This is a genomic window from Brevundimonas sp. Br13, assembly GCF_055391505.1.
The window spans coordinates 883,849-938,534 of record NZ_AP044008.1; the positions used below are offsets into that span (position 1 = coordinate 883,849).

A 54,686-nucleotide genomic window follows, 5' to 3' on the forward strand; every position below is an offset into this window, starting at 1 on the left:
GGTGGCCGAGGAAATGCACTTCGCGCCCGCGCGCCAGATGGTCGTCCAGCCGATTGCCGTCGCCGTCGTGAAAGGCGATCTCGCCCGCGTCGGGTCGCAGCAGGCCGGCGACGGTCCGCAGCAGACTGGTCTTGCCCGCCCCGTTGGCGCCGGTCAGCGCCACGGCCTCTCCGGCGCGGAGATTAAGGCTCAGGCCCGAGAACAGGCGACGCTCGCCGCGCGAGACGGCAAGGTCGGAGAGGGAGAGGGCGTGGATCATGGCGCCGAACTTCTCCCTCCCCCGGCGGGGGAGGGGGCGCGCGGAGCGACCGGGTGGGGGCGGCCCGCCAAGGATGCGAAGCGTTTGCAGGGCGACGTGTCGCCTGGCCCTCCCCACCCGGCCTCGCTTCGCTCGTCCCCCCTCCCCCGAAGGGGGAGGGAGAGCCAGGTCGCTGTTTTGAGAACCTTTCTCAATGTCCACGTCGGGGGTGTGGACACATGGACGGTGCGATCCAGCGGGTCTATAGGCACGCTTGCCGCAGCAGGCTTTCGCCGCGCGCGCAGGGGCCCTGTGAGCCGCTGCGTCTGCCGCGCGAAGGCGCAACCGGATTGTCGGGCGGCGCTGACCAGAGGAAAACTCTCCATGCCGTCGATCGACAGCTTCAACACCCGCCAGGACCTTTCCGTCGGGCGCAAGAAATACGCCTATTACAGCCTTCCGGCCGCCGAGGAAGCGGGTCTGGCCGGGATTTCCCGCCTGCCGCGCTCGATGAAGGTGCTGCTGGAGAACCTGCTGCGCAACGAGGACGGCGTCTCGGTGACGCAGGACGACCTGAAGGCCGTCGCCGCCTGGGTCGAGAACAAGGGCTCGGTCGAGCACGAGATCGCCTTCCGCCCCGCCCGCGTCCTGATGCAGGACTTCACGGGCGTGCCCGCCGTGGTCGATCTGGCCGCCATGCGCGACGCCATGAGCGCCCTGGGCGCCGACGCCGCCAAGATCAACCCGCTGGTGCCGGTCGATCTGGTCATCGACCACTCGGTCATGGTCGACCACTTCGGCACGCCCAAGGCCTTCGGCCAGAACGTCGAGCGCGAATATGAGCGCAACATCGAGCGCTACAACTTCCTGCGCTGGGGTTCGTCGGCCTTCAACAACTTCCGCGTCGTGCCCCCCGGCACCGGCATCTGCCATCAGGTGAACCTGGAGAACCTGGCCCAGACCGTCTGGACCCTGGAAGAGGGCAAGAAGACCGTCGCCTATCCCGACACCGTCGTCGGCACCGACAGCCACACGACCATGATCAACGGCCTGGCCGTTCTGGGCTGGGGCGTCGGCGGCATCGAGGCCGAGGCGGCCATGCTGGGCCAGCCGATCCCGATGCTGATCCCGGAAGTCATCGGCTTCAAACTGACCGGCCGTCTGCCGGAAGGCACGACCGCCACCGACCTGGTGCTGACCGTCACCCAGATGCTGCGCAAGAAGGGCGTGGTCGGCAAGTTCGTCGAATTCTTCGGCGACGCCCTGCCGAACATGACGATCGAAGACCAGGCGACCATCGCCAACATGGCCCCGGAATACGGCGCCACCTGCGGCTTCTTCCCCGTCTCGGCCGCCACCATCGGCTATCTGACCGCCACCGGCCGCGACAAGGCGCGCGTCGCCCTGGTCGAAGCCTACGCCAAGGCCCAAGGCCTGTGGATCGACGAGACCTCGGAAGACCCGGTCTTCACCGACGTGCTGGAGCTGGACCTGGCCACGGTCGTGCCGTCGCTGGCCGGCCCCAAGCGTCCCCAGGACCGCGTCGAACTGACCGCGGCCGCCCCGGCCTTCGAGACCGCCCTGACCGAGGTCTTCAACCGTCCCGCCGACGCCCCGCGCGCGGCCGTCGAGGGTGAAGGCTTCACCGTCGGCGACGGCGATGTGGTGATCGCCGCCATCACCTCCTGCACCAACACCTCCAACCCCTCGGTCCTGATCGCCGCCGGCCTGGTGGCGCGCAAGGCCAACGCCCTGGGCCTGAAGGCCAAGCCCTGGGTCAAGACCTCGCTGGCCCCCGGCTCGCAGGTCGTCACCGACTATCTGACCGACGCCGGCCTGCAGAAGGACCTGGACGCCCTGGGCTTCAACCTGGTCGGCTACGGCTGCACCACCTGCATCGGCAACTCGGGCCCGCTGGACCCGGCCATCTCCAAGGCGATCAACGACAACGCCCTGGTCGCCACCTCGGTCCTGTCGGGCAACCGCAACTTCGAAGGCCGGGTGAACCCCGACGTCCAGGCCAACTATCTGGCCTCGCCGCCTCTGGTCGTGGCCTACGCCATCGCCGGCTCGATGCGGATCGACATCACCAAGGATCCGATCGGTCAGGACAAGAACGGCAATGACGTCTTCCTGAAGGACATCTGGCCCACCACCCAGGAAATCGCCGACATTCAGCGCAAGTCGGTCACCCCGGCCATGTTCGCCAAACGCTACAAGGACGTGTTCAAGGGCGACAAGCACTGGCAGGCGATCAAGGTCGCCGGCGGCCAGACCTATGAGTGGGACGACGCCTCCACCTATGTGGCCAACCCGCCCTATTTCGACGGCCTGTCGATGGAGCTGACCCCGGTTCAGGACGTGGTCGAAGCCCGCGTCCTGGCCATCTTCGGCGACTCGATCACCACCGACCACATCTCCCCGGCCGGTTCGATCAAGAAGACCTCGCCCGCCGGCGTCTATCTGACGAACCACGGCGTCGAGGCGGCCGAGTTCAACAGCTACGGCGCCCGCCGCGGCAACCACGAAGTCATGATGCGCGGCACCTTCGCCAACATCCGCATCAAGAACCGGATCACGCCCGAGATCGAGGGCGGCGTGACGAAGCACTTCCCGTCGGGCGACACCATGTCGATCTATGACGCCGCCATGCGGTATCAGTCGGAAGGCCGGCCCCTGGTCGTCTTCGCCGGCAAGGAATACGGCACCGGCTCGTCGCGCGACTGGGCGGCCAAGGGCACCCGCCTCTTGGGCGTCCGCGCCGTCATCGCCGAAAGCTTCGAACGCATCCACCGCTCGAACCTGGTCGGCATGGGCGTGGTGCCGCTGCAGTTCAAACAGGACGGCTGGCAGAAGCTGGGCCTGACCGGCGAGGAGATCGTCACCATCCGCGGCCTGTCCGACGCCAATGTCGGCAAGCTGCGCCCGCGTCAGGACCTGTGGGTCGAGCTGTTCCGCCCGTCGGACGGCAAGATGGCCCGCTTCCCGGTCCGCTGCCGCATCGATAACCAGACCGAGATGGACTATCTGCTGGCCGGCGGCGTCATGCCCTACGTCCTGCGCAACCTCGCCCGCGGCCCGGAAACCGAGTCGCCGATCGCGGCCGAATAGGCAGCGGTTCGCTGAGATAGAAAGAGGGCCGGCGGAGCGATCCGCCGGCCCTTTTCGTTTGGAGCATCACTGGCCTGTTCGTCATTTGACGACTATATGGAAGTCATACGACGAACGGACCTCTGTCATGACCGCACTCGACCTCTACGCCCGACCCGACGCCCTGCCGGCCAGCGACGCCGCGCGGATCGGCCGGCTTCTGGGTCTCGGCGGCGCCGAGCCGCTGGACGATGTCGGGCTCGCCGATCAGGTGTCGCGTGGACTGAAGCCGACCTCCGCCGCTGCCCTGGGCCAGGTGATCGGCATGCCGCACGTCGTCGGCAGGCTGATCCCGGAGGCGACGTTGCGCCGGGCGCGGACGAACCGGAAGCCGCTGTCGCGCGAGATGAGCGAGCGACTTTACGAGGTCGGGCGGGTCGTCGACGCCGTCAGCCGCGCCTACCATGGAGACACCTCGGCCATCGTCCGCTTTCTGAACAGCCCGCATCAGCTGCTGGGCGGACGCACCCCCCTGGCGATGGCCCAGTCCAGCTCGGCCGGCGCCGACGCCGTCATCAATCTGATTCGTCGCGCCGACGCAGGTTTCGCCGTCTAGTCATGGTTCGCGTTCTGAGCGACGCGCTGAAGGCTTATCGCATCGGAGATCCGCGCGGTGAGCATCCCATCTGGAGCGACGGCGGCGCGCGTCTGGCGTCGGGGCGATGGCATGAGGCGGGCCAGCGGGTCATCTACGCCGCTGAACATTATTCTACAGCCATGCTGGAGAAGCTGGTCCACTTCGGCGGAGAACTGCCCAACGGTCAGCACTATGTTGAAATCAGCGTGCCTGCGGGCCTGTCCTATGAGGTGGTCAATCCCGATCTCGTTCCCGGCTGGGCCGAGCCGGGCGGGGCGGCGGCGCGCGCCTTCGGCCGCGACTGGTTCATGCAGGGTCGTTCGGCCGTTTTGATCGTTCCGTCTGTCGTCGCCCGCATGGAGCGCAACTTCGTCTTCAACGCCGCCCACCCTGATTTCGGACGGATCGCGGTCGGACTCGAAGTCCCCGTCTGGTGGGACCGCCGCCTGTTCAGCTGACGCCCTCAATCCAGTTTCAGCGCTTCGGCCAGCAGCCGGGCCTCGGCCGCGCGGCTGGAGCCGGAGCGCCAGGCGACGACGATTTCGCGGTGGGGCGGGACGCCGTCAGCCTGGTTCTCGAAGGGGCGGATGACGACGGACGGGGTGTCGGCCAGGCCGGCCTGGACCGCCATCCTGGGCAGGAAGGAGACGCCGAGCCCTGAGCCGACCATCTGGATCAGGGTGTGCAGGCTGGTGGCGGCGAAGACGTCGTCGCCGCGCGGCGCCTCTATGTCCAGGGCCGCCAGGGCGTGGTCGCGCAGGCAATGGCCGTCCTCCAGCAGGATCAGGTCCTGGGATTTCAGCGAACCGGGACGGATCGGGCCGGGGGCCGCCAGGGCGTGGTCGGCCGGGGCGGCGGCCAGGATCTCGTCGTCGCCGATCCGGGCGTGTTCGATCCCCGGCGCCTCATAGGGCAGGGCGATGACGGCGGCGTCGATCTGACCCGCCTTGAGCGCGGCGATCAGACGCGGCGTCAGATCCTCGCGGATGAAGAGCTTCAGGTTCGGATAGGCCGTCTTCAGCGACGGTAATTTGGCGGGCAGCAGGAAGGGGGCGACGGTCGGAATGACGCCCAGCCGGAACCGTCCCGACAGCGGACGGCCGGCGTTCTGGGCCGCCTCGACCAGATCCTCGGTCCGGGCCAGGACGTCCTCGGCCCGGCGCACGGCCTCGGCGCCGACGGCGGTCATGATGACGGCGCCGCGCGCCCGCTCGACCACGGGTGCGCCCAGGATCCGCTCCAGCTCCTGCACCCCGGCGCTGAGGGCGGGCTGGCTGACGTGGGCGGCCTCGGCGGCGCGGGAGAAACTGCCGTGTTCGGCCAGAAGCTTCAGATACTGAAGTTGGCGCAGGGTGGGGAGCATGGCGCGATACATAGGCTCGGCCTATGCAAAATACAAAGACAATCGATTGGAGTTATTCTCGGCCGCGTGTCCAATATCCCTCACATCACAGGGGCCATTGAGGCGCGCCGCGCGCGCCGTCTCGAAGCAGAAGGACACGCCGCATGACCACCGAAGCCAAATGCCCCTTTTCGGGCCGCACGACGGAGTCCGTCGCGGGCGGCGGCGTCCAAAACCGCGACTGGTGGCCAGGCCAGCTGCGCGTGGACCTGCTGAACCAGCATTCGTCCCGCTCCAATCCCCTGGGCGAGACGTTCAACTATCGCGAGGCCTTCGCCAAGCTGGACTATGAGGCGCTGAAGGCCGATCTGCGCGCCCTGATGACGGACTCCCAGGACTGGTGGCCGGCCGACTTCGGCCATTACGGGCCCCAGTTCATCCGCATGGCCTGGCACAGCGCCGGCACCTATCGCGTCGGCGACGGCCGGGGCGGCGGCGGACGCGGCCAGCAGAGGTTCGCCCCGCTGAACTCCTGGCCGGACAACGTCAATATCGACAAGTCGCGCCGTCTGCTGTGGCCGATCAAGCAGAAGTACGGCCAGGCCATCTCCTGGGCCGACCTGTTCATTCTGACCGGCAATGTGGCGCTGGAGACCATGGGCTTCCGCACCTTCGGCTTCTCCGGCGGGCGCGAGGACACCTGGGAGCCGGACCAGGACGTCTACTGGGGTCGCGAGACCACCTGGCTGGGCGGCGACGAACGCTATGCCCGCGGCTCGCACGGGGTGGACAAGCCGGCCGACGAGGCGGTTCTGGTCGCCGACGACACGGCCGACGGGGTCAAGCATACGCGCGACCTTGAGAACCCGCTGGCGGCGGTCCAGATGGGGCTGATCTACGTCAATCCGGAAGGACCGGACGGCAATCCAGATCCGGTGGCCGCCGCGCGCGACATCCGCGACACCTTCGCCCGAATGGCGATGAACGACGAGGAGACGGTGGCCCTGATCGCCGGGGGCCACACCTTCGGCAAGACCCACGGCGCCGGCCCGGCCGACCATGTCGGCCCCGAGCCCGAGGCCGACGAGCTGGAGGCGCAAGGGTTGGGCTGGAGCTCCAGCTACGGCAGCGGCAAGGCCGGCGACGCCATCACCAGCGGCCTGGAGGTCACCTGGACCCAGACCCCGGCCCAGTGGAGCAACTTCTTCTTCGAAAACCTGTTCGCCTTCGAATGGGAGCTGGAGAAGTCGCCGGCCGGCGCCCACCAGTGGGTGGCCAAGGATGCGGGCTTCATCATCCCCGACGCTCATGATCCGACCAAGATGCGTCGCCCGACCATGCTGACCACGGACCTGTCGCTGCGGTTCGACCCGGAATATGAAAAGATCTCGCGCCGCTTCCTGAACAATCCTCAGGCCTTCGCCGACGCCTTCGCCCGGGCCTGGTTCAAACTGACCCACCGCGATCTGGGCCCGCGCTCGCGCTACATCGGGCCGGAAGTCCCCAAGGAGGAGCTGGTCTGGCAGGACCCGGTTCCGGCCGTCGACCATCCGCTGATCGACGCCGCCGACGCGGCCGTCCTGAAGGCCCAGATCCTCGCCACGGGTCTGAGCGTCTCCGAACTGGTCGGCGTCGCCTGGGCCTCGGCCTCGACCTTCCGGGGCGGGGACAAGCGCGGCGGCGCCAACGGCGCCCGCATCCGCCTGGCGCCGCAGAAGGACTGGGACGTCAACCAGCCTGAACAGCTGGACCGCGTCCTGAAGACCCTGGAGGGCGTCCAGTCCGCCTTCAACCAGGCCCAGGTCGGCGGCAAGAAGGTCTCGTTGGCCGATCTGATCGTCCTGGCCGGAAACGCCGGGGTCGAGGCGGCGGCGCGCGCGGCCGGTCATGAGACGACCGTCCCCTTCAATCCGGGTCGGACCGACGCCCGCCAGGACCAGACCGACGTCGAATCCTTCGCCTATCTGGAGCCGGTCGCCGACGGATTCCGCAACTATCAGAAGGCCCGCTACAGCGTCCCGGCCGAGGCTCTGCTGATCGACCAGGCCCAGCGCCTGACCCTGACGGCGCCGGAGATGACGGTGCTGATCGGGGGCTTGCGCGCCGTCAACATCAATGTGCGGGGCTCGACCCACGGGGTGCTGACCGAACGGCCCGGCGTCCTGAGCAACGACGTCTTCGTCAATCTGCTGGACATGGGGGTGAAGTGGACCCCGACCAGCCCGGCGCGCGACGTCTTCGAAGGCCGCGACCGCAACACCGGCGCCCTGCGCTGGACCGGGACGCGCGTGGACCTGGTGTTCGGTTCGAACGCCGTGCTGCGCGCCTTGGCCGAGGTCTACGCCGCCGCAGACGCCCAGAAGAAGTTCGTCGAGGATTTCGTGGCGGCCTGGACCAAGGTCATGGAGCTGGACCGGTTCGACCTGCGCGGCTGATCGGGCTTTGAAGCAGAGGCGAAGGGGGCGGGCGTCGCAAGACGTCCGCCCTTATCCTTGTCTGATGAACTGTCACGCAGCGCCGTTAAACTGGGGCGACAGCAGGGGACGCCGCCATGACCACCATCGTAACGCTTCTGACGCCGGACTATGCGGATTGGGAGACCGCCCTGATCATGGCGGGGGCGCGCAGCCATTATGGGTTTGAGACCCTCTTCGCCTCGCCCGATGGGGAGGAGGTGGTGTCGGCCGGCGGCCTGTTGGTCGTTCCAAATCTCTCGATCGAAGACATCGAGGTGGACGAGATCGACGCCGTCCTGGTGAACGGCGGCTCCATCTGGCGCCAGCCCGGCGCGCCGGACGTCTCCGACCTGTTGCGCCGGACGCATGAAGCCGGAAAGACGGTGGGCGGCATCTGCGACGGAACCCTGGCCCTGGCGCGCGCGGGCCTGCTGGACGACCGGCCCCATACCGCCAACGGGCCAGACAGCCTCTCCGTCACCGGCTACGGCGGGGCGGCCCATTACCGCGACCAGCCTCACGCCGTTCTGGCCGACCGGGTCGTCACGGCGGCGGGCACGGCGCCGGTCAGCTTCATGGGGGCGGTGCTGGACTCGCTGGGGCTTAAGAGCGCCGAGCTGGACGCCTATCTCAGCCTGTTCGGCGCGGAACACCTCGCCCCGGTCAGCGCAGCCTGATCTCGTACAGCTGGGGCCAGCGCTTGCCGGTGACGAACAGCCGCTTGCCCGCGGCGTCCCAGGCGATGCCGTTCAGGACGTCGTCGTTCGGGTCCAGGCCCGCGTCCTTGGGGACCAGGTCCGTCAGGTCGATGAAGGCCTTCACCACCCCGGTCTCCGGGTCGATGCGGGCGATGCGGTTGTCCTGCCACAGATTGGCGAAGACCTCGCCGTCGATCCATTCCAGCTCATTGATCTGGTCCAGCGGCCGGCCGTCGGCGGTGACGGAGATCCGGCCGGTCTCGGCCAGGGTGTCGGGATCGAGGAAGCGGATCTGATCGGTGCCGTCGCTCATGATCAGTCGGCGTCCGTCGGTGGTCAGCCCCCAACCCTCGCCCGGATAGGAGAAGCCGCCCAGGGGCGAGAAGTCCTCCAGCTTGAAGATGAAGCCGATGTGGTTGCGCCAGGTCAGATTGTAGAGCTTGCCGTTCAGGGCGGCCAAACCCTCGCCGAAATAGACGGTGGGCAGGTCGCGCCGACGCAGGATTTCGCCGTCCTCCAACCGCACCTGGCGCACCGACGACGGATAGAGGCCCGTGCTCTCGTAAAGGGCGCCGGCGTGGAAGAAGAGGCCCTCGGTGAAGGCCGTCCGGTCATGCGGATAGGCGTGCACCACCTGATAGGCCTGGGTCGGAACCTCGGCCCGAACGGGCAGGGTCGCGCCCACCGCCAGCAGCAGGCCGACGATCAGGCCGGCGAAGCGCAGGGGCGGGCGCGGCATGGTCAGGCGCCTTCGGCGGCGGCTTCCGCCTCGGCCTTGCGGGCGCGGGCCTCGGCGCGTTCGGCTTCGGCGCGCGCGGCCTCGGCCTTTTCCTTCTTGGAGGCGGAGCGACGGCCCAGCATGTTCAGGGCCTCGACCCCGGCCGAGAAGGCCATGGCGGCGTAGATATAGCCCTTGGGCACATGATAGCCGAAGCCGTCGGCGATCAGCACCATGCCGATCATCAGCAGGAAGCCCAGGGCCAGCATGACGACGCTGGGGTTGTCGTTGATGAAGTTCGCCAGCGGGTCGGCGGCCAGCAGCATCACCGTCACGGCGACCAGGACGGCGACGACCATGATGGGCAGGTGCTCGGTCATGCCCACGGCGGTCAGGATGGAGTCGATCGAGAAGACCAGGTCCAGCAGGATGATCTGGAAGATGGCCGCCCCGGCGTTGGTGATCATCACGTCCTTCTTGTCCATGACGTCATGGGTGGGCGTGGGATCGACCGTGTGGTGGATCTCCTTGGTGGCTTTCCAGACCAGGAACAGGCCGCCCGCGATCAGGATCAGATCCTTCCACGAGAATTCGTTGCCCGCGACGGTGAAGACCGGCTGAACCAGGCCCACCAGCCAGGCGATGATCGACAGCAGGGCCAGGCGCATGACCAGGGCCAGGCCGATGCCGATGCGCCGCACCTTCTGGCGCTGATGCTCGGGCAGTTTGTTCGACAGGATCGAGATGAAGATCAGATTGTCGATGCCGAGCACGACCTCCATCACCACCAGGGTCACCAGGGCCGCCCAGGCGGCCGGGTCGGAGAGAAGGGGCAGGATGCTGTCGAGCATGGAATGTCCAGGAGGGGAAAGGCGTCGGCGGGAACAGCTAGGCCCGGCTCAGGTTCCGATCAAGCGCGGGGGTGCGGCGCAATGGTCGCACCCTGGCTCACCGCGCGGCGAAGGTCACATCGACCACCAAGGGGAAGTGGTCCGAGATCACCTGGCCCGAAAAGGAGTCCGTCAGCACGCCGAACCTTTCCACCGCCAGGCGGGGATCGACGAAGACATGGTCGATGGGCGCCCCGTCCGCGGCCTTGGCGAGGTCGAAGCCGTTATAGGTGGTCGAAGGGCCGAAGACGACGGGGCTGACGGTGCGGGCGTCACGCAGGCCGGCCGACACGATCCGGCGATAGGGGGCGCTGTCGGGCCCGGTGTTGAAGTCGCCCAGCAAGACCACGGCCGCCGTTTCGCCCTCGGCGGTCGCAGGCGGCAGGTCGGCCGCCAGGGCGGCGCACTGTTCACGGGCGACCACGCCGACATGGTCGAAATGGGCGTTGCGGACGTCCAGCAGACGACCGTCGGAACGGTCGCGCAGCACCACCCGCGTCAGGGTGCGGGGCAGGGCCGCGTCCCAGCCCTTCGAAGGGCGATCCGGGGTCGGCGAACACCAGAGAGTCTGTTTGCGGACGACCTCGAACCGGTCGCGTCGCCAGAACAGGGTGGCGGTCTCGCCCCCCTCGGCCCCGTCGTCGCGACCCAGGCCGTAGTGGTCGTAGTCCGGCGCTTGTTCGGCCAGATAGGCGACCATGGGAATCAGGGCCTCCTGAACGCCCAGCACGTCCGGGGCGAAGAAGGCGATCTGACGCGCCATGTGCGGGCGCCGTTCGGGCCAGTTCGGCCGATCGTCAGGGGCGTCGTAGCGGATGTTGTAGCTCATCAGCCGGATCGGCTGGGGCTCGGGCGTTGCGAAAGGCTCGGCGCGGGCGGCGGCCGTTCCCGTCAGGACGGTGACGAGAGCGATCATCAGGACGCGGAACTTCATGGCGAATCTCTAAGACAACGAGAAGAAAGACGAATGTCGCACGGGGCTATGACCGAGGTGCGACGCCGGGTGCGGCTTCTTCACCCTTCACGCAATGTTGCGAGCGGCAAAACCCCGTGCTATCAGGCGCCCGGCTTGAAGGGGGCGTATTCACCAATACGGCCTCTATCGTGCTTTCCGCAAGCATTTCAAGCTTTTGACCGTTGCGACCCTCGCAGTCGGTCGCGACCCTGACACAACGACCTCGGACCCTAATCAGTGGCTGATGATTTCAGAACGACGGAAGTCGGCGATCGCTACGCACAGGCGCTGTTTGATCTGGCGCTGGAAACCGGCCGCCTCGACGCCGTTCGCGCCGACGTCGTCTCGCTGAAGACCGCCTGGATCGAGAGCGCCGATCTGCGCCGCCTGGCGACCTCGCCGGTCATTTCGGCCGAGGATCAGGTCAAGGGCCTGACCGCCGTCGCCGCCAAGGCCAGGTTCGAACCGAACACCGTCAACTTCCTGGGGCTGCTGGCCCAGAACGGCCGCGCCCGTGATCTGGCCGCCGTGATCGCCGGTTTCGAGCGCCTGTACGCCAAACACGCCGGCGTCGTCGCCGCCGAGGTGATCTCGGCCCAGCCGCTGGACGACAAGCAGCTGACCGCGATCAAGACCGCCCTGAACAAGAGCCTGGGCAAGGCGCCGGAACTGACCACGCGGGTCGATCCGGCCATCCTGGGCGGCCTGAAGGTCAAGGTCGGCTCGAAACTGTTCGACGCCTCGCTGAAGACCAAGCTCGACCAGATGAAGTTCGCCCTAAAGCGCGCGTAAGCGCCGCCCCCGTCCACCCGATTGTCGGCGCCTGAACGGCGCAACCGCAAAAAGACTGAAGAACAGAGAGCCCGTCATGGACATCCGCGCCGCTGAAATCTCGGCCATCCTCAAGTCGCAGATCGCCAACTTCGGCGTCGAAGCCGATGTCTCCGACGTCGGCAGCGTGCTGTCGGTCGGCGACGGCATCGCCCGCATCCACGGTCTGGACAATGTCCAGGCCGGCGAAATGGTCGAATTCACCAAGGCCGGCGTCAAGGGCATGGCCCTGAACCTGGAACGCGACAATGTGGGCGCCGTGATCTTCGGCGCCGACGCCGCCATCGCCGAGGGCGACGACGTGCGCCGCCTGGGCGAGATCGTGGACGTGCCGGTCGGCAAGGGCCTGCTGGGCCGCGTCGTCAACCCGCTGGGCGAGCCGATCGACGGCAAGGGTCCGATCCAGTTCACCGAGCGCCGCCGCGTGGATGTCAAGGCGCCGGGCATCATCCCCCGCAAGTCGGTCCATGAGCCGATGCAGACCGGCCTGAAGGCCATCGACACCCTGATCCCCGTCGGTCGCGGCCAGCGCGAGCTGATCATCGGCGACCGTCAGGTCGGCAAGACCGCCGTCGCCGTCGACACCATTCTCAACCAGAAGAACGTCAACAAGTCCGACGACGAGAGCGCCAAGCTCTACTGCATCTACGTCGCCATCGGTCAGAAGCGTTCGACCGTCGCCCAGATCGTGAAGACCCTCGAAGAGTCGGGCGCTCTGGAATACACCATCGTCGTCGCCGCCACGGCCTCGGAACCGGCCCCGCTTCAGTTCCTGGCGCCCTTCGCCGGCACCGCCATGGGCGAGTTCTTCCGCGACAACGGCATGCACGCCCTGATCGTCTATGACGACCTGTCCAAACAGGCTGTGGCCTATCGTCAGATGTCGCTGCTGCTGCGCCGTCCGCCGGGCCGCGAAGCCTATCCGGGCGACGTCTTCTACCTGCACAGCCGCCTCTTGGAGCGTTCGGCCAAGCTGAACGAGGACTATGGTTCGGGCTCCATGACCGCCCTGCCGATCATCGAGACCCAGGCCAACGACGTTTCGGCCTATATTCCGACCAATGTGATCTCGATCACCGACGGCCAGATCTTCCTGGAATCGGACCTCTTCTATCAGGGCATCCGTCCGGCCGTGAACGTCGGCATCTCGGTGTCGCGCGTGGGCTCCTCGGCCCAGACCAAGGCGATGAAGAAGGTCGCCGGCACCATCAAGGGCGAACTGGCCCAGTATCGCGAGATGGCCGCCTTCGCCAAGTTCGGCTCGGACCTGGACGCCTCGACCCAGAAGCTGTTGGCCCGCGGCGCCCGACTGACCGAGCTGCTGAAGCAGCCCCAGTATTCGCCCCTGTCGATGGAAGAGCAGGTCGTCTCGGTCTACGCCGGCACGCGCGGCTATATCGACGGCATCGCGGTCAGCGACGTCGGCCGGTTCGAGAAGGAGCTGCTGGCGCGCATCCACGCCAACCACGCCTCGCTGCTGGAAGGCATCCGCACCAAGAAGGATCTGACGGCGGAGCTGGAAGCCGAGCTGAAGGATATCCTGGCCGCCTTCGTCAAGACCTTCGCCTGAGTTCAACCGGATAAGCTGAGAGAGTAGCGCCGGATGGCCAGCCTCAAGGAAATGCGCAATCGGATCGGAAGCGTGAAAGCCACGCAGAAGATCACGAAAGCCATGCAGATGGTCGCCGCGGCCAAGCTGAAACGCGCCCAGGACCAGGCCGAAAGCGCCCGGCCCTATGCGAAGAAGATGGCCTCGGTCATCGCCAACCTGGCCGCCGGCGTCTCGGGCGCCGATGCGCCGCGCTTGCTCGCCGGCACGGGTCAGGACCAGCGTCACCTGATCGTGGTGGCGACGGCGGACAAGGGTCTGGCGGGCGGTTTCTCGACCAACGTCATCCGCGCCGCGCGCGAACGGATCAACAGTCTGATCGCGAACGGCAAGGACGTGAAGATCATCGCCGTCGGCCGCAAGTCGCGCGATCAGCTGTCGCGCCTGTACGGCGACAAGCTGGTCCGCACCTTCGAACTGAGCGAGCACAAGACGGTGGGCCTGCCCTCGGCCCAGCCGATCGCCGAGATGATCGCCACGGCCTTCGAGGACGGTCAGGCCGATGTGGTCACCCTGTTCTACAGCCAGTTCAAGTCGGTGATTTCCCAGGTTCCGACCGCCAAACAGCTGATCCCGGCGGTGGTCGAGGGCGACGCGGCCCCGATCGACCTGAACGGCGCGGTCTATGAATACGAGCCCTCGGAAGAGGAAATCCTCGAGACCCTGCTGCCGCGCAACCTGACGACCCAGATCCTGGCCGCCCTCTATGAGAACCAGGCGGGCTTCTTCGGGTCGCAGATGGCGGCGATGGACAATGCGACGCGCAACGCCGGCGACCTCATCAACGCCCTGACGCTGCAGTACAACCGCAAGCGCCAAGCCCAGATCACCACCGAGCTGATCGAGATCATCGCCGGCGCCGAAGCCCTCTGATCCCGACCGAACAGACATTCCGATACGGACCCCAGCCATGACCGACACCGTCGCCCCCAAGAAGCCCGCCGCCCGCAAGCCGGCCGTCAAGAAGGCCGCCGCGCCCGCCGCCCCTGTCTCCGCCGTCGCCACGGGCCGCATCGCCCAGGTCATCGGCGCCGTCGTCGACGTCGAGTTCGACGGCCATCTGCCGGCCATCCTCAGCGCCCTGCACACCCAGAACGTCGACCAGAAGACGGGCGAGCCCTTCACCCTGGTGCTGGAAGTCGCCCAGCACCTGGGTGAGAACATGGTCCGCGCCATCGCCATGGACACGACCGAGGGCCTGACCCGCGGCCAGCCCGTCACCGACACCGGCTCGTCGATCCAGGCGCCGGTCGGCCCCGGCACCCTGGGCCGCATCATGAACGTCGTCGGCCAGCCGATCGACGAAGCCGGCCCGATCAAGACCGAGCTTTACCGTCCGATCCACAAGGAGGCCCCGAGCTTCGACGAGCAGTCGACCTCGGCCGAGATCCTGGTCACCGGCATCAAGGTCATCGACCTGATGTGCCCCTATACCAAGGGCGGCAAGATCGGCCTGTTCGGCGGCGCCGGCGTGGGCAAGACCGTGACCATGCAGGAGCTGATCAACAACATCGCCAAGGCCTACGGCGGTTATTCGGTTCTGGCCGGCGTGGGCGAGCGCACCCGCGAAGGCAACGACCTGTATCACGAGATGATCGAGTCCAATGTGAACGTGGACCCGGCCAAGAACGGCGGTTCGACCGAGGGCTCCAAATGCGCCCTGGTCTACGGCCAGATGAACGAGCCCCCCGGCGCCCGCGCCCGCGTCGCCCTGACCGGCCTGTCGATCGCGGAATATTTCCGTGACGAGGAAGGCAAGGACGTCCTGCTGTTCGTCGACAACATCTTCCGCTTCACCCAGGCCGGTTCCGAAGTGTCGGCTCTGCTGGGCCGCATCCCCTCGGCCGTGGGCTATCAACCAACCCTGGCGACCGAGATGGGCAACCTGCAAGAGCGGATCACCTCGACCAAGAAGGGTTCGATCACCTCGGTCCAGGCCATCTACGTCCCCGCCGACGACCTGACCGACCCGGCGCCCGCCGCCTCTTTCGCCCACCTGGACGCGACGACCGTTCTGAGCCGTGACATCGCCGCCCAGGCCATCTTCCCGGCCGTGGACCCGCTGGACTCCACCTCGCGGATCATGGACCCGCTGGTGATCGGCGAGGAGCACTACAACGTCGCCCGTTCGGTTCAGGAAGTCCTGCAGCAGTACAAGGGCCTGAAGGACATCATCGCCATCCTGGGCATGGACGAGCTGTCGGAAGAGGACAAGCTGATCGTGGCCCGCGCCCGCAAGATCCAGCGCTTCCTGTCCCAGCCCTTCCACGTGGCTGAACAGTTCACCAACACCCCCGGCGCCTTCGTCGACCTGAAGGACACGATCCGCTCGTTCAAGGGCATCGTGGCCGGCGAGTACGACCACCTGCCGGAAGCGGCCTTCTACATGGTCGGCCCGATCGAAGAGGCCGTCGCCAAGGCCGAGAAGATGGCGGCGGAAGCCTGATCATGCGCAAGGCTCTCGCCAGCCTCATTCTCTTTTGTCTGGCCTCGCCCGTTTCGGCGCGGGCACAGGCTGATGGAGATTTTGAAGCTATGGCGGGAGCTTGTGCTGCCTTTCTGGCTGATGGTCGATTCCCGGCCTTGATCGATGAAGGCGCGTTCTTTGAACAGAGAGGTTTCAAAGGCGCGGCTTCTACCGTCAAGGCCGATGAAGTCTCCCGCACCTACACCCGTTCCGGCACGCCGATCGATCCCGTTCGGATCATGGTCGGGCGTCCGGCCGAAACGGGTAGGGAGACCTGCTCTATTTTGGACCTGAATGGGCCGGAAGCGGGGGACGAATTCATCGCCAAGACGCGCGCTCAGGCAGACTGGGCGTTCAACAGCGAGTCAAACGACGGCAACGGAAAGGGCGTCCTGTTTGAGAGGAACGCTGGCGGGGCCGTGATCTATCTGGCGATTTGGGGTACGGGTGCGGCTTACCCGGTTTCCATCGCCTCCTATCAAATCGGAACATCGGACTGATGGCTGGCAAACTCAACTTCTCCCTCGTCTCGCCGGAACGCGAGGTCTTCTCCGGCCTCGTGGACCAGGTGGACGCGCCGGGCGTCGAGGGCGACTTCGGCGTCCTGCCGGCCCACGCCCCCTTCATGACCGCCCTGCGCGAGGGTCTGGTGACCGTCTATGTCGGCGGGACCAGGACCCAGTACGACGTCAAGGGCGGCTTCGCCGACGTCAACGGCGAAGGCCTGACCATCCTGGCCGAACAGGCGACTGAGGTCGTCGCGGCCTGATCCTTTCTCAGGGTCGTAAAGAGTGAGGCCTCCCGTTTCGGCGGGGGGCCTTTTTCTTTGCCCTCTCCCGCTTGCGGGGGAGGTGTCGCGTCGATCGCGAAGCGATCCAGCGACGGAGGGGGAGGTTTCACTCCGGAAGAAGACTTCCCCCATCGTCAGCCGTCTCGCTCCGCTCGACGAGCTGACACTTCCCCCGCAAGCGGGGGAAGGGCTAGAACGCCTCCATGACCGAAGCTCTCGACATCCACGGCGTCTGCGATCCGCGTTTCGCATCGGTGAAGGACGCCTTCGCCGCCAACTTCACCGATGCGCCCGAGGGGCTGAACGAGGTGGGGGCGCGGTTCTGCTTGATGATCGAGGGGGCGCCGGTCGTCGATCTGTGGGCGGGGCACGCCGATACGGCCAAGACGACGCCCTTCGCCGAGGACACCCTGACCCCGGTCTTCTCGACCGGCAAGGCGGTGATGGCCCTGTTGATGGCCACGGCGGTCGAAGCGGGCAAGGTGGCCTATGACGAGAAGGTCTCCCAGATCTGGCCCGCCTTCGGCCAGGCCGGCAAGGACAAGGTCACGGTCGCCCAGCTGATGAGCCACCAGTCGGGCCTGCCCGGCTTCTCGGAGCCGGTGGAGCCGTCGCTGTGGTTCGATCCGGCGGCGGTCAACGCCCGGCTGGCGGCCCAGGCGCCCATGTGGGAACCGGGAACGGCCTCGGGCTATCATCCGGTCACGGTCGGCTATCTGGCCAATGAGGTGTTCCGCCTGACGACGGGCCGGACCATGGGCCAGGCCCTGCGCGCAGACTTCGCCGATCTGGACCTGTGGATCGGCCTGCCGGAGGACCAGCACGGGCGGGTGGCCCAGATGCGCAAACCCTCGGCGGCGCCCAGCCTGGGGACCATCGACCCCATCAAACAGGCGGCCTTCCTGGACCGGGGCTCGGCGCCGGGCGGGCGCGGTTCGGCCGAATGGCGCAAGATGGAGATCCCCTCGGCCAATATGCACGCCACGGCGGCCGGCCTGGCGCGGATGCTGGGCGTCGTGGCCAATGACGGGATGCTGGACGGGCGGCGGCTGCTTTCGAAGGGCGTGCTGCGCGACCTGACGCGCGAGCGGATCCACGGTCAGGACAAGGTGCTGCCCTATGTGATCAGCTGGGCGGCGGGCCTGATGCGAAACGACGGGCTGAACGTCTTCGGGCCGGGCGAGTCCCTGGGCCACTACGGCTGGGGCGGATCCATGGCCATGGCCGATCCGTCGCGGCGCCTGTCGGCCGCCTATGTGATGACGCGCCAGTCGCCGCACCTGATCGGCGACCCGCGGCCCCGGCGCCTGCTGGAGGCCCTGTACGCCGCCGTCTAGACGGTTTCCGACAGGGCGACGGCGCGTCGGGCGGCGCGCGACCGCTGCGCGGCGCCCAGGGCGAAGACGCCCGCTCCGGCCCAGATGAAGCCGAAGGAGACGATCCGCAGCGGGGTCAGGGGCTCGCCCGCCCAGACGCCGCAGGCGAACTGCAGCGTCGGCGCCAGAAACTGGATGAAGCCGACGGTGGACAGGGGCAGACGCCGCGCCGACCAGGCGAACAGCACCAGAGGAATGACCGTCGCCGGTCCGTTGACCAGGGCCCAGGCCAGTCCGGCGGGCGAGGAAAAGCCCGTCGCCTGCCCATGGGCCGCCAGCCAGGCCAGGAACAGGGCGCCGAAGGGCAGCAACACCAGGCACTCGACAAACAGGCCGGTCTGGGCCGAGGCGGGCACGCGCTTTCTGATCACCGCATAGGCGCAGAAGGTGACGGCGAGCGTCAGTCCGATGATCGGCACATGGCCCAGGGCGACGGTCTGGACGGCCACCCCCACGGCGGCCAGGGCGATGGCGACGCCGCTCCAGCGGTCGATCTTCTCGCGGAACAGCAGGGCCCCTGCGGCCATGTTCAAGAGCGGGTTGATGTAATAGCCGAGGCTGGCCTCCAGCGTCGCATGATGGGTGGTGGCGAAGACATAGAGGCTCCAGTTGACCGCGATCATCGCCGCCGACAGGGCCAGCCAGCCGAAGACGCGCGGCGTCGCCAGCGCCTGTTTCGCCTCGTTCCACTGTCCCGCCAGCAGCAGGACCAGACCCGCCACGAAGACCGACCAGACCGCCCGGTGAGCCAGGATCTCGGGCGCGCTGAAGCCGTGGGCCGCCAGGGCCATGAACAGCAGGGGCAGAAGACCCCACAGGGTGTAGCAGGCGATGGCCGTGCCGACCGCGCGGGGATCGTTGGGGGAGGGGGAGGCGGTCATGGGGGAGCGCACGTGATTTTACTTTCGTCATCCTCCGGGCCGCGAAGCGGAACCGGGGGACCCAGCGGCGCGCGCGAGCGCGAACCTGTCGCAGAAGAGGTCTTTCGTACCCAGCGGCGGATGGATTTCGCCTTCGGCGCCGCTGGGTCCCCCGGTCTGCGCCGCGAAGACGCGGCTTGCCGGAGGATGACGAAAGCTAAGCGGAGCGGTTTAGACCGTGATCGAACGATACCCCGACGACGAGGTGATCACGCCCGTCTCGTCCAGCAGCTGGGCGATCTGGACGGCGTTCAGGGCCGCGCCCTTGCGCAGATTGTCGGACACCACCCAGAAGCTCAGGCCGTTTTCGACCGTCGAGTCCTTGCGGATGCGCGACACATAGACGGCGAACTCGCCGGCGGCGTCGACCGGGGTGATGTAGCCGTCATGCTCCTGCTTATCGACGACCAGCACGCCCGGCGCCTCGCGTAGGATGGCGCGGGCCTCGTCCGGTTCGATGGGGCGATCGAACTCGACCGTCACCGCTTCCGAATGGCCGACGAAGACCGGCACCCGCACGCAGGTGACCGTCAGCTTGATGTTCGGATCCAGCATCTTGTGGGTCTCGTCCCACATCTTCTGCTCTTCGTCGGTATAGCCGTCCTCGTTGAAGGCGCCGATGAAGGGGATGACGTTGAAGGCGATCTGTTTGGGGAACTTCTTGGGCGTGGCGTCGCCCAGGCCGTAGATGGCCTTGGTCTGGTTCCACAGCTCGTCCATGCCTTCCTTGCCGGCGCCGGACACCGACTGATAGGTCGAGACCACCACCCGCTTGATTTTGGCCGCGTCATGCAGGGGCTTCAGCGCCACGACCAGCTGGGCGGTCGAGCAGTTGGGGTTGGCGATGATGTTCTTCTTCTTGGCGTCCTTGACCGCGTCGGGGTTCACCTCGGGCACGATCAGCGGCACGTCCGGGTCCTTGCGGAAGGCCGAGGAGTTGTCGATCACGATGGGGCCGGCCTTGCCGATCCTTTCGGACCACTCCCGCGACACCGCGCCGCCGGCCGACATCAGGACGATGTCGACGGATGCGAAGTCGAACTGTTCGATGTCCTGGCATTTGACGGTCCGGTCGCCGAACGAGACCTCGACCCCCTTGGACTTGCGCGAGGCGATGGCGTGGATTTCATCGACGGGGAAGTTCAGCTCCTCGAGGATGTTCAGCATTTCGCGGCCCACATTGCCCGTGGCCCCGACGATCGCGACGCGATAACCCATGATGTTTGGTCCTTCGGACGCGCTGACGCTCGGCCTGCGGGGCCCTGCTGCTTCAGCGCGAAATAGAGGGGAGAAGCGTCCTGCATTTAGGCGTTCGCAGCCGCGAAGCAATCGCTTTTCGGCGGATGGGGCTTTAAGAACGCCGCCATGACCTCCCGCATCCGAAACGCCTACGACATCCGCGTGGACGAGGGCGTTCTGTCGCCCGATCCGGCCCAGGCCGAAGTCCTGCTCGCCCTGGAGCGGCTGGAGCGGGATCTGGCCCGGCGCGGCCTGTTCGGGCGGCCGCCTGAGGTGAAGGGGATCTACCTCTACGGCCCGCCGGGACGGGGCAAGTCCATGCTGATGGACCTCTTCTATTCGGCCACGCCCGAGCCGCGGAAAAAGCGCGCCCATTTCCACGCCTTCATGGCCCGGATCCACGACCTGGTGCGCCAGTGGCGCGAGGGGGACGCCAAGGCCCGAAAGGCCGTGTTTGGAACCCAGCACTCCCGCAAGGGGGGCGACGACCCCATCCCGCCCGTCGCCCGGCTGATCGCCTCGGAAGCCCGGCTGCTGTGTTTCGACGAGCTTCAGGTGACCGACATCGCCGACGCCATGATCCTGGGTCGGCTGTTCGAGGCCCTGTTCGAGGATCGGGTGGTGCTGGCCGTCACCTCGAACCGGGCGCCCGAGGACCTCTACAAGAACGGCATCAACCGCCAGCTCTTCACCCCCTTCATCGACATCATCCGCGACCGCTGCGAAGTGGTCCAGACGGCGGGCGCGCGCGACTGGCGGCTGGACCGGCTCAGCTCAGCCCAGGTCTGGCACACGCCGGACGACCGCGCCGGGTTCGAGGCCCTGTGGCGCGAGTTGAAGGGCGGGGAGCCGGAAGAGCCGGCGCACCTGACCGTCCTGGGTCGCGACGTCGTGGTGGAGCGGACCGTGGGGGCCATGGCGCGGGCGAGCTTTGCGGACCTGTGCGGCCGGCCGCTGGGGCCGCAGGACTATCTGGCGATCGCCGAGCGGTTCCACACCCTGTTCCTGGAGGATGTGCCGATCCTGGGGCCCGCCAACCACCATGAGGCGCGCCGTCTGGTGACCCTGGTGGACGCCCTCTATGAGGCCAAGACCAAGCTGATCGTCCTGGCCGCCGCCCGGCCCGAGGCCCTCTATACCGAAGGCGTTGGGGCGTTCGAGTTCGAACGCACCGTGTCGCGGTTCAACGAGATGCAGAGCAGGGACTGGCTGGCGCATGTGAGGGAGTAAGCGCAGACCCTCTCCCGCTTGCGGGAGAGGTGGCCCGGCGTCCGCGCAGCGGACCAGGGTCGGAGAGGGGAGTCTTGTTTCAACGAGAAGATTTCCCCCATCGTCAGGCGTGTCGCTGCGCGCCACGACCTGACACTTCCCCCGCAAGCGGAGGAAGGTCTGAGCATCCCAAAGAAAAGGGCCTGCGGATCGCTCCGCAGGCCCTTCGTCATTCGCTCTGTGTGATCGCTTAAGCCAGCGAGGAATCGATGTCCTTGCACGCCTGGATCAGGCCCTGGACCGAGGCGACCGACTTGGCCAGCATCGCCTTTTCGTCGTCATTGGTGGTGAACTCGACCACCTTCTCGACGCCTGCGGCGCCGATCAGGGCCGGGACGCCGACGTAGAGGTCGGACAGGCCGTATTCGCCCGACAGCCAGACGGCGCAGGGCAGGACGCGCTTTTCGTCCTTCAGATAGGACTTGGCCATGGCGATGGCCGATTCAGCCGGGGCGTAGAAGGCCGAACCGGTCTTCAAGAGGGCCACGATCTCGCCGCCGCCCTTGCGGGTGCGCTCGACGATGGCGTCCAGCTCGTCCTGCGACAGGAAGCCGGCCGCGACGGCGTCGGGCAGGGGCAGGCCGCCGACGGTCGAGTGGCGCACCATCGGCACCATGTCGTCGCCGTGGCCGCCCAGGGTCCAGGCGTGGATGTCCTGAACCGACACGCCGGTCTTTTCAGCCAGGAAGTAGGCGAAACGGGCCGAGTCGAGCACGCCGGCCATGCCGACGACCTTCTCCTTGGGGAGCCCTGAGAACTTCTGCAGCGCCCAGACCATGGCGTCGAGCGGGTTGGTGATGCAGATGACGAAGGCGTTGGGGGCGTGGGCCTTGATGCCTTCACCCACGGCCTTCATGACCTTCAGATTGATGCCGATCAGGTCGTCGCGGCTCATGCCCGGCTTGCGCGGCACGCCGGCGGTGACGATGCAGACGTCGGCGCCGGCGATGTCGGCATAGTCGTTGGCGCCCTTCAGGGCCACGTCCGAGCCGAAGACGGCGGTGGCTTCGGCGATGTCTAGCGCCTTGCCCTGGGGGGTGCCTTCGGCGATGTCGAACAGGATCACGTCGCCCAGCGCTTCGCGGGCGGCCACGTGGGCCAGGGTGCCGCCGATCATGCCGGCGCCGATAAGGGCGATCTTCGCGCGAGCCATGGATGTCTCCGGTTATTGCGTGTGCGAAAGGGGATTAATCATGCGGGCGGTCTAGACCCGCAAGGGCGGCGCTGCAAGGCTGGCCGACGTTCGATCAGGAGCCCCAATGACCGACTTTCGTCCAGACCCCGCCTTCGCCGCCGGCTCCATCGCCGCCGCCGAATGGCCGCTGTGTCATGTGCGGGTTCAGGACGACGCCCGCTTCCCCTGGCTGATCCTGATCCCGCGCGTCGAAGGCGCGGTGGAGCTGGAGGATCTGAGCGTCGAACAGCGGGCCGTGCTGATGGAGGAGACGGTGCGGGCGGGGGCGCTGGTGCGGCGACTGGGGGCGGTCGATAAGCTGAACGTCGGGGCCATCGGCAATGTCACGGCCCAGCTGCACGTCCATGTGGTGGGGCGCCGCCGCGACGACGGCCTGTGGCCCGATCCGGTCTGGGGACGGGGGGCGGCGGTTCCCTATGCGGATGATGAGCGGGCGCGGCTGTTGGATTTGATCGCGGGCGGGTGAGCCGCCGCGCGCCCTCAGATGATGTCCAGCGGCGTCTCCCGCGTCGGCGGGGGGAAGGCTTCGTCGAGACGGTGCAGGTCCTCGGCGTCGAACTGGATTTCCAGGGCGTCGGCGTTGGCCTCCACGTGCTCGACCGAGCTCGCCTTGGGAATGGCGATGACCCCGTCCTGGCGCAGGACGGCGGCGAGCGCCACCTGAGCCGGGTCGGCGTCGTGGCGGTCGGCGATGTCGCGGATCAGCGGATGTTCCAGCAGGCCGCCGCGGCCTAGGGGCGAATAGGCCATCATCGGCATGTCGCGCGCCTGCATCCAAGGCAACAGACCGAACTCCACCCCGCGCGAGCCCAGATGATAGAGCAGCTGATTGGCCGCGCAGTCCTCGCCTCCCTCGATCTCCATCAGCCGCTTCATGGCGCGCAGGTCCAGGTTGGACACGCCCCAGCGGACGATCATCCCTTCATCGACCAGTTCCTGGAAGGCGGCGACCGTCTCCTCCAGCGGGACGCGGCCCTCCCAGTGCAGCAGATAGAGGTCCAGACGGTCCGTCCCCAGCCGCTCCAGCGACTTTTCGCAGGCCAGCATCATCTTCAGTTCGGAGGCGTTCTCGGGCCGGACCTTGGACACCAGAAAGACCTCGTCGCGACGGCCGGCGATCACCTCGCCCACCAGCCGTTCGGAGCGGCCGTCGCCGTACAGTTCGGCCGTGTCGATCAGGGTCAGGCCCAGGTCGATCCCCCGCGCCAGGGCCTGCTGTTCGGCGTCGCGCCGGGCGGGATGGTCGCCGATCTCCCACGTGCCTTGGCCCAGGGCGGGAACGGTCGTACCGTCTGCAAAGGTGACGAGGCGGGTCATGTCGGTCCTGTTCCATTCGCGGCGAAAGGCCGCCTTGGCTTGGGTATGGAGAGGTTGAGATGCGTACCCGGCTTATCAAGACCGACGGCCTTGTCCAACAGGTGCTGGAGGCGGGATATGATCAGCCTAACGCGCCCCTGGTCCTGCTGATCCACGGCTTCCCCGAACTGGGCGTCAGCTGGCGCGCCCAGGTCGAGGCCCTGTCCCTGGCGGGATACCATGTCGCGGCCCCGGACATGCGCGGTTACGGCGGCACGGACAAGCCCCAGGGCGCCGCCGCCTTTTCGATCCTGCATCTGGTCGGGGACATGGTCGATCTGGTGCGGGCCCTGGGCGAACAGAGCGCCATTGTGGTGGGCCACGACTGGGGCGCGCCGGTCGCCTGGCACTGCGCCCTGCTGCGGCCCGATCTGTTCACGGCGGTGGCCGGCCTGTCCGTGCCCTTCCAGCCGCGCCGGCCCCAGGGACCGCCGACGACCGTCATGGCCGTCCTGTCCGAACGGGCCGGCATGGGCGACCTCTATATCAACCGGTTCCAGGCGGCCGACGCCCATCTGGCGCTGGAGGCCGATCCGGCGATGACGCTGAGGAAGCTGTTCTGGGCCTATGACGGCGCCACTCCGGCGTCGAAACGGGCCACCGGCTTCATGGCGCGGGGCGTCGGCCTGCTGGACAGTATCGATGACGGCGCCGACCTGCCGCCGTGGATGAGCCCGGCCCATTTCGCCGAATATGTGGAGGCCTTTTCGGCCGGCGGCTTTGACGCCCCGCTGAACTGGTACCGCGCCATCGACCTGAATTGGTCGCTGACGGCCTTTGCGCAGGAACAGCGAATCCTCCAGCCGGCCCTGTTCATCGTCGGCGAGAACGACCCGGTGCGCCACTACGCCGGATCGGCCGAGGCGGGGCTGAAGGACTGGGTTCCGAACCTGAGCCGGTCGGTGGTCGTGCCCGGCGCCGGTCACTGGATTCAGCAGGAGAAGGCCGAGGCGGTGAACGCCCTGCTGCTGGCCTTTCTGAAGGATCTGCCGGAGGCGGACGGGGGCCAGACGTAAGCCTGCGTTAACCTTGAAGCCGCAAGTCTGCCGTAAAGGTCGGGGACGGTGCCGCGAACCTCGGCGGACCCGCCGACCCGTCTTCTCGCCGTTCTCGGAGCCCCCATGCATCGCCGCCAAATGATCCTGTCCGGCCTGGCCACCGCCGCAGGGGCCTCGTCTCTGGGCGCCTGCGCCTCGGCGCCGGCCAATCCCAACTATCCGATCAGCTCCGACAATACGGCGCCCGCCTACACCTTCGACGAACTGGTCGCGGCCGGGTCCAAGGAGCTGGGCATCGCCGCCGAGGTGGTGGGCGGGGCGATCGAGCGGGTCTTCGCCGACCAGGGCGATCGCCCCACCGCCTATATCGCGGGTGAGGAAGGCTCCGGCGCCGTGGTCGTCGGCGCCCGCTACGGCCGCGGCGCCCTGCATATGAAGGACCTGTCGGCCTCTCAGGAAGTTTTCTGGCAAGGCGCCTCGGTGGGTTGGGACTGGGGCGGCAACGCCAGCCGCGTCTTCACCCTGGTCTATGGCCTGTATCATCCGGACATGATCTATCGCCGCTTTCCGGGCGTCGAAGGCTCGGCCTATCTGATCGCGGGCCTGGGCGTGAACTATCAGCGGGCCGACGGGATCACCCTGGCCCCCATCCGCACCGGCGTGGGCCTGCGCCTGGGCGCCAATGTCGGCACCATGAGCTACAGCCGCCAGCGCAATCTTCTGCCCTTCTGAACCGGTCGAGGCCGACCCTATTCCTGCGGAATGGGGTTGGTGCGGGGGTCGGGGCCGTTTGTGACGACGCGGTCGCGGTCGCCCAGATCCTTGACGATCTTGACGTCCGCAAAGCCTTCCGCCTCAAACAGGGCCTTGACCTGCGGGCCCTGGTCCCAGCCGATCTCGACCGCAAAGACGCCGCCGGGCTTCAGGATGCGCCGGATCTCGGGGGCCAGGTCGCGATAGGCCTGCAAGCCATCGGGGCCGCCGTCCAGGGCCAGATGCGGATCGTGGTCGCGCACCTCCGGGTCCAGGCCAGGGATATGGTCGGTGGGGATATAGGGCGGGTTGGACAGCACCAGGTCAAAGCTCGCGTCGCCGAAACCGGCCGCCCATTCCGTGCGCAGGAAGGTGGCGCGCTCGTTCAGATCCAGATTGGCGGCGTTCTCCTTGGCGACCGCCAGGGCCTCGGTGGAGATGTCGGTGCCCACCCCCTTGGCCGCCGTCCGCTCGGCCAGCAGGGCCAGCAGAATGGCGCCTGAACCCGTGCCCAGGTCGACGGCGGTGAAGGCTTCGTGCCGGGCGAAGGCCAGGAGGGCGACGTCCAACAGGGTCTCGGTGTCGGGCCGGGGGCTGAGGACGTCGGGGGTGACGTTCAGCATGATCTTCCAAAAACCTTTCTTGCCGACGATGCGCGAGACCGGCTCGCGGCGCAGGCGGCGGTCGATCATGGCCGTATAGGCGGCCTGCTGCTCGGGGGTGACGATCCGATAGGGGTCGGTCAGTATGTCGGTGCGGCTGGCGCCGGCGGCGGCCTCCAGCAACAGGCGGGCGTCGATGGCCGGGCTGTCGATGCGGCCGTCCTTCAGTCGGGCCTGGGCGGCCTTCCACACGGTCAACAGGGTCGCGGCGCCGTCGGCGGGCTTGGGGGAGAGGGGCTCGAGGGTCATGACGGCTGATTGGCCCTTCGCACAGGGGATTTCAAGCGCGACCGGGCGCCGTGGCCTGGGAACGCGGGGGGCGGCTTCGCCGTTCGCCTGCTGATGTTCAGGTTCAAATCTTCGCCGCAGCCCCGTCGCCGTCCCTGGTGGAGGTTCGTCGCCGCCGCCCTGGGCGGCCTGACCGCCGGGGCGGGCGCGGCCCATCTGCTCTACACCCAGGGGCACAAGGTGGGGGTGGAGCTGCGCCCCAAACGCCCCGAGCCCCTGCCGCCCAAGCCGCCAACGCCCGAAGACTATGAGGCCAGGGAGCCGGGCCGGGGCCGGCTGGCCAGACGGCCGGAACAGATTCCGCACAAGGGCTGGATCGACATACTGTGGCGGACGGGCGGCTCCTATTTCGGCGACCGGGTCGGTTTCGTCGCGGGGGGCGTGACCTTCTTCACCCTCTTGTCCCTGTTTCCGCTGCTGGGGAGTTTCGTCACCCTTTACGGCCTGTTCGCCGATCCGGCCGACGCCTGGAGCCGGCTGCAGTTCCTCTACGCCGTCATGCCCGACAGCATCGCCCAGTTCCTGGGCGGAGAGATGGAGCGGCTGGCCCGGAACTCCAGCGGCCAGCTGACCTTCACCCTGATCTGGACCCTGGCCCTCTCGCTGTGGACCGCCAACGGGGCGGTCAAGGTGCTGTTCTACGGGCTGAACGTCGCCTATCACGAGGTCGAGCGGCGCAACATCGTCCGCTATAATCTGCTGTGCATGGGCTTCACCATCGGGGCCATTCTGGCCCTGTTGCTGACCTCGGCCCTGGTCGTCGGGGCGCCGGTGGTGATCCGGCTGTTCGGCCTTCAGGAGGAATGGGGGCTCTTGGCCCTGTTGCGCTGGCCCCTGCTGCTGGTCGGCTATGTCGCGGCCCTGACCCTGATCTATCGGTTCGGCCCCTGTCGGCAGAAGGCGCGCTGGCGCTGGCTGACGCCGGGCGCCCTCTTCGCCGCCTTGCTCAGCCTGACCGTCTCCTTCCTCTTCAGCTGGTATCTGACCAACTTCGTCCGCACCGACTCCTACGGCCCCCTGGCGGCCATTATGGGCTTTCTGCTGTGGACCTGGCTGTCGGTGCAGGTGATCCTGATGGGGGCCGAGCTGAACGCCGAGATCGAGCACCAGACGGCCATGGACACCACGACCGGCAAGCCTCAGCCGATCGGGGACCGGGGCGCCAAGGTCGCCGATACGGTGGGGGCGCGACGGGGCAATCCGGCCGCCCTGGCTTTCACCCAGCGCCACGCCGAGGCCATGGCCGACCGGCTGACGCGCCGCCGCAGCCGCCGCGAGCGGGACGCCACCGCTACAGAATGAAGCGGCTCAGGTCGACGTCCTTGGTCAGCAGACTCAGCTTGTCGCGGACCGCCGCCCCGTCGAAGGCCACGGTCTGGCCCGCCAGGTCCGAGGCCTTGAAACTGGTCTCCTCCAGCACCCGCTCCAACACGGTCTGAAGCCGCCGGGCGCCGATGTTCTCCACCGCCGAATTGGCCGCCACCGCCGCATCGGCCAGGGCCTCGATCGCGTCCTCGGTGAAGGTCAGGGTCACGTCCTCGGTCGCCAGCAGGGCCTGGTTCTGGCGGATCAGATTGGCCTCGGGCTCGGTCAGGATCCGCTTGAAGTCGTCGCGCGTCAGGGCCTTCAGCTCGACCCGGATCGGCAGCCGGCCCTGAAGTTCGGGCAGCAGGTCCGACGGCTTGGCCACATGGAAGGCGCCCGAGGCGATGAACAGCACATGGTCCGTCTTCACCGGCCCGTATTTGGTCGAGACGGTGGTCCCCTCGATCAGGGGCAGGAGGTCGCGCTGCACCCCCTCGCGCGACACGTCGGCGCCGGAGGCCCCCTGGCGGGCGGCGACCTTGTCGATCTCGTCCAGGAAGACGATGCCCTCGTTCTCGGCCAGGATCAGGGCCTCCTTGGTCAGGCTGTCCTGATCCAAGAGCTTGTCGCCCTCCTCGGCGATCAGGGGGGCGGTGGCGTCGCGCACCGTCAGCTTGACCGTCTTGGTCCGGCCGCCGCCCATCTTGCCCAGCATCTCCGAAAGGTTCAGCAGGCCCACGGCCCCGCCGCCGGGGATGTCCAGCCCCTGGATCGGCGAGGCGGTGTCGGCCAAGGCGATCTCGATCTCCTTGTCGTCCAGCTCGCCGGCCCGCAGCTTCTTCCTGAAGCTGTCGCGCGTCGCAGGCCCGGCGCCGGGCCCGACCAGGGCGTCCAGAATCCGGTCCTCGGCCGCCCCCTCGGCGCGCGCCCGCACCTCGCCGCGCCGCCGCTCGCGCACCATGACCAGGGCGCTCTCGACCAGGTCGCGCATAATCTGATCGACGTCGCGACCGACATAGCCGACCTCGGTGAACTTGGTCGCCTCGACCTTCAGAAAGGGCGAACCCGCCAGCCGCGCCAGCCGCCGGGCGATCTCGGTCTTGCCCACGCCGGTCGGGCCGATCATCAGAATATTCTTGGGCGTCACCTCGTCGCGCAGGTCCTCCGGGACCCGCTTGCGACGCCAGCGGTTGCGCAGGGCCACGGCCACGGCGCGCTTGGCGTCGTCCTGGCCGACGATATAGCGATCCAGTTCGGAGACGATTTCGCGGGGAGAAAGGTCAGTCATGGCGCTCACATAGGAGGCCGAGAACCGTTGCGGGAGAGGGCAGGGCGTCGCGGCTCTGTTTCGCTAGACCGCCAGCCTCAACGCCAGGGCGGTCAGGGTGACGGCGAGGACGGGGAGGGTCAGGATCAGGCCGATCTTGATGTAATAGACCCAGCCGATGCGGACCCCCTTTCGGGCCAGGACGTGCAGCCACAGCAGGGTGGCCAGGGAGCCGATGGGGGTCATCTTGGGGCCCAGGTCGCTGCCGATGACATTGGCGTAGATCATGGCCTCCCGCACCGGGCCGGTCGCCGAGGAGGCGTCGATGGACAGGGCGGCGATCAGGACCGTGGGCAGGTTGTTGGCGACGGCCGACAGGGCGGCGGTCAGGAAGCCGGTTCCGAAGGTCGCCCCCCAGACGCCGCCTTCGGCGAACCCGTCCATCAACTGGGCCAGATGGCGCGTCAGCCCGGCGTTCCCCAGTCCATAGACCACCAGATACATGCCCAGCGAGAAGATCACGACCTGCCACGGCGCCTCGCGCAGGACCTTGGTCGTGCTGATCTTCGAGCCGCGCCCGGCGACGATCAGCAGCACGACGGCGCCGGCGGCGGCGATGGCCGAGACGGGAAGGCCTCGGGGCTCCAGAACGAAGAAGCCCAGCAGCAGCAGACCCAGCACCAGCCAGCCGGCGATGAAGGTCGCCCGGTCCTTGATGGCGGTCTCGGGCCGTGGCAGGCGGTCCACCTCATAGGCCTTGGGGATGTCGCGCCCGAAGACGGCGAACAGGACGGCCAGGGTGGCGGCGACCGAGGCCAGGTTCACCGGAACCATGACCGCCGCATAGCGATCAAAGCCGATGTCGAAGAAGTCGGCCGAGACGATATTGACCAGGTTGGACACCACCAGCGGCAGGCTGGCCGTGTCGGCGATGAAGCCCGCCGCCATGACGAAGGCCAGGGTCGCCTTGGGCCCATAGCCCAGGGCCAGCAGCATGGCGATGACGATGGGCGTCAGGATCAGGGCCGCCCCGTCATTGGCGAACAGGGCCGAGACCGCCGCGCCCAGCAGGACCACCAGGCCGAACAGCCGCCGCCCATGGCCCCCGCCCCAGCGGCCGATATGAAGGGCCGCCCATTCGAAGAAGCCGGCCTCGTCCAGCAACAGGCTGATGACGATGATGGCGACGAAGGCCGCCGTCGCATTCCAGACGATGCCCCAGACCACGGGAATGTCGTTCAGGGCCACCACCCCCAGCAGCAGGGCCGCCGCCGCCCCGCCCAGGGCGCTCCAGCCGATCTGCAGGCCCTTCGGCTGCCACAGCACCAGGACGATGGTGACGGCGAAGATCAGAAGGGCGACGATCATGGGGCGGATCCTAGCGCGGACCGGCGTCCGCAGCGAACCTGTAGCTTGCGCCGCGTCATATTTCTAGTATCTTGGAATAATGGAATTCGAACCCGCCATTCTCGCCCTCGCGGCCCTGGCCCAGCCCACGCGGCTGGAGGCCTTTCGCCTGCTGGTTCGCAGCGCGCCGGAGGGGCTGGCGGCCGGCGCGGTGGCGGATCGGCTGGCGGTGCCGGCCAATACGATGTCGGCCCATCTGGGCGTGCTGTCGCGGGCGGGGCTGATCCGCGCCCAGAGACGCAGCCGCTCGATCGTCTATCGCGCCGATCTGGATCGGCTGGGCGACCTGGTGCTGTTCCTGCTGAAGGACTGCTGCCAGGGCCGCGCCGAACTTTGCCAACCCCTGCTGGCCGAACTGGCCCCCTGCTGCGACTGAGGCCCCTATGGACATCGTCATCTATCACAATCCCGCCTGCGGGACGTCCCGCAACACCCTGGCCCTGATCCGCCACGTCGGGATCGAGCCCCATGTGGTCGAATATCTGAAGACCCCGCCCAGCCGGGCCCTGGTGGCGCAGATGGTCGAGCGGATGGGCGGATCGGTGCGCGACATCCTGCGCGAGAAGGGCACCCCCTATGCCGAACTGGGCCTGGGCGACCCCGGCCTGTCGGACGATCAGCTGCTGGAGGCGATCGTGGCCCATCCGATCCTGATGAACCGGCCGATCGTGGTCTCGCCCCGCGGCGTGAAACTGTGCCGGCCGTCCGAGGCGGTGCTGGACCTGCTGCCCCAGGAGGGGCTGAAACCCTTCGTCAAGGCGGACGGCGAGGTGGTGATCGACGCCGACGGCCGCCGGGTCGGCGGATAGCAAAAAGACGTCCCCCGGACCGGAGGACGTCTCAATGCGCCAGACGTCGTCGCCGGTTCAGGCGGCCTTGCCGGCCTTCTTGGCGGCCAGCTTGTCCTGGTGGGCCTTCATGCCGGCCGAGATCAGTTCGGCGGCCTCGCCGGCGTCGCCCCAGCCCTTGACCGTGACCGACTTGCCCTTCTCCAGGTCCTTGTAGCGGGTGAAGAAGTGTTCGATCTGTTCGATCAGGATGGCCGGCAGCTGACGATAGCTGGCGATCTCGGTGTAATAGGGGTTCAGCTTGTCGACCGGCACGGCCAGGATCTTCTCGTCGCCGCCGGCCTCGTCCACCATCTTCAGCACGCCGATCGGGCGCGAGCGGATGACGCAGCCCGGCACCACCGGCGTCGGGTTCAGCACGATCACGTCGCAGGGGTCGCCGTCGTCCGACAGGGTATGGGGAACGAAGCCGTAGTTGCCGGGATAGTACATGGCCGTGTGCAGGAAGCGGTCGACGAACAGGGCGCCGGACTCCTTGTCCATCTCATACTTCACCGGCAGACCGCCTTGCGGGATCTCGATGATGACATTGATGTCCCAGGGAGCGTTCGGGCCGACCGGAATGGCGTCGAGGTTCATGGCGGGTCTTTGCTGCGACTGCGAAAATCTTGAAAGCGAGGGGTGATAGGACGGGCGGGCCGCCTGGGCAAGGGCGACGTGCGTTCAGACCCTTGCGCCCGGCGTCGGAGCGGGTTCACTAGGCGCCATGACCTGGATCGACTGGACCGCCCTGACCCTCTTTTTCGTCTGCTGGCTGGGCTATGGGCCGATCCTGAGATTCATCGCCCGGCACGGCGGCGCCCTGAACGAGGACATGGTCCATGTCCGCAATCGGTGGATGGCGGCCATGACCCACCGCGAGATCCGGCTGGTGGACAGCCAGCTGATGGGCCATTCGATCAATTCGGCCTCGTTTTTCGCCTCGACCAATCTGCTGCTGATCGCGGCGGTGGGGGGGATTCTGTTCGGCGGGGAGAGCAAGCTGGAAGGCTTCGCCGCCGTGGGGGCCGAAAACGTGCCGATCCGCATTCTGGAGGCCAAGCTGGCCCTGGTGCTGATGTGCCTGGCGCGCGGCTTTTTGGACTTCATCTGGGCCCTGCGTCAGATGAACTACGCCCTGGCCCTGATCGGGGCGGCGCCCGAGATCCAGTCCGAAACGGACCGCAAGGCCTATGGCCAGGCGGCGGGGGAGTTGCTGAACCCCGCGCTCAGCGCCTTCAGCCAGGGGGTTAGGGGCTATTATTTCGCCCTGGCGGCGGCGGCCTGGCTGTTCGGCCCGATGTGGCTGGCCCTGGGCGTGGCTTCGGCCTTCGGCCTTCTGATCTATCGCCAGGAGGCGTCGCCGGCCGCGCGCGCCATTCGCAACGCCCGCCGTCTGCTGGGAGAAGGCTGATCATTGTGCAGGCGCACAACGGGCTTCCTGCGCGGTGTGGCGCCTATGAGGCGAATTAGGACCGTAACCGCCGTAATTGCGTAACATCCTGTGACCGTCAGGACGCGCAGAGCCCTTGACCGTTTGTGCGTTGCAACCTAAGTTCTCCTCTGACGCCTCCGGGCGTCTTGCCCTTCCTGGGCGTTTCCTCCCTATAGACTTTCATGCCGCGCCTCCGGGCGCGGCTTTTTTTTTGGCTGGTCGCCGATAAGTCGCGCCGGCCTAAACGCCCCAGGGCTCAGAGCACAGGTCGGCGATCACGCGGGTCAGGGCCTTGCGCGTCTTCTCATAGGCGGCGTTGGGCGCCTGGCGGCCCTCGTCCAGATACAGACGGCGGTTCAGTTCGATCTGGACGGCGTGAAACCCCTCCTGCGGCCGGCCCCAGACCTGGGTGGACCAGCCCCCGGCGTAGGGGTGGTTCAGGCCCACCCGCCAGCCCAGCCCCTGGAACAGGTCGCGCAGCCGCCGCGTCAGCCGCGGATCGCAGGCGGCGCCGTGTCGGTCGCCCAGCACCACCTCCACGCCTGCGGCCCGCGCCGGCATCGAATGCCAGTCGATCAGCAGGGCGTGCCCCTGGCGGGCCTGGGTCTGACGCATCAGGCCCTCCAGCGCCTGATGATAGGGCCGGTGGACCGCCGCGATCCGGGCCTCCGCCTCGGCCCTCGACAGGCGCCGGTCATAAAGCGGCAGGCCGTCGCCGCTGCGGCGGGGGATGACGCCGTATCCGGCTCGGGTCTTGGCCCCGACCGCACCGTCAGCCCCTTCGATCAGTTCGGGGTCCAGTTCGGCGGGGTCGCGGTTCAGATCCACATAGGCGCGACCGATCCGGCCCTCGATCAGCGGCGCGCCGCGCGCCGGCCCGGCCTGCACCAGGGCGTTGACCCGGGCGTCCTCCGCGCTCTTCAGACTGGCGTCCGCCAGGCCGGGGGCGGGCGCCATGTCCGCCGGATAGAGGTCGCCGGAATGGGGTGAGGCGAAGACCAGGGCCGTCTGGGGCGCGTCCGCAGGCGGCGTCGTGATCGCGAAATTGGCGCCGGCCGGGGTCATGTCCACCGCATAGCGCGTTTCGCTGTGGAAGGAAGTCGTGCGACCGGCGAATTTCATCGCCGGTTTACCGTTGTGAGCCTAGCGTCGCTCCTCTGAATTCAAGGGGCCTTTTCGAATGGCGCGCATCCTCCTGGCCGAAGACGACAGTTCGCTGCGCGGGTTCCTGACCCGCGCCCTGGAGCGGGCGGGCCATCAGGTCATCGACTGCGAAAACGGCGACGACGCCATCGACGCCCTGGAGCACGGCCCCTACGACCTGCTGCTGACCGACATCGTCATGCCCGGCGCCGACGGGATCGAGGTGGCCCGCGTCGCCGCCGCCCGCCAGCCCGGCCTGCGCATCATGTTCATCACCGGCTTCGCCGCCGTCGCCCTGACCGCCGCCCAGGCCTCGCCCCAGGCCAAGGTCCTGTCCAAACCCGTCCATCTGCGCGACCTGGTCAATGAGGTCGAACGGATGGTGGCGGCCTGAGCGTTGAAATCGCTACGGTTTTCCAGAAATCTCGTTGCGGCGGTCAAAGCCGCTTGATGCGGGCCGGTCGTGCCGCTATACGACCGCCCTTCCCGCTCTCGAACCGATCGAGAGCCGCCACGGCGGACGCGTAGCTCAGCGGGAGAGCACTACGTTGACATCGTAGGGGTCACAGGTTCAATCCCTGTCGCGTCCACCATTCCTCCCCAAGACAATCGAAGACTTGTCGAGCCCAGCGCATGCGCCGTTCAGGGCTGTGGCTGTTGTGTCGGTCGCAGCAGGGTCAGGTCGTAGCCCAGGTCGCGGGCGCGGTTCATCAGGGCGTCGCGGACCTGAGGCGAAGGTTGGGGCGTGCGCGACATCAGCCACAGATGGCGGCCCGGAGGTTCGCCAACGATCGACCAGGAAGCGAGCACGACCGCTCTCAGCCCACGGCCTCGCCTCGCCCCTTACCGCGGCGCGCGTTTCGCCAGGATGCGTTGCAGGGTGCGGCGGTGCATGCCCAGGCGGCGGGCGGTTTCCGAGACATTGTGGTCGCACAGCTCATAGACCCGCTGGATATGCTCCCAGCGCACCCGGTCGGCGCTCATCGGGTTTTCGGGCGGCTCGGGGGCCGCGTCGCCGCTCGCCAGCAGGGCCTTGACCACGTCGTCGGCGTCGGCGGGCTTGGACAGATAGTCGACGGCGCCGGCCTTGACCGCCGCAACCGCCGTGGCGATGGCGCCGTAGCCGGTCAGCATCACGATCCGGGCGTCCTCGCGCCGTTCGCGCACCGCCTCGACGATCTTCAACCCGTTGCCGTCCTCCAGCCGCATGTCCAGGACGGCGAAGGCCGGGGCCTTTTCGTTCAGCCGCAGCTGAGCCTCGGCGACCGAGGCGGCGGTGGTCACCTCGAAGCCGCGCGCCTCCAGCGCCCGCCCCATCCGGGTGCGCAGGGCCTGGTCGTCGTCCAGCAGCAGCAGGGACTTGTCGGGCAGGGCGGCGATGCGGGTCTCGAGCTCGGGCATTCTGTTCTCCTGCTGAATCAAGTCGGGGGCGGAAGTCGTTCGGTCAAGGGCGAGCGGCCGCCTGCGACGCTTCGACCCAATACGGGCGGGGACGGGGTTTGGACGCGCTCAGGCCGCCACCTCCAGCGCCGGACGGGCCCAGCGCACCGCCACACGGGCGCCGCGCAGGGGGGCGCGGCCTTCGGGGGCGGCGTCCGGCCGCGCCAGGCCCTGGCCCACGCTGACCACCCCGCCGGTCCGCTCCAACAGGGTGCGGGCGATGAAGAAGCCCAGGCCCATGCCGCCCTGGCTGGGGGCGACCGTGGTCTCCGGCCCGCCGCGCCCGGCGCCGGAGGCCGCAGCGGCGATCTGGGCCGCCAGGGCCAGGCGCGCCTTGCCGTGCGGGCGGCTGGTCACATAGGGCTCGCCCAGCCGGGGCAGGATGTCGCTGGGAAAGCCCGGCCCGTCGTCCAGAATGGCGATCTCGATCCAGCCGGCGTCGACCTGGGCCTGGACCCGCACGGTGGAGGCGGCGAAGTCGGCGGCGTTCTCGACCAGGGTCGACAGGCCGTGCACCACCTCGGGCAGGCGGCGCACGCGCGGGGCCGGCTGGCCGGGCGGGGTCTTGACCAGGACCTCAAAGGCCAGGTCGAAGCCCCGGTGCGGCTCGACCACCTCCTCCAGCAGGGCCTTCAGAGCCACGTCGGCGTACAGGGCGTCGTCCCCCTCCGGCCGGCGCGACAGCTGGGCCAATATGCCCCGGCACCGTTCGGCCTGTTGCAGGATCAGGGCCGCGTCCTCGGCGGCGTCGCTGTCGGGCGCCGAGGCGCGCTGAAGTTCCTTGGCTACGACCTGGATGGTGGCCAGCGGCGTGCCCAACTCATGGGCCGCGGCCGCCGCCAGACCGCCCAGGGCCGCCAGTCTCTGTTCGCGCTGCAGCACGTCCTGGGTCGTGGCCAGGGCCAGCTCCAGCTTCTCGGCGTCGGCCGCCACCCGCCAGGCGTAGCCGGCGGTGAAGACCACACCGGTCACCAGGGCCATGGCCATGCCCAGCCGATAGAGCAGGGGCAGGTGAAAATTCTCTCCCGGACGCCAGGGCAGGGGCTCGGACCAGAAGAACAGCACCCCCACGGCGATCAGGGCCAGAAGGCCCAGCGCCACGGCCTGGCGCGCGGGCAGGGCGGCGGCGGCGATCGTCACCGGCGCCACCAGCAGCAGACAGAAGGGGTTCTCCAGCCCGCCGGTCAGGCCCAGCAGAAGGCTGAGCTGAAAAATGTCGAACCCCAGGTGCAGGGCCGTGGTGCGTCCGTCCGGCAGGCTGGCCTCCAGCCGCCGCACCCGCGCCATGGCGCCCACGTTCACCGCAGCGCTGACGGCGATGACGATCAGACAGGGCCACAGCGGCAGGGGGAAATGCAGCCCCTGAGACGCCGTCAGGATCGCCGCGCTCTGCCCCAGTATGGTCAGCCAGCGCAGGACGATCAAAGTCCGCAGGGAAAAGCCGCGTCCCCTACGGGCGCCGTCGGCGGGGCCGGGCTGCGACAGGGCGCTGTCCACGGCCGCCCCCTCTGAAAGGGACGGCCGCCCGTGCGGCGCGATGTGGTCTTCTGTCGAGGTCACGGGCCTTCTATAGACCGGGGCCGAGGTTTTCGTCAGAGGTCGTCATGCCGCGTCGTTCCATCCTGCTGTTCGCCGGCGCCTGTCTCGCCATCGCCGCCGCCCTGGCCATCGTCACCGTGGTGGTGGTCGGCAATCGGCCCAGCGCGACCCGGGGCGAGATCGGCGCGACCGGCCAGCCCCTGGTCGGCGGCGACTTCCAACTGGTGAACCAGGACGGGCGTCCGGTGGATCAGACCATGCTGAACGGCAAATGGAGCCTGGTCTTCTTCGGCTTCACCTACTGCCCCGAGTTCTGCCCCACCACCCTGGCCGAGCTGGCCGCGGTGCAGCAGCGGCTGGGCGACAAGGCCGACGATCTCCAGATCGTCTTCGTCAGCATCGACCCCGAACGCGACACGCCTCAGCAGCTGAAGGACTATCTGTCCTCAGACGGCTTCCCCAAGGGGACCATCGGCCTGACCGGAACGCCGGACCAGGTGGCCCAGGCGGCCAAGGCCTACCGCGCCTATTACGAAAAGGTCGGCGAGGGGGAGGGCTATACGATGAACCACTCCCTGACCGTCTATCTGATGGGACCGGACGGCAAGTTCCGCACCGCCGTCGCCTATGGCCTCGGCCCGGACAAGGCGACCAAGATCATCGAAGACGCCATGGCGCGGGGCTGAGCCCTCACAGGTAGATCGGCGTTTGGTCGGCGTCCCTGATCGCGTCGATCATCTGCGGCGTCTCTCCTAGACCGCCAAGGGCGAGCGGCACCAGAAACATGTTTCTGGGCGACATGAACCGTTTGAAGTGGGCCTTAATAATCGGCAACGGGTGAGTGGTCGGATGGCCGGGAAGGCGAAGACCTGCTTGCGAAACGTGGCAGACCTTCCAGCCGTCCTTGTTGAGCCTCAGTTTGGAAGAAAGCCCTCCACGCGCGTACTTCAGGCGAGGCTTCTCTGCGGCCTTGATCGCGAAAGCCAAAGGCATTTCCCCGCGGTCGAACAGCGTTGAGATTTCCTCAAGCGTGGGGGTTTGGCCTTTCAGCGCCATGGCGAAGGCCCAGTGCGCCGGAGTGTTATCGGCGCATGTAAGGAGCCGACCTGAATCATGGACATCCTCAGCGCCGCGCCCCCAATTGGGCGTGCGGCATAGCAGGGGCAAATCTGATTCAGCCCAAGCTTCGATCACAAGATCCCAACGCTTGAGCGCTTCGGCAGAGGGGCGGGGTCGTCGAGGCGAAAAGGCCCATTCGCGAGCCAAAGTCCGAAGGGCAGGCTCCATTTCGGAGAGGGCTGCTGAAGCCGCCTCTGACGATGTTTCGTTCAACTAACCCCGCTCCTTCGTCTTGGTGAAGGCCACCTTGGGGAAGCGTTCGCCGACATAGCCGGTCTCCCAGCTGGACTTGGCCAGGAAGACGGGGGCCTGGTCGATGTCGCGGGCCATCTGGGGGCGGTATTTGCCCATGAAGTCCTCCAGATCGGCGTCGGACGCGTCGGAGGTCGGGGCGATCCAGCGGGCCTCGGCATAGGGGCTGGGTTCGAAGACGACGTCCAGGCCGTATTCCTCGCCCAGCCGGTCGGCCATGACCTCGAACTGCAGCTGGCCCACGGCGCCGACGATGAAGTCCGCCCCGATCTCCGGGCGGAACAGCTGGGTCACGCCTTCCTCGGCCAGACCCTCCAGCGCCTTCTTCAGGTGTTTGGCCTTCAGCGGATCCTTGACCCGGACCCGTTGCAGGATTTCCGGCGCGAAATTGGGCAGGCCGGCGAACCGCACCACCCCGCTTTCCGACAGGCTGTCGCCGACCCGCAGCACGCCGTGGTTGGGAATGCCGATCACGTCGCCGGCGAAGGCGTCCTCGGCCAGTTCGCGGTCCGAGGCGAAGAACATGATGGGCGCATTGACCGACAGGGACTTGCCGGTGTTCTGGACCTTCAGCCTCATGCCGCGCTTGAAGGCGCCCGAGGCCATGCGGAACATGGCGATCCGGTCGCGGTGGTTGGGGTCCATATTGGCCTGGACCTTGAAGACGAAGCCGGTGACTTCTTCGGCGCCGGGCTCCACCGTCGTCTCCACGGGCGCCGGGGCGTTGCGGGTCTCAGGCGGGGCTTCCTTCCGGGCCTTCATGACCTTGGGCGCCGGCGCCCAGTCGCCGATGGCCTTCAGCAGTTCGTCTATGCCGAAATGGCGCAGGGCCGAGCCCCACAGGACCGGCGTCAGATGGCCCTCCAGGAAGGCCTGGCGGTCAAAGGCCGGATAGCCGCCCTCGACCAGTTCGACCGCCTCGCTCAGCGCGTCCTGCTCGCCCGCCTCGAAATACTGCGCCGCCTGGTCCAGGGGCAGGGCCGGGGGATGGTCGGGGTCCTCGGCGGCGCCGGCGGCCTTGCGGGCATAGGGCTGGAACCGGCCGGTCCCGACCTCGACCATGCCGCGCAGACGATTGCCGCTCTCGGCCGGCCACCAGATGGGCGCCGGGTCCAGTTGCAGCCGCGAGGCGATGTCGTCCAGCAGGGCCATCGGGTCCTGGGCCTCGCGGTCCAGCTTGTTGATGAAGGTGATGATCGGAATGTCCCGAAGACGACAGACCTCGAACAGTTTCAGCGTCTGCGGCTCGATCCCCTTGGCGGCGTCCAGCACCATGATGGCGCAGTCGGCGGCGGTCAGGGTGCGATAGGTGTCTTCCGAGAAGTCCTCGTGCCCGGGCGTATCGAGCAGGTTAAACATCTTGCCGTCGTGCTCGAACGTCATGACCGAGGCACTGACGGAAATGCCGCGCTCCTTCTCGATCTTCATCCAGTCGGACCGGGTCCGCCGGTTCTCGCCCCGCGCCCGCACGGCGCCGGCCGCGCGAATGGCGCCCCCGGCCAGCAGGATATGCTCGGTCAAGGTCGTCTTGCCGGCGTCCGGGTGGGCGATGATGGCGAAGGTGCGCCGGCGCGCGGCTTCTTCAGGCAGGGTCAGTGAGGACATGGCGCGCGACTAGCGCGCCCGGCGCAGAAAGTCACTCGCCGGAGCGCTGCGCCTTTGCGCCACATCAAATAACCCCTCGCCATAAGGGGCTATTGGAGTCATGCTCGGCTTTGAGGAAGCGATCAGGCCGTCAGAGCCGGGCGTTCCTCTCCCGGAGCGATCCGGGTTCATAGGGAAAGGAAAAGACGATGGCTGTGATCCATCCAGAAGACCGCGTTTCGGGCCTTGATCGCTCGTCCTACGAGCGCCCGCACAAGATGCACCCGGCCATAGGGCTGGCGATGGGCTTCGGCTTCATCTTCGCCGTCGCCGCCGTCGTGCACATCCTGTTCACGGCGCTCTGACGCGGGTTTGAAGGCCGCCGCTTCAGGCGGCGAGGCGGTTCCAGACGGCGCGATCGGCGGCGATCGCGTCGAGGCGACGGCCCTTGTCGTGCAGCTGCCCCATGACGGCGTCGGGCAGGGTGCAAAAGCGCGGCTCGACCAGATCGGGATTGCACCCGGCTTCGGGCGCGGCGAACAGGGCGGCGTTGACGTCCGGGCTGCGCTCAGCGATCAGCCAGGCCAGACGGCGCGCCCGTGCGGGATCGTTGCGGTGCAGCAGCGGATCCTCGGCGAACAGCTCGCAACCCAGCTCCAGCACATAGTCGAAGCCCAGCTTCTCGAACCGGCGCGCGTCGGCGGGCGTGACCGGGCAGGCCTCGTCCAGGTCGAACACGACGTCGTTCAGAAGAAACAGCATGGGCGCGACGCCTTCGGCGATCCGGACGCGATGTCGTCCGTGATCCCCGTTCTAGCCGCCTGGGCTTGCAGTCCCGTTCACGGACGCGGTTAAGCCTTTGTGACCGGCGGGCTCAGTCCGCGCCCGTCACCCCGCCCCATCACCCCGCACCCAGGGCGCCCACCGCCAGATTGACCGCCAGGGCCACGATCACGGTGTTGAAGACGAAGGCGGTCAGGCTGTGGACGCTGGACAGCCGACGGACCCCCCGGTCGCTGATCTGCACATCAGCCGTCTGGCAGGCTACGCCGATGATCAGGGCGAAATGCAGAAAATCCCAATAGTCGGGCTGGGTCTCGCCGGGAAACATCAGGCCGCCGCGGTCCCCGCCCTCGTGGTCCCGCTGATAGAAGGCGTGGGCGTAGTGCAGGGCGAACATCAGATGGATGAAGGTCCAGGACAGGGCGACCGTCCCGAGGGCCAGCAGGCCGCCCGTCAGGGGAGAGCCGTGGCTGCGCGCCTCGGCGACCACCACGACGACGCTGGCCGCCGCCGCCAGAAGGCTGAGCGGCAGGACGGCCGCGCCGGTCTGATCCAGGGCGGCGGCGCGCCGGCGGATCGCATCGGCGTCCTGGGCCCGGGCCATCCGCGCCAGGGTGGCGGCGATGAAGACCGCGACCCCGGCGATCCAGCCATAGGCCGTCCGGGTCAAGGCGTCGTCGGCCACGGGGGTGAAGAGGGCGACGGCGATCACCACCCCCAGGCTGGCGAGGAGGACGCCGTAGAGGCGAAGGGGGTGAAACAGGCTCATGACCGCCGATCATGACGCCGGGCGCGCTCTCGGCAAGAGGCGACCGAGCCCCCGCGTCCTCCTAGACGAAAAGCGAAGGGGCTGACGCGACGTGACCCTTGCGAAGCCCTGCGTGCTCGGCTTAGCGTGATCACGCATTGTTACAGCCCGGCCGTCGCCGGAGAAGGGCCGCCATGACCATCTATGAAGATCGCGCTGGATTGCAGGTCGCGGCCGAACTCGCGGGCCTGATCGAACAGGAGGTCTTGCCGGGCCTGGGTCTGGACCCGGCGGGCTTCTGGTCGGGAACGGCGGCCGTCTTCGCCCGGTTCGCCCCGGAAAACCGCGCCCTTCTGGCCCATCGCGACGCCCTTCAGGCCCGGATCGACGACTGGCACGACGGGCGTCGAGGCCGGCCCTATGACGTCGCCGCCTCCCAGACCTTCCTGCGCGAGATCGGCTATCTGGTTGAAGAGCCTGAGCCCTTCACCATCGGCACGACCGGGGTGGACGCCGAGATCGCCCGGATGGCGGGGCCGCAGCTGGTGGTCCCGATTCTAAACGCCCGTTTCCTGCTGAACGCGGCCAACGCCCGCTGGGGCAGTCTGTATGACGCCCTTTACGGGACGGACGCCCTGGGCGACCTGCCGAAAGGCGGCGGCTACGACCCTGAACGGGGCGCCCGGGTCGTGGCCCGCGCCAAGGCGTTTCTGGACGAGGCCGTCCCTCTGACCGACGGTTCCTGGTCCGATCTGACCGACATCGACGCCGCCGTGCTGAAAGACCCGGCTCAGCTGGCGGGGCGCACCGAGGGCTCGCGCCTGTTCCGCCACAACGGCCTGCATATCGAGGTGATCGTCGATCGCGCCCATCCGGTCGGGCGCACCGATCCGGCCGGAATCGCCGATGTTGTGCTGGAATCGGCCCTGACCACCATCTGCGACCTGGAGGATTCGGTGGCCGCCGTCGATGCGGCGGACAAGGTCTGCGCCTATCGCAACTGGCTGGGTCTGATGAAGGGCGACCTGGTCGAGACCTTCGACAAGGGCGGCAAGACCCTGACCCGCCGCCTGAACCCGGACCGGGCCTTCACCGCGCCGGACGGTTCGACCCTGACGCTGAAGGGGCGTTCGCTGCTGTTCGTGCGCAACGTCGGCCATCTGATGACCACCCCCGCCGTCCGGCTGTCGGACGGGTCCGAGGCACCGGAAGGGATTCTGGACGCCGTCGTGACCAGCCTGATCGCTCTGTACGACATCAAGGGGCTGGGCGGGCTCGGCAACAGCGCCACGGGCTCGGTCTATATCGTCAAGCCCAAGATGCACGGCCCGGACGAGTGCGGCTTCACCAACCGGCTGTTCGACGTGGTCGAGGATCTGCTGGCCCTGCCGCGCCACACGATCAAGGTCGGGGTGATGGATGAGGAGCGTCGCACCTCGGCCAATCTGGCCGCCTGCATCCATGCGGTGAGGGACCGGATCGTCTTCATCAACACCGGCTTCCTCGACCGCACCGGAGACGAGATCCACACCGCCATGCGGGCCGGCCCGGTAGTGCGAAAGGGCGACGTCAAGTCCAGCGCCTGGATCGCCGCCTATGAGGCGCGCAACGTCGCCATCGGCCTGAAATGCGGCCTGTCGGGCAAGGCCCAGATCGGCAAGGGCATGTGGGCCGCGCCCGACCGGATGGCCGACATGCTGGAGCAGAAGATCGGCCACCCCAGGACCGGCGCCAACACCGCCTGGACGCCCAGCCCGACGGCCGCGACCCTGCACGCGCTCCACTATCACGCGGTCGATGTCTTCGCCGTCCAGGCCGAGGTCGCGACGCGGCCGACGCCGGGGCTGGACGATCTGCTGACCCCGCCCCTGGCGAACGGCGTCAACTGGTCCGAGGAGGAGGTGAAGGCCGAGCTGGACAACAACGCCCAGGGCATTCTGGGCTATGTCGTCCGCTGGATCGACCAGGGGGTCGGCTGCTCCAAGGTGCCCGACATTCACGACATCGGCCTGATGGAGGACCGCGCCACCCTGCGGATCAGCTCCCAGCATATCGCCAACTGGCTGCTGCACGGGGTCTGTACGGCCGATCAGGTCGAGGCCGCTCTGCGGCGGATGGCGGCCAAGGTCGACGCCCAGAACGCGGGCGATCCGCTCTATCGGCCCATGGCCCCCGATCCCGACGCCAGCCTGGCCTACCAGGCCGCGCGGGCTCTGGTGTTCGAGGGCGTGGACCAGCCGAACGGCTATACCGAACCCCTGCTCCACGCCTTCCGGCTGAAGGCGAAGGCGCAGCATTAAAAATCCCCCGTCACCCTCGGGCTTGTCCCGAGGGCCCACGGCTGATGTGGATGCGAGCGGCAAACGCGGATCGACGCCGCCAATCCAAGCCCATCATCGTGCGACGGACAGGTACACCCTCGGGACAAGCCCGAGGGTGACGGGTTTCATGGTTTAATCCCCCGTCCGTCTCGGCGGCGGCCCCGGCGCGGGCTCCAGCGGGCCTTCTTCGTCCTCGGCCTTCATCAGGTCCTCGGCGGCGTCGTTGCTGGCGGCGGTCTGGCCCTGGGGCGCGGCGGGCGTCGGCTTCTTCCCTCGGCCATACCCCAGCCGGCCCAGGGCCTCGTCGCCCTCCAGGCCGAAGGCGCTGCGGATCCGCAGATCGGTCTGGGGGAAGGGCACCTCGATCCCGGCGCCGTCCAGGGCGTCGGCGATCAGCCAGGTATAGGCCGCGTGCATGGCCGCCGGTCGCTTGACCGCCTCGCGCGTCGGCCAGACCAGCAGTTCGAACTCCAGCCCCTTGTCGCCGAACCCCACCAGCCAGACCTGGCTCTTGCGCGCCTCGGTCTCGGGCAGGGTGAAGGGGCTGGACCGGGCGCAGGCCAGCACCGCCTCGCGCACCCTGCCCCGATCCGACCCATAGGCGACCGCGAAGGGGACGTGGATCCGGCGGGTGTCGCCCTTCAGGGTCCAGTTGGTCACCGGCTGTTCGATCAGCCGCGAATTGGGCACCAGGACATTGACGTTGTCATTGGTCCTGACCCGCGTCGCGCGCGGCCCGATCTCCATGATGGCGCCGCGAATGCCGATGTCCTCGATCTCGATATAGTCGCCGACAGAGACCATCCGGTCGAAGATCAGGAACAGGCCCGAGACGAACTCCTTGACCACCCCTTGCAGGCCCAGACCCACGCCTATGCCCAGGGCGCCGGCGAAGACCGCCAGGGACGACAGGTTCAGCCCCGCCGTCGACAGGGCCGCCATGACGCCCAGTATGATCACCGCATAGCCGGACAGCCGCTCCAGCAGATACAGGGCCTGACGGCTGCGTTCGGCCCGTTCGCGCACGCGCCGCAGGGCGCGGGTGATCAGCCAGCTGACGCAGAAGGCGCCGATCAGGATCACGCCTGCGCCGACCAGACCGCCGACGGTCAGGCTGGCCCCGGCGATCCGCAGGACCGGCGACTGTTCGATCGCCTCCAGGTTCAGCTTCTCGATCGTAGAGACCATCCGCCTCAAGCGCGCGGCGAAAGGCCAAGGTTCCGCCCGCGATGACGCGCGTTTCCGTCAGTGACCCATGACGGCCTGGATTTCGCCGAACAGCCCGGCGGAGGTGAAGGGCTTGCCCAGGTGACGGTTCGCCCCGGCCTCCCGACAGGCGGCCACATGCTCCGCCTGGGTATTGGCCGTCAGCATGATGATGGGCGCCGGCGGCCGACCCGCGGCCTGTTCCCGGTCGCGAATGCGAGCGACCGCCGTGATTCCGTCCATCCGAGGCATCTGGATGTCCATCAGGATCAGGTCGAACCGTTCGCGCTCCACGGCCTCCACCGCCTCCACCCCGTCCTCCGCCATGACCACGTCGGCGACGCCGTCCAGCATCATCTCGACGATCCGCCGGTTGGTGGGGTGATCGTCGACGACCAGGACGTTCATTCGCCCTTGCGCCGCCGCAGCCCCCGGGTCGTCGCAGACGGCGGCGAGGGGGATGTCCAGCCAGAAGACCGAGCCCCCGCCCTCGCGCGGTTCGCCGTCCACCTCGCCGCCCATAGCCCTTGCCTGTTCGCGCGCCAGGGCCAGACCCAGCCCCATGCCGCCGAAGCGCCGCGTCAGGGCGTCGTCGCTCTGATGGAAGGGGGTGAACAGGGCGTCCTTCTTTTCAGGCGCGAAGCCGACGCCCGTATCCAGACAGGCGAAACGGATCACGCCGTTCCCGCGGCCTTCGATCCTCAGGCGGATCTCGCCCCGGTCGGTGAACTTCAGTCCATTCTGCAACAGGGGCGTCAGGATGCGCCCCAGGGCCTCCGCGTCGCCCAACAGCCGGGCCGGGAGGTCGGGCGAAATCTCGAGATGCAGGGCCAGACCCTTGGCCTCCGCCGCCGCGCGGTGGGGCGCGACAAGCTGTTCGGCGAAGGCGGTCGGCTCGAACGGCTCGGCCTTGGGCGCGCTGGGCGCAGCGCCCATGCGCGACACGGCCATCAGATCCTCGAAACGGTGCTGAAGCGACGTCGCCGAGGCCCGAATCATGGCGGCGATCTCGCGGATGTCGACGGTGTCGGCGCGACTGTCCAGAAGGTCGGCGCCGGCGATCACCCCGTTCAGCGGGGTGCGGATCTCGTGGGTGATGTTCGATATGAAGGCGCTGCGGGCGTGATTGGCGCGTTCGGCCTGCTCCAGGGCGGATCGCAGGGCGTCTGCGTCTCGCTGTCTCTGGGTCACGTCTTCCGCCAGGCCGATCAGATGGCGCAGACCGTCGTCGTCATAGGTGGCGACCTTGGTCGCCTCCAGATAGCGGACGCCGCCGCGGCCGTGATCCTCATGCACGGCGGTCTCTCGGCCTCTGGTCATGGCGGCGGCCGTCCATTCGGCCAGGCTCGAAGGCAGGACCTCGGCGGGCTTCAGCCCCGCCAGGCCCCCCACCCGGTCGAACAGGGTCTCTGCGGCCCTGTTGGCCAGGATGAAGCGTCCGGTCCGGGCGTCCTTGACCGTCAGGGCCAGGGGCAGGACATCGATGACCGTATTCAGAAAGGCGCTCGATTCCGTCTCGGCCGTCACGTCCTCCGACTTGGCCAACAGCCGCACGATCCGGCCTTGATCGTCGCGGACCGCGCTGACCAGGGTGTTCAGATAGAGGCCCGCGCCATCCTCAGAGCCTTCGGACCTGGAAAGCCGGGCGCGGAAGGAGAAGGCGCGACCGGCCCGCGCCTCCCTGACCGCAAGATCCACCGAGGCGCGGCAGGCGGACGGCCATATGTCGCGCCAATCCTGGGCGGGGTCGTTCGGAGCGGAAGTTCGAAGTCGCCGCGCCGCGCTGTTGACGTAGACTATTCGCCCCGAGGGGTTAAGCAGCCATACATTCGCTGGACAAGCTTCTGCGAGTTGGGCGTGAAAAGCATCGCCTTCGTAAGCCGTCTCGGCTTGAGGAGCGAACCTGTTCAACATTGAACTCCTAAACACTCAACACGATTCAGCTCCTCAGTATGCCGCACGGAGATGAAGTCGGAGTAAATCGGGCCGGTGAAATATTGCCCGCGCAAGTCTAGGTACATCTGCGTATGGCAAGCTTGAGCGGCATTTAACCATCCACGTCAATGATGCTTCCAGTTGTAGCGCCATAGCCGTGCGGGGGATGGATGAGACGAGTGTTGGTGGATGCGGCCCTGGTGGTTCGCAATGTCGCGGGTCTGCGCCAGTCCATTCTGGACGCCTTCGAAGAGGACGACGCCGTCACCCTGGACCTGGTCGAGGATCAGGCCGTCGATCTGTGCGGCGTCCAGCTGATCGAGGCGGCGCGCCGTCAGGCCCAGGCCGTCGGCAAGACCTTGAGCCTGGCGCATCCGGGCGAGGCGTTTCGCCCGGTGCTGGAAGCGGCGGGTTTTCTGACCGAGGCGTCCGAGGACGACCTGCGGTTCTGGTTTCATGAAGGATCGGTTCAATGACGGCTTCCATCCTGACCGTTGACGACTCGCCCAGCATCCGCATGGCCTTGAAGATCGCCCTGACCGGCGCCGGCTATTCGGTCGCCGAGGCCGGCGACGGCGCCGAGGGCATCGCCAAGGCCAAGGCCAGCGCCTTCGACCTGATCATCACCGATCTGAACATGCCGGTCATGGACGGCCTGACCATGATCGAAGAGATGCGCCGCATGCCCGAACAGATGGGCGTGCCGATCGTCTTCCTGACCACCGAGTCCGACGAGGGCATGAAGGCGCGGGCCAAGGCCGCGGGCGCCACGGGCTGGCTGACCAAACCGTTCGATCCCGACCAGCTGGTGCGGATCGCTAAGAAGGTGCTGGGCCGATGAACGAAGCCATCGCCATCTTCCAGGTTGAGGCGCGCGAGAACCTGGAACTGATCGAACAGGGCCTGCTGGACCTGCTGGATCGTCCCGAAGACCGGGATCTGGTCGACGCCGTCTTCCGCGGCCTGCACACGCTGAAGGGGTCGGGGGCCATGTTCGGCTTCGACGCCTTGGCCGGCTTCACCCACCATTGCGAAACCGCCTTCGACCGGGTCCGAAAGGGCGAGGTGGCGGCGACCACGGATCTGGTCTCTGCGGTTCTGGCCGCCCGCGACCACATGCGACAGCTGCTGGAGGATCCGTCGGGCGATCACGGCGCCGCAGGCGACGCCCTGCTGGCCGATCTGGAGCGCGCAGTGCGCGAGGCTGACGGCGCCGCCGCGCCGGAGACCCCGAAGGCCGGCGCGACGACCTGGCGCGTGAAGTTCGAACTGCCCGCCGACGCCTTCCGCAACGGCGCCAACCCCCTGGCCCTGCTGAACGAGCTGCGCGACCTGGGCGAGGCCCATGTGGTGGTCGATACCTCGCGGGTGCCGCCGCTCAGCCGGATGGAGCCGACCGACCTCCATCTGGGCTGGACCGTCACCCTGACGACCGAGCACGGCCGCTCGGCGATCGAGGACGTCTTCATCTTCGTCATGGACGAGATGACCCTGAGCATCGAAGCGGTGAACGCCGAAGCCGCCGCCCCGCAAGAGGCTCCCCAAGCCGCCCCCCAAGCCGCCCCCCAAGCCGCCCCCCAAGACGCCCCGGTCCAGGCCGCCGCCGAGCCGGCTCAGGCTCCGGTTTCGGCGGCCAAGCCCGCCGCCGTCGCCCCTGCTGCGCCCGCCGCCGAACCGGCTGAAGCAGGCGGCGCCAAGGCCGCCAAGGCTGCTGAGAGCGTGCGCGTTCCGGCCGACCGCCTGGATGAGCTGATGGACCGGGTCGGCGAACTGGTCATCGCCCAGTCCCGCCTGAGCCAGATCTCCAACGGCGGGACCGACGTGGCCCTGCGCGCCGTGTCGGAAGAAATCGAGCGCCTGTCCGGCGAACTGCGCGACACCATGATGGTGCTGCGGATGGTGCCCGTCTCGACCCTGTTCGGCCGTTTCCGCCGCCTGGTCCACGACCTGGCGCGCGAGACGGGCAAGGCGATCGAACTGTCGACCGACGGCGAGAGCACCGAGATCGACAAGACCGTCATCGAGCGTCTGGCCGACCCCCTGGTCCACCTGATCCGCAACGCCGCCGACCACGGTCTGGAGACGGCCGAGGATCGCGCCGCCGCCGGCAAGCCGGCTACGGGTCGCATCCGCCTGTCGGCCCATCAGTCGGGCGGCGAAGTGGTCATCACCATTCGCGACGACGGCCGCGGCATCGACCGCGACCGCGTCCGCGCCAAGGCCGAGAGCCAGGGGCTGATCGAGCCCGGCGCGGCGATCAGCGACCATGACCTGCTGCAGATGATCTTCCATCCCGGCTTCTCGACGGCGGCGGCGGTCACCAACCTGTCGGGCCGCGGCGTCGGCATGGATGTGGTCAAACGCACCATTGAGGGCCTGCGCGGCTCCATCGACATCGCCAGCCGGCCCGGAGAGGGGTCGGAGGTGTCGCTGCGCATCCCCCTGACCCTGGCCATCATCGACGGCCTTCTGGTTCGCGTCGGCCACGGCCGCTACGTCATTCCGCTGGACGCGGTCGAGGAGTGTCTGGAGCTGTCGCTGGACGAGGATCTGCGTTCGCGCGGCCGCAGCTTCATCTCCCTGCGCAACAGCCTGGTGCCCTTCCTGCGCCTGCGCGAGATGTTCGACACCGGCACCCCGCCCGAACTGCATCAGAAGGTGGTGGTCGTCTCGACCGGCGCCGAGCGGATCGGCCTGGTCGTCGATCAGATCATCGGCGACCACCAGACGGTGATCAAGTCGATGTCCAAGCTTCATTCGGGCCTGCCGACCTTCTCGGGGGCCACAATCCTGGGCGACGGCGGCGTCGCCCTGATCCTGGACGTGGGCCACCTGGTCGCCAAGGGCCAGCAGCAGGAGGCGCAGATGCGTGAGGCGGTATGAGCGAGACGGCTGAAACCACCGGCTGGACCGGCGCGGAGCAGATGGAGGTCCTGACCTTCGAGCTGAACGGCGAACTGTTCGCCCTGGAGGCCGTCGCGGTGCAGGAGATCATGGACCTGGCGCCCGAGACGGTGGTGCCGGGGGCCGGCGCCTTCGCCGGCGCCGTGATCAACTTCCGCGGCAAGGTCATCCCCTTGTCGGACCTGCGCGTCGCCTTCGCCATGGAACGGGGCGAGCCCACCATCGACAGCCGCATCGTCGTCATCGAGATCGACCTGGACGGAGAGCCGACCCTGGTCGGCCTGCGCACCGACAAGGTCCACGAGGTCACCACCCTGGCCCGCGCCGACGCCGAGGCTCCGCCCAGCGTCGGCATGCGCTGGCGGCCCGAGTTCATCCAATGCCTGGTCAAGCGCGACGGCGAATTCATCGTCGTTCCCGCCCTCCAGACCCTCTTCAACCAACAGCACGACGCCCGCTCGCCGGTCGCGTCCGCCACGCGTCACTGACCGGCTCTTCGGGGAGAACAGCCATGCGTTTCACGATTAAGGCCAAGCTGGCCGCCGGCTTCGGGATGATGATCGTCCTGCTGATCGGGATTGCGTTCCTCGGGATTCACAGCCTGGGCAGCTTCAACAAGGCCATGGACGACGTCATGTCGGGCCCGGCCAAGCGACTGGAGAATTCGCAGACGGCGAACATCCGCCTGCTGGAGTCGATCCGGGCTGAAAAGAACCTGATCCTCTCGACCACGCCGGAGGAAATGCGTCGTCACATCGAAACGGGTGAGACGGCCCGCGAGGAGATGGCTGAACTTCTGAAAGCCGGCGAGGAGAAGGCGTCCGAGGTCAACAAGCCTGACTGGCAGCGGCTGGAGGCCCTGCTGGCTCAGATGACGACGATGGAGGGCCGCATGGCCGACCTGGTGCGCTCGGGCCAGCACGCCCAGGCCATCGCTCTGTCGACCGGCGAATCGCGCGAGATCGCGGTCGAGATGTCGGAGATCTTCGCCAAGATCGTCGAGCGCAACCAGGCCGCCATGGTGAAGGCCGATCAGGACACGTCCAAACAGTACGCCGACACCCGCAACCTGGTCATCGGTCTGACGATCGCGGCCCTGGCCATCGCCGTCGCCTTCGCCCTGTGGATCGCCTTGGGCATCAGCGCCGGCCTCAGCCGTCTGATGACGGTCGCCGACGCCGTCGCCATCGGCGATCTGGACCAGCGGATCGAGATCAAGTCGAACGACGAGATCAAGGACCTGGTCGGGGTGTTCAACACCATGACCGACAATCTGAAGGCCACGGCCGCCATGGCCGATCAGATCGCCATGGGCGACCTGAGCGTCGAGCCCAAGCCCCTGTCGGACAAGGACACCCTGGGTCTCTCGCTGCAAGGCATGACCCGGAACCTGCGCGCCACGGCCGCCATGGCCGATCAGATCGCCGTGGGCGACCTGAGCGTCGAGCCCAAGCCCCTGTCGGACAAGGACATCCTGGGCCAGGCCCTGCAACGGATGACGCTGAACCTGCGCACGACGGCGGCGATCGCCGACGAGATCGCCCAGGGCGACCTGACGGTTCAGCCCAAGCCGCTGTCGGACAAGGACACCCTGGGCCTGTCGCTGCAGTCGATGGTGGAGCGTCTGCGCGGCGTGGTCGCCGACGCCCTGTCGGCCGCCGACAACGTCTCCTCGGGCAGCCAGGAACTGTCGGCCACCTCCGAACAGATGAGCCAGGGCGCCACCGAACAGGCCGCCGCCGCCGAACAGGCCTCGGCCTCGATGGAGGAGATGGCCGCCAACATCAAACAGAACGCCGACAACGCCGCCCAGACCGAGAAGATCTCGCGTCAGTCGTCGAGGGACGCTGAGGCCAGCGGCGAGGCGGTCAACCGCGCCGTGGACGCCATGCGCACCATCGCCGACAAGATCGGCATCGTGCAGGAGATCGCGCGTCAGACCGATCTGCTGGCCCTGAACGCGGCGGTCGAGGCCGCCCGCGCCGGGGAACACGGCAAGGGCTTCGCCGTCGTCGCCTCCGAGGTCCGCAAACTGGCCGAACGCAGCCAGACGGCCGCCGCCGAGATCAGCGCGGTCTCGGGCGACACGGTCAAGGCCGCCCAGGAAGCGGGCGAGATGCTGCAACGTCTGGTGCCGGACATCCGCAAGACCGCCGAACTGGTCTCGGAAATCTCCGCCGCCTGCCGCGAACAGGACGTCGGCGCCAGCCAGATCAACGAGGCCATCCAGCAGCTGGACAAGGTGACGCAACAGAACGCGGGCGCCTCGGAAGAGATGTCGGCCACCTCGGAAGAACTGGCGGCCCAGGCCGAAGAGCTTCAGACCTCGATCGCCTTCTTCCGCACCGACTCGGCCGGCGGTCGCGGCGGACGGGCTCCGGCCCGCGCCCCCGCCCGCACCTCGACCTTCAAGGCGCCCGCCAAGTCCGCCGCCCGTCCGGTCGGCAAGTCGGCGTCCCCTGCGAAATCCCCGGTCCACGCCCAGCAGGCCCGGGCCCAGGGCTTCGCCCTGGACCTGACCAGCGGCGGTGCCGACGCCGAGGACATGGACTTCCGGGAAAGCGCCTGATGTCCGGAATCTCCGTCCTCCAACATCGCCGACCCAGTACCGTCCTCAGTAACCCGCGTCCGCCATTCGCCGACCTGACTTCAGAAAAGGGGCTCTGAAATGCGCCTAACGATTAAAGCAAAACTGGCCGGCGCCTTCGCCGCCGTCCTGGCGATCGCCATGGTTCTGGGCGTCGTCGGCGTCATAAAGATGAGCGCGGTCAACGATCAGTCGACCGTCATCACCGAAAACTGGATGCCGAGCATCGACGCCATCCACAGCCTCAATACGGCGACCTCGGACCTGCGGGCCCAGCAGTACGCCCACATCACCTCGACCGATCCGGCGCGCATGGCCGAGGTCGAAAAGGACATCGCCGCCACGCTCGACACGATCAAGAGCGAACGGGCGAAGTATGAGGCCCTCATCTCCTCGGACGACGAGCGGGCGCTCTACAATCAGTTCGCCGGCAAGTTCGAAAACTATCTGCGGGACGGCGAGCGGATGCTGACCTTCTCGCGCGTCAATCAGAACGAGGCCGCCGCCCAGGCCATGCTTGCCAGCAAGCCGCTGTATGACGACATGTCGGCGGACCTGCTGAAGCTCGTGAACCTGAACGTCGACGGCGGCAAGGCCGCCAGCGTCGAGGGCGACAAGGTCTTCTCAGAAGCCCGGACGATGTTCATCGCCCTGGTGGTCGCCGGACTGGTGATCGGCGTGGTCGCCGCCTTGTGGATTTCCCGCACCGTCACCCTGGGCCTGCGCAAGGTCTCCACAGCCATCGAGGCGGTCGCCATCGGCGACCTGAATCAGGACATCAAGGTCACGACCAATGACGAGATCAAGGATCTGGTCGATACGGTCGATCGCATGACGGCCAATCTGCGCGCCACCGCCGCCATGGCCGACGAGATCGCTCAGGGCGACCTGACGGTCCAGCCCAAGCCCCTGTCGGACAAGGACACCCTGGGCCTGTCGCTGCAGTCGATGGTCGAGCGCCTGCGCGGCGTCGTCGCCGACGCCCTGTCGGCCGCCGACAACGTCTCTTCCGGCAGCCAGGAACTGTCGGCCACGTCCGAGCAGATGAGCCAGGGCGCCACCGAACAGGCCGCCGCCGCCGAACAGGCCTCGGCCTCGATGGAGGAGATGGCCGCCAACATCAAACAGAACGCCGACAACGCCGCCCAGACCGAGAAGATCTCTCGCCAGTCGGCCAAGGACGCCGAACTGAGCGGCGAGGCCGTGACCCGCGCGGTGGACGCCATGCGCACCATCGCCGACAAGATCGGCATCGTGCAGGAGATCGCGCGTCAGACCGATCTGCTGGCCCTGAACGCCGCGGTCGAGGCCGCCCGCGCCGGGGAGCACGGCAAGGGCTTCGCGGTCGTGGCTTCGGAAGTGCGCAAACTGGCCGAACGCAGCCAGACGGCCGCCGCCGAGATCAGCGCGGTCTCGGGCGACACGGTCAAGGCCGCTCAAGAGGCCGGCGACATGCTGCAGCGCCTGGTGCCGGACATCCGCAAGACCGCCGAACTGGTCTCGGAAATCTCCGCCGCCTGCCGTGAGCAGGACGTCGGCGCCAACCAGATCAACGAGGCCATTCAGCAGCTCGACAAGGTGACGCAACAGAACGCCGGCGCCTCGGAAGAGATGTCGGCGACCTCGGAAGAGCTGGCGGCCCAGGCCGAAGAGCTTCAGGCCTCCATCGCCTTCTTCCGCACCGACTCAGCCGGCGGCCGCAGCGGACGGGCTCCGGCCCGGGCTCCCGCCCGCGCCTCGACCTTCAAGTCGCCGCCCAAGCCCGCCGCCCGTCCGGTCGCCAAGGCGGCTACCCCGGCCCAGTCTTTCGCCAAGTCTCCGGTCCACGCCCAGCAGGCCCGGGCCCAGGGCTTCGCCCTGGACCTGACCAGCGGCGGCGCCGACGCCGAGGACATGGACTTCCGGGAGAGCGCCTGATGTCCGGCCCCGTGGAAAAAGCGGGTGCGGCTGAAGGTCAATACGTCAGCTTCGGCCTGGGCGAGGAGGTCTTCGCCGCCCCGGTCGGGCTGGTGCGGGAGATCCTGACCTATCAGGCCCCGTCGCGCATCCCCAACAGCCCCGCCTATCTGATGGGTCTGACCGATGTGCGCGGCCAGGGCGTTCCCAC

Annotated in this window: 54 protein-coding genes and 1 tRNA gene (2 of these 55 only partly in view); 32 read left to right on the plus strand and 23 right to left on the minus strand. The window is 67.8% G+C overall.

What is annotated here, in order from left to right:
• Window positions 1-259 carry the beginning of a heme ABC exporter ATP-binding protein CcmA gene (ccmA, locus tag ACZ5M6_RS04325; protein WP_464159759.1) on the minus strand. It extends 365 nt beyond the left edge of the window, so only the first 259 of its 624 coding nucleotides appear in the window; the start codon lies at window positions 257-259; its stop codon lies beyond the left edge, outside the window.
• Window positions 260-622: 363 nt separating this feature from the next.
• Here ccmA and acnA point away from each other — a divergent pair, with 363 nt between their 5' ends.
• From acnA to ACZ5M6_RS04340, 3 genes are all read left to right on the plus strand, one after another.
• Window positions 623-3,349 (plus strand): aconitate hydratase AcnA, encoded by a 2,727-nt coding sequence (acnA, locus tag ACZ5M6_RS04330; RefSeq protein WP_464159760.1) that lies wholly within the window; start codon window positions 623-625, stop codon window positions 3,347-3,349.
• A 127-nt stretch (window positions 3,350-3,476) separates the two neighbouring features.
• Window positions 3,477-3,944 (plus strand): antitoxin Xre/MbcA/ParS toxin-binding domain-containing protein, encoded by a 468-nt coding sequence (locus ACZ5M6_RS04335; RefSeq protein WP_464159761.1) that lies wholly within the window; start codon window positions 3,477-3,479, stop codon window positions 3,942-3,944.
• Between the two features lie 2 nt (window positions 3,945-3,946).
• A complete protein-coding gene (locus ACZ5M6_RS04340; RefSeq protein ID WP_182713404.1) occupies window positions 3,947-4,423 on the plus strand; it encodes an RES family NAD+ phosphorylase in 477 nt (158 codons plus the stop codon).
• Between the two features lie 5 nt (window positions 4,424-4,428).
• Here ACZ5M6_RS04340 and ACZ5M6_RS04345 read toward each other — a convergent pair whose 3' ends face one another.
• Entirely contained in the window at window positions 4,429-5,328 is a 900-nt protein-coding gene (locus ACZ5M6_RS04345; protein ID WP_054766817.1) for a hydrogen peroxide-inducible genes activator, read from the minus strand.
• A 143-nt stretch (window positions 5,329-5,471) separates the two neighbouring features.
• Here ACZ5M6_RS04345 and katG point away from each other — a divergent pair, with 143 nt between their 5' ends.
• Together katG and ACZ5M6_RS04355 are read left to right on the plus strand one after the other, a co-directional pair.
• On the plus strand, window positions 5,472-7,742 hold the full coding sequence (katG, locus tag ACZ5M6_RS04350) for a catalase/peroxidase HPI (RefSeq protein WP_464159762.1): 2,271 nt from the start codon (window positions 5,472-5,474) through the stop codon (window positions 7,740-7,742).
• 116 nt (window positions 7,743-7,858) lie between these two features.
• The gene (locus tag ACZ5M6_RS04355; RefSeq protein ID WP_464159763.1) at window positions 7,859-8,440 is read left to right on the plus strand and encodes a DJ-1/PfpI family protein; all 582 of its coding nucleotides are present in this window, start codon (window positions 7,859-7,861) and stop codon (window positions 8,438-8,440) included.
• Here ACZ5M6_RS04355 and ACZ5M6_RS04360 read toward each other — a convergent pair.
• From ACZ5M6_RS04360 to ACZ5M6_RS04370, 3 genes are all read right to left on the minus strand, one after another.
• Window positions 8,427-9,200: a glutaminyl-peptide cyclotransferase gene (locus ACZ5M6_RS04360; protein WP_464159764.1), complete on the minus strand. Its 774-nt coding sequence runs from the start codon at window positions 9,198-9,200 to the stop codon at window positions 8,427-8,429. The two genes, ACZ5M6_RS04355 and ACZ5M6_RS04360, sit on opposite strands and share 14 nt — an antisense overlap.
• Before the next feature lie 2 nt (window positions 9,201-9,202).
• The gene (locus tag ACZ5M6_RS04365) at window positions 9,203-10,030 is read right to left on the minus strand and encodes a TerC family protein (RefSeq protein WP_082382597.1); all 828 of its coding nucleotides are present in this window, start codon (window positions 10,028-10,030) and stop codon (window positions 9,203-9,205) included.
• 97 nt (window positions 10,031-10,127) lie between these two features.
• Window positions 10,128-11,003, minus strand: a complete 876-nt coding sequence (locus ACZ5M6_RS04370) for an endonuclease/exonuclease/phosphatase family protein (RefSeq protein WP_464159765.1) — start codon at window positions 11,001-11,003, stop codon at window positions 10,128-10,130.
• Window positions 11,004-11,261: 258 nt separating this feature from the next.
• On the opposite strand from ACZ5M6_RS04370, the gene ACZ5M6_RS04375 reads away from it, so the two are divergent.
• From ACZ5M6_RS04375 to ACZ5M6_RS04405, 7 genes are all read left to right on the plus strand, one after another.
• Window positions 11,262-11,816 carry a F0F1 ATP synthase subunit delta gene (locus ACZ5M6_RS04375; RefSeq protein WP_464159766.1) on the plus strand — a complete coding sequence of 185 codons (555 nt, stop codon included), beginning with the start codon at window positions 11,262-11,264 and terminating at the stop codon, window positions 11,814-11,816.
• Window positions 11,817-11,892: 76 nt separating this feature from the next.
• Window positions 11,893-13,425, plus strand: a complete 1,533-nt coding sequence (gene atpA, locus ACZ5M6_RS04380) for a F0F1 ATP synthase subunit alpha (RefSeq protein ID WP_409616664.1) — start codon at window positions 11,893-11,895, stop codon at window positions 13,423-13,425.
• Window positions 13,426-13,458: 33 nt separating this feature from the next.
• Window positions 13,459-14,337, plus strand: a complete 879-nt coding sequence (locus ACZ5M6_RS04385; RefSeq protein WP_054764639.1) for a F0F1 ATP synthase subunit gamma — start codon at window positions 13,459-13,461, stop codon at window positions 14,335-14,337.
• 37 nt (window positions 14,338-14,374) lie between these two features.
• Window positions 14,375-15,910 carry a F0F1 ATP synthase subunit beta gene (gene atpD, locus ACZ5M6_RS04390; RefSeq protein WP_464159767.1) on the plus strand — a complete coding sequence of 512 codons (1,536 nt, stop codon included), beginning with the start codon at window positions 14,375-14,377 and terminating at the stop codon, window positions 15,908-15,910.
• Window positions 15,911-15,912: 2 nt separating this feature from the next.
• Window positions 15,913-16,431 (plus strand): hypothetical protein, encoded by a 519-nt coding sequence (locus ACZ5M6_RS04395; protein WP_182713410.1) that lies wholly within the window; start codon window positions 15,913-15,915, stop codon window positions 16,429-16,431.
• On the plus strand, window positions 16,431-16,700 hold the full coding sequence (locus tag ACZ5M6_RS04400; RefSeq protein ID WP_054764641.1) for an ATP synthase F1 subunit epsilon: 270 nt from the start codon (window positions 16,431-16,433) through the stop codon (window positions 16,698-16,700). Before ACZ5M6_RS04395 ends, ACZ5M6_RS04400 begins: the two co-directional genes overlap by 1 nt.
• A 224-nt stretch (window positions 16,701-16,924) precedes the next feature.
• Window positions 16,925-18,058 carry a serine hydrolase domain-containing protein gene (locus ACZ5M6_RS04405; RefSeq protein ID WP_464159768.1) on the plus strand — a complete coding sequence of 378 codons (1,134 nt, stop codon included), beginning with the start codon at window positions 16,925-16,927 and terminating at the stop codon, window positions 18,056-18,058.
• Here ACZ5M6_RS04405 and rarD read toward each other — a convergent pair.
• Both rarD and ACZ5M6_RS04415 read right to left on the minus strand, forming a co-directional pair.
• Complete coding sequence (rarD, locus tag ACZ5M6_RS04410; RefSeq protein WP_054766818.1) at window positions 18,055-18,978, minus strand: EamA family transporter RarD; 924 nt, start codon at window positions 18,976-18,978, stop codon at window positions 18,055-18,057. The genes ACZ5M6_RS04405 and rarD overlap by 4 nt on opposite strands.
• A gap of 210 nt (window positions 18,979-19,188) precedes the next feature.
• Entirely contained in the window at window positions 19,189-20,235 is a 1,047-nt protein-coding gene (locus ACZ5M6_RS04415) for an aspartate-semialdehyde dehydrogenase (RefSeq protein ID WP_464159769.1), read from the minus strand.
• A 147-nt stretch (window positions 20,236-20,382) separates the two neighbouring features.
• Between ACZ5M6_RS04415 and zapE the strand changes: the two genes are divergently transcribed.
• The gene (gene zapE, locus ACZ5M6_RS04420) at window positions 20,383-21,486 is read left to right on the plus strand and encodes a cell division protein ZapE (RefSeq protein WP_464159770.1); all 1,104 of its coding nucleotides are present in this window, start codon (window positions 20,383-20,385) and stop codon (window positions 21,484-21,486) included.
• A gap of 229 nt (window positions 21,487-21,715) precedes the next feature.
• On the opposite strand, the gene mdh is transcribed toward zapE, so the two are convergent.
• Complete coding sequence (gene mdh, locus ACZ5M6_RS04425; protein WP_333896956.1) at window positions 21,716-22,678, minus strand: malate dehydrogenase; 963 nt, start codon at window positions 22,676-22,678, stop codon at window positions 21,716-21,718.
• A 106-nt stretch (window positions 22,679-22,784) separates the two neighbouring features.
• Here mdh and ACZ5M6_RS04430 point away from each other — a divergent pair, with 106 nt between their 5' ends.
• Window positions 22,785-23,186, plus strand: a complete 402-nt coding sequence (locus ACZ5M6_RS04430) for an HIT domain-containing protein (RefSeq protein ID WP_464159771.1) — start codon at window positions 22,785-22,787, stop codon at window positions 23,184-23,186.
• Between the two features lie 14 nt (window positions 23,187-23,200).
• On the opposite strand, the gene ACZ5M6_RS04435 is transcribed toward ACZ5M6_RS04430, so the two are convergent.
• Entirely contained in the window at window positions 23,201-24,037 is an 837-nt protein-coding gene (locus tag ACZ5M6_RS04435) for an aldo/keto reductase (RefSeq protein WP_464159772.1), read from the minus strand.
• A 59-nt stretch (window positions 24,038-24,096) separates the two neighbouring features.
• Here ACZ5M6_RS04435 and ACZ5M6_RS04440 point away from each other — a divergent pair, with 59 nt between their 5' ends.
• Together ACZ5M6_RS04440 and ACZ5M6_RS04445 are read left to right on the plus strand one after the other, a co-directional pair.
• The gene (locus ACZ5M6_RS04440) at window positions 24,097-25,092 is read left to right on the plus strand and encodes an alpha/beta fold hydrolase (RefSeq protein ID WP_464159773.1); all 996 of its coding nucleotides are present in this window, start codon (window positions 24,097-24,099) and stop codon (window positions 25,090-25,092) included.
• Window positions 25,093-25,197: 105 nt separating this feature from the next.
• Complete coding sequence (locus tag ACZ5M6_RS04445; protein WP_464159774.1) at window positions 25,198-25,806, plus strand: DUF1134 domain-containing protein; 609 nt, start codon at window positions 25,198-25,200, stop codon at window positions 25,804-25,806.
• A 17-nt stretch (window positions 25,807-25,823) separates the two neighbouring features.
• Here the strand turns inward: ACZ5M6_RS04445 and prmC are convergent, their stop codons facing one another.
• Entirely contained in the window at window positions 25,824-26,738 is a 915-nt protein-coding gene (gene prmC / locus ACZ5M6_RS04450; protein ID WP_054764650.1) for a peptide chain release factor N(5)-glutamine methyltransferase, read from the minus strand.
• Window positions 26,739-26,747: 9 nt separating this feature from the next.
• Between prmC and ACZ5M6_RS04455 the strand changes: the two genes are divergently transcribed.
• Complete coding sequence (locus tag ACZ5M6_RS04455) at window positions 26,748-28,079, plus strand: YihY/virulence factor BrkB family protein (protein WP_464159775.1); 1,332 nt, start codon at window positions 26,748-26,750, stop codon at window positions 28,077-28,079.
• On the opposite strand, the gene hslU is transcribed toward ACZ5M6_RS04455, so the two are convergent.
• Window positions 28,069-29,370 carry an ATP-dependent protease ATPase subunit HslU gene (gene hslU / locus ACZ5M6_RS04460; RefSeq protein WP_464159776.1) on the minus strand — a complete coding sequence of 434 codons (1,302 nt, stop codon included), beginning with the start codon at window positions 29,368-29,370 and terminating at the stop codon, window positions 28,069-28,071. The genes ACZ5M6_RS04455 and hslU overlap by 11 nt on opposite strands.
• Before the next feature lie 63 nt (window positions 29,371-29,433).
• On the minus strand, window positions 29,434-30,717 hold the full coding sequence (locus ACZ5M6_RS04465; protein ID WP_464159777.1) for an arsenic transporter: 1,284 nt from the start codon (window positions 30,715-30,717) through the stop codon (window positions 29,434-29,436).
• 79 nt (window positions 30,718-30,796) lie between these two features.
• Here ACZ5M6_RS04465 and ACZ5M6_RS04470 point away from each other — a divergent pair, with 79 nt between their 5' ends.
• A complete protein-coding gene (locus ACZ5M6_RS04470; protein WP_201463632.1) occupies window positions 30,797-31,132 on the plus strand; it encodes an ArsR/SmtB family transcription factor in 336 nt (111 codons plus the stop codon).
• 7 nt (window positions 31,133-31,139) lie between these two features.
• The gene (gene arsC / locus ACZ5M6_RS04475) at window positions 31,140-31,565 is read left to right on the plus strand and encodes an arsenate reductase (glutaredoxin) (RefSeq protein WP_464159778.1); all 426 of its coding nucleotides are present in this window, start codon (window positions 31,140-31,142) and stop codon (window positions 31,563-31,565) included.
• 57 nt (window positions 31,566-31,622) lie between these two features.
• Here the strand turns inward: arsC and ppa are convergent, their stop codons facing one another.
• On the minus strand, window positions 31,623-32,183 hold the full coding sequence (gene ppa, locus ACZ5M6_RS04480; protein WP_054764655.1) for an inorganic diphosphatase: 561 nt from the start codon (window positions 32,181-32,183) through the stop codon (window positions 31,623-31,625).
• A 127-nt stretch (window positions 32,184-32,310) separates the two neighbouring features.
• Here ppa and ACZ5M6_RS04485 point away from each other — a divergent pair, with 127 nt between their 5' ends.
• Window positions 32,311-32,997 carry a DUF599 domain-containing protein gene (locus ACZ5M6_RS04485; RefSeq protein WP_054764656.1) on the plus strand — a complete coding sequence of 229 codons (687 nt, stop codon included), beginning with the start codon at window positions 32,311-32,313 and terminating at the stop codon, window positions 32,995-32,997.
• 261 nt (window positions 32,998-33,258) lie between these two features.
• Here ACZ5M6_RS04485 and ACZ5M6_RS04490 read toward each other — a convergent pair whose 3' ends face one another.
• Window positions 33,259-34,140 (minus strand): N-formylglutamate amidohydrolase, encoded by an 882-nt coding sequence (locus ACZ5M6_RS04490; RefSeq protein WP_191554950.1) that lies wholly within the window; start codon window positions 34,138-34,140, stop codon window positions 33,259-33,261.
• Between the two features lie 58 nt (window positions 34,141-34,198).
• On the opposite strand from ACZ5M6_RS04490, the gene cpdR reads away from it, so the two are divergent.
• Together cpdR and ACZ5M6_RS04500 are read left to right on the plus strand one after the other, a co-directional pair.
• Complete coding sequence (gene cpdR / locus ACZ5M6_RS04495; protein ID WP_054764657.1) at window positions 34,199-34,555, plus strand: cell cycle two-component system response regulator CpdR; 357 nt, start codon at window positions 34,199-34,201, stop codon at window positions 34,553-34,555.
• A 124-nt stretch (window positions 34,556-34,679) separates the two neighbouring features.
• Window positions 34,680-34,754, plus strand: a tRNA-Val gene (locus tag ACZ5M6_RS04500).
• Between the two features lie 49 nt (window positions 34,755-34,803).
• Here ACZ5M6_RS04500 and ACZ5M6_RS04505 read toward each other — a convergent pair.
• The 3 genes from ACZ5M6_RS04505 to ACZ5M6_RS04515 form a co-directional block, all read right to left on the minus strand.
• Window positions 34,804-34,971, minus strand: coding sequence for a lipocalin family protein (locus ACZ5M6_RS04505; protein WP_227976037.1), 168 nt, complete (start codon window positions 34,969-34,971; stop codon window positions 34,804-34,806).
• A 33-nt stretch (window positions 34,972-35,004) separates the two neighbouring features.
• Window positions 35,005-35,562, minus strand: coding sequence for an ActR/PrrA/RegA family redox response regulator transcription factor (locus ACZ5M6_RS04510; RefSeq protein WP_054764658.1), 558 nt, complete (start codon window positions 35,560-35,562; stop codon window positions 35,005-35,007).
• A gap of 108 nt (window positions 35,563-35,670) precedes the next feature.
• Window positions 35,671-37,161, minus strand: coding sequence for an ActS/PrrB/RegB family redox-sensitive histidine kinase (locus ACZ5M6_RS04515; RefSeq protein WP_464159779.1), 1,491 nt, complete (start codon window positions 37,159-37,161; stop codon window positions 35,671-35,673).
• Between the two features lie 44 nt (window positions 37,162-37,205).
• Here ACZ5M6_RS04515 and ACZ5M6_RS04520 point away from each other — a divergent pair, with 44 nt between their 5' ends.
• Complete coding sequence (locus ACZ5M6_RS04520) at window positions 37,206-37,826, plus strand: SCO family protein (protein WP_287105935.1); 621 nt, start codon at window positions 37,206-37,208, stop codon at window positions 37,824-37,826.
• Between the two features lie 4 nt (window positions 37,827-37,830).
• Here the strand turns inward: ACZ5M6_RS04520 and ACZ5M6_RS04525 are convergent, their stop codons facing one another.
• Window positions 37,831-38,196, minus strand: coding sequence for a hypothetical protein (locus ACZ5M6_RS04525; RefSeq protein WP_152949444.1), 366 nt, complete (start codon window positions 38,194-38,196; stop codon window positions 37,831-37,833).
• Between the two features lie 276 nt (window positions 38,197-38,472).
• Entirely contained in the window at window positions 38,473-40,116 is a 1,644-nt protein-coding gene (locus tag ACZ5M6_RS04530; RefSeq protein ID WP_228185079.1) for a peptide chain release factor 3, read from the minus strand.
• A 188-nt stretch (window positions 40,117-40,304) separates the two neighbouring features.
• Between ACZ5M6_RS04530 and ACZ5M6_RS04535 the strand changes: the two genes are divergently transcribed.
• Window positions 40,305-40,460 (plus strand): hypothetical protein, encoded by a 156-nt coding sequence (locus tag ACZ5M6_RS04535; RefSeq protein ID WP_191554957.1) that lies wholly within the window; start codon window positions 40,305-40,307, stop codon window positions 40,458-40,460.
• Window positions 40,461-40,482: 22 nt separating this feature from the next.
• On the opposite strand, the gene ACZ5M6_RS04540 is transcribed toward ACZ5M6_RS04535, so the two are convergent.
• Window positions 40,483-40,857 carry a hypothetical protein gene (locus ACZ5M6_RS04540; RefSeq protein WP_054764662.1) on the minus strand — a complete coding sequence of 125 codons (375 nt, stop codon included), beginning with the start codon at window positions 40,855-40,857 and terminating at the stop codon, window positions 40,483-40,485.
• A 139-nt stretch (window positions 40,858-40,996) separates the two neighbouring features.
• Window positions 40,997-41,647 carry a DUF1345 domain-containing protein gene (locus tag ACZ5M6_RS04545; protein WP_464159780.1) on the minus strand — a complete coding sequence of 217 codons (651 nt, stop codon included), beginning with the start codon at window positions 41,645-41,647 and terminating at the stop codon, window positions 40,997-40,999.
• A gap of 173 nt (window positions 41,648-41,820) precedes the next feature.
• Here ACZ5M6_RS04545 and ACZ5M6_RS04550 point away from each other — a divergent pair, with 173 nt between their 5' ends.
• Window positions 41,821-43,926, plus strand: a complete 2,106-nt coding sequence (locus tag ACZ5M6_RS04550) for a malate synthase G (RefSeq protein ID WP_464159781.1) — start codon at window positions 41,821-41,823, stop codon at window positions 43,924-43,926.
• Window positions 43,927-44,079: 153 nt separating this feature from the next.
• Here the strand turns inward: ACZ5M6_RS04550 and ACZ5M6_RS04555 are convergent, their stop codons facing one another.
• Together ACZ5M6_RS04555 and ACZ5M6_RS04560 are read right to left on the minus strand one after the other, a co-directional pair.
• On the minus strand, window positions 44,080-45,135 hold the full coding sequence (locus tag ACZ5M6_RS04555; protein WP_287396785.1) for a mechanosensitive ion channel family protein: 1,056 nt from the start codon (window positions 45,133-45,135) through the stop codon (window positions 44,080-44,082).
• A 57-nt stretch (window positions 45,136-45,192) separates the two neighbouring features.
• Complete coding sequence (locus tag ACZ5M6_RS04560; protein ID WP_464159782.1) at window positions 45,193-47,067, minus strand: PAS domain-containing hybrid sensor histidine kinase/response regulator; 1,875 nt, start codon at window positions 47,065-47,067, stop codon at window positions 45,193-45,195.
• Between the two features lie 191 nt (window positions 47,068-47,258).
• Here ACZ5M6_RS04560 and ACZ5M6_RS04565 point away from each other — a divergent pair, with 191 nt between their 5' ends.
• The 7 genes from ACZ5M6_RS04565 to ACZ5M6_RS04595 form a co-directional block, all read left to right on the plus strand.
• The gene (locus ACZ5M6_RS04565) at window positions 47,259-47,564 is read left to right on the plus strand and encodes an STAS domain-containing protein (RefSeq protein ID WP_082382600.1); all 306 of its coding nucleotides are present in this window, start codon (window positions 47,259-47,261) and stop codon (window positions 47,562-47,564) included.
• Window positions 47,561-47,929, plus strand: a complete 369-nt coding sequence (locus ACZ5M6_RS04570; RefSeq protein WP_054764668.1) for a response regulator — start codon at window positions 47,561-47,563, stop codon at window positions 47,927-47,929. The genes ACZ5M6_RS04565 and ACZ5M6_RS04570 overlap by 4 nt, the downstream gene beginning before the upstream one ends.
• Complete coding sequence (locus ACZ5M6_RS04575) at window positions 47,926-49,971, plus strand: chemotaxis protein CheA (protein ID WP_464159783.1); 2,046 nt, start codon at window positions 47,926-47,928, stop codon at window positions 49,969-49,971. Before ACZ5M6_RS04570 ends, ACZ5M6_RS04575 begins: the two co-directional genes overlap by 4 nt.
• On the plus strand, window positions 49,968-50,480 hold the full coding sequence (locus ACZ5M6_RS04580; protein ID WP_054764669.1) for a chemotaxis protein CheW: 513 nt from the start codon (window positions 49,968-49,970) through the stop codon (window positions 50,478-50,480). Before ACZ5M6_RS04575 ends, ACZ5M6_RS04580 begins: the two co-directional genes overlap by 4 nt.
• Before the next feature lie 23 nt (window positions 50,481-50,503).
• Window positions 50,504-52,561, plus strand: coding sequence for a HAMP domain-containing methyl-accepting chemotaxis protein (locus tag ACZ5M6_RS04585; protein WP_464159784.1), 2,058 nt, complete (start codon window positions 50,504-50,506; stop codon window positions 52,559-52,561).
• Window positions 52,562-52,660: 99 nt separating this feature from the next.
• Window positions 52,661-54,496, plus strand: a complete 1,836-nt coding sequence (locus ACZ5M6_RS04590) for a methyl-accepting chemotaxis protein (RefSeq protein WP_464159785.1) — start codon at window positions 52,661-52,663, stop codon at window positions 54,494-54,496.
• Window positions 54,496-54,686: the 5' portion of a chemotaxis protein CheW gene (locus ACZ5M6_RS04595; protein WP_464159786.1), read on the plus strand. Its footprint extends 322 nt past the window's final position; 191 of the gene's 513 nt are visible here — the first part of the coding sequence; it begins with the start codon at window positions 54,496-54,498; its stop codon lies off the right edge, out of view. The genes ACZ5M6_RS04590 and ACZ5M6_RS04595 overlap by 1 nt, the downstream gene beginning before the upstream one ends.

Bases quoted from the DNA above. Each gene is read 5' to 3' on its own strand.
- ACZ5M6_RS04585 (WP_464159784.1), top strand. From the start codon at position 50,504: ATGCGTTTCACGATTAAGGCCAAGCTGGCCGCCGGCTTCGGGATGATG.
- ACZ5M6_RS04490 (WP_191554950.1), bottom strand. From the start codon at position 34,140: ATGAAATTCGCCGGTCGCACGACTTCCTTCCACAGCGAAACGCGCTAT.
- acnA (WP_464159760.1), top strand. From the start codon at position 623: ATGCCGTCGATCGACAGCTTCAACACCCGCCAGGACCTTTCCGTCGGG.
- hslU (WP_464159776.1), bottom strand. From the start codon at position 29,370: ATGACTGACCTTTCTCCCCGCGAAATCGTCTCCGAACTGGATCGCTAT.
- ACZ5M6_RS04385 (WP_054764639.1), top strand. From the start codon at position 13,459: ATGGCCAGCCTCAAGGAAATGCGCAATCGGATCGGAAGCGTGAAAGCC.
- ACZ5M6_RS04335 (WP_464159761.1), top strand. From the start codon at position 3,477: ATGACCGCACTCGACCTCTACGCCCGACCCGACGCCCTGCCGGCCAGC.
- ACZ5M6_RS04360 (WP_464159764.1), bottom strand. From the start codon at position 9,200: ATGCCGCGCCCGCCCCTGCGCTTCGCCGGCCTGATCGTCGGCCTGCTG.
- ACZ5M6_RS04405 (WP_464159768.1), top strand. From the start codon at position 16,925: ATGACCGAAGCTCTCGACATCCACGGCGTCTGCGATCCGCGTTTCGCA.
- ACZ5M6_RS04440 (WP_464159773.1), top strand. From the start codon at position 24,097: ATGCGTACCCGGCTTATCAAGACCGACGGCCTTGTCCAACAGGTGCTG.
- mdh (WP_333896956.1), bottom strand. From the start codon at position 22,678: ATGGCTCGCGCGAAGATCGCCCTTATCGGCGCCGGCATGATCGGCGGC.
- arsC (WP_464159778.1), top strand. From the start codon at position 31,140: ATGGACATCGTCATCTATCACAATCCCGCCTGCGGGACGTCCCGCAAC.
- rarD (WP_054766818.1), bottom strand. From the start codon at position 18,978: ATGACCGCCTCCCCCTCCCCCAACGATCCCCGCGCGGTCGGCACGGCC.
- katG (WP_464159762.1), top strand. From the start codon at position 5,472: ATGACCACCGAAGCCAAATGCCCCTTTTCGGGCCGCACGACGGAGTCC.
- ACZ5M6_RS04555 (WP_287396785.1), bottom strand. From the start codon at position 45,135: ATGGTCTCTACGATCGAGAAGCTGAACCTGGAGGCGATCGAACAGTCG.
- ACZ5M6_RS04370 (WP_464159765.1), bottom strand. From the start codon at position 11,003: ATGAAGTTCCGCGTCCTGATGATCGCTCTCGTCACCGTCCTGACGGGA.
- ACZ5M6_RS04535 (WP_191554957.1), top strand. From the start codon at position 40,305: ATGGCTGTGATCCATCCAGAAGACCGCGTTTCGGGCCTTGATCGCTCG.
- ACZ5M6_RS04435 (WP_464159772.1), bottom strand. From the start codon at position 24,037: ATGACCCGCCTCGTCACCTTTGCAGACGGTACGACCGTTCCCGCCCTG.
- ACZ5M6_RS04485 (WP_054764656.1), top strand. From the start codon at position 32,311: ATGACCTGGATCGACTGGACCGCCCTGACCCTCTTTTTCGTCTGCTGG.
- ACZ5M6_RS04430 (WP_464159771.1), top strand. From the start codon at position 22,785: ATGACCGACTTTCGTCCAGACCCCGCCTTCGCCGCCGGCTCCATCGCC.
- ACZ5M6_RS04580 (WP_054764669.1), top strand. From the start codon at position 49,968: ATGAGCGAGACGGCTGAAACCACCGGCTGGACCGGCGCGGAGCAGATG.
- prmC (WP_054764650.1), bottom strand. From the start codon at position 26,738: ATGACCCTCGAGCCCCTCTCCCCCAAGCCCGCCGACGGCGCCGCGACC.
- ACZ5M6_RS04550 (WP_464159781.1), top strand. From the start codon at position 41,821: ATGACCATCTATGAAGATCGCGCTGGATTGCAGGTCGCGGCCGAACTC.
- ACZ5M6_RS04395 (WP_182713410.1), top strand. From the start codon at position 15,913: ATGCGCAAGGCTCTCGCCAGCCTCATTCTCTTTTGTCTGGCCTCGCCC.
- ACZ5M6_RS04530 (WP_228185079.1), bottom strand. From the start codon at position 40,116: ATGTCCTCACTGACCCTGCCTGAAGAAGCCGCGCGCCGGCGCACCTTC.
- ppa (WP_054764655.1), bottom strand. From the start codon at position 32,183: ATGAACCTCGACGCCATTCCGGTCGGCCCGAACGCTCCCTGGGACATC.
- ACZ5M6_RS04570 (WP_054764668.1), top strand. From the start codon at position 47,561: ATGACGGCTTCCATCCTGACCGTTGACGACTCGCCCAGCATCCGCATG.
- ACZ5M6_RS04415 (WP_464159769.1), bottom strand. From the start codon at position 20,235: ATGGGTTATCGCGTCGCGATCGTCGGGGCCACGGGCAATGTGGGCCGC.
- ACZ5M6_RS04590 (WP_464159785.1), top strand. From the start codon at position 52,661: ATGCGCCTAACGATTAAAGCAAAACTGGCCGGCGCCTTCGCCGCCGTC.
- ACZ5M6_RS04445 (WP_464159774.1), top strand. From the start codon at position 25,198: ATGCATCGCCGCCAAATGATCCTGTCCGGCCTGGCCACCGCCGCAGGG.
- ACZ5M6_RS04365 (WP_082382597.1), bottom strand. From the start codon at position 10,030: ATGCTCGACAGCATCCTGCCCCTTCTCTCCGACCCGGCCGCCTGGGCG.
- ACZ5M6_RS04520 (WP_287105935.1), top strand. From the start codon at position 37,206: ATGCCGCGTCGTTCCATCCTGCTGTTCGCCGGCGCCTGTCTCGCCATC.
- ACZ5M6_RS04510 (WP_054764658.1), bottom strand. From the start codon at position 35,562: ATGCCCGAGCTCGAGACCCGCATCGCCGCCCTGCCCGACAAGTCCCTG.
- ACZ5M6_RS04345 (WP_054766817.1), bottom strand. From the start codon at position 5,328: ATGCTCCCCACCCTGCGCCAACTTCAGTATCTGAAGCTTCTGGCCGAA.
- ACZ5M6_RS04470 (WP_201463632.1), top strand. From the start codon at position 30,797: ATGGAATTCGAACCCGCCATTCTCGCCCTCGCGGCCCTGGCCCAGCCC.
- ACZ5M6_RS04465 (WP_464159777.1), bottom strand. From the start codon at position 30,717: ATGATCGTCGCCCTTCTGATCTTCGCCGTCACCATCGTCCTGGTGCTG.
- cpdR (WP_054764657.1), top strand. From the start codon at position 34,199: ATGGCGCGCATCCTCCTGGCCGAAGACGACAGTTCGCTGCGCGGGTTC.
- zapE (WP_464159770.1), top strand. From the start codon at position 20,383: ATGACCTCCCGCATCCGAAACGCCTACGACATCCGCGTGGACGAGGGC.
- ACZ5M6_RS04545 (WP_464159780.1), bottom strand. From the start codon at position 41,647: ATGAGCCTGTTTCACCCCCTTCGCCTCTACGGCGTCCTCCTCGCCAGC.
- ACZ5M6_RS04355 (WP_464159763.1), top strand. From the start codon at position 7,859: ATGACCACCATCGTAACGCTTCTGACGCCGGACTATGCGGATTGGGAG.
- ACZ5M6_RS04340 (WP_182713404.1), top strand. From the start codon at position 3,947: ATGGTTCGCGTTCTGAGCGACGCGCTGAAGGCTTATCGCATCGGAGAT.
- ACZ5M6_RS04525 (WP_152949444.1), bottom strand. From the start codon at position 38,196: ATGGCGCTGAAAGGCCAAACCCCCACGCTTGAGGAAATCTCAACGCTG.
- ACZ5M6_RS04575 (WP_464159783.1), top strand. From the start codon at position 47,926: ATGAACGAAGCCATCGCCATCTTCCAGGTTGAGGCGCGCGAGAACCTG.
- ACZ5M6_RS04565 (WP_082382600.1), top strand. From the start codon at position 47,259: ATGAGACGAGTGTTGGTGGATGCGGCCCTGGTGGTTCGCAATGTCGCG.
- atpD (WP_464159767.1), top strand. From the start codon at position 14,375: ATGACCGACACCGTCGCCCCCAAGAAGCCCGCCGCCCGCAAGCCGGCC.
- ACZ5M6_RS04400 (WP_054764641.1), top strand. From the start codon at position 16,431: ATGGCTGGCAAACTCAACTTCTCCCTCGTCTCGCCGGAACGCGAGGTC.
- ACZ5M6_RS04560 (WP_464159782.1), bottom strand. From the start codon at position 47,067: ATGTTGAACAGGTTCGCTCCTCAAGCCGAGACGGCTTACGAAGGCGAT.
- ACZ5M6_RS04540 (WP_054764662.1), bottom strand. From the start codon at position 40,857: ATGCTGTTTCTTCTGAACGACGTCGTGTTCGACCTGGACGAGGCCTGC.
- atpA (WP_409616664.1), top strand. From the start codon at position 11,893: ATGGACATCCGCGCCGCTGAAATCTCGGCCATCCTCAAGTCGCAGATC.